We start from the raw sequence: 56383 nt of genomic DNA on the forward strand, positions 1-56383 counted from the left end.
GCGCCATCCGCTCCCACGCCGCGTCGCTCAAAACCAACCGATCCATCACACCCAAGACTGCCTCCCCAAAAGCAGTCTTGAATCTGATTTGCCCCTAAATGGGAATCCTTAGAGTCCACACCACCTAGGGCATGATGGCCAAAAGTGGATGTCGCTCCTGGAAATGAAGCAAGTCCAGGCAAAACCGGGCAGCCGCCGCTTTAGCCGGTTGCGCCGACCGATGCGAAGAAGCGTTCCGGTCCTTCCAGTTCCACCAGCTTCTTCTTTTCGATCAGCCAGAACCGGTTTCCTACCGTTCGCACGAAGTTGCGGTCGTGTGAAACCAGCAGGCAGCTTGCCTGATGCGCCAGCAATTCGTCTTCCAGCGCTTCCTGTCCTTCGATATCCAGGTGATTGGTGGGCTCATCGAGCAGATAGAAGTTTGGCTGGGCGAGCCGCAGCAAGAGCATGCCGAGACGTGCCTTCTGTCCACCCGAGAGCCGGCCGATCGGACGGCTTTGCATCGCAACCGACAGGCCTGCGCCTGCGAGCAAGGCGCGCGCACGCTGATCGCCGACCTCGAAACGGCCGACGATCGTGTGCATAGGCGTGTCGGCATCGGAAAGATCGGCAAGATTCTGTTCACAATAGCCGAGCGCCAGCGACTGCGAGACCTTGATGCCGGCTTGCGTGGCTTCCGGGTTTTCGATCGCCTGACGCAGCATCGCCACGAACCGGGTCTTGCCCGCCCCGTTCGGCCCCAGCAGCACGATCCGGTCTTCCTTGCAGATGAACTGCTTGCCGGTCTTGAACAGCAACCTGCCGTCCGGGGCCGCGACAGCGGCATCGTCCAGCGCAATCAGAACTTTGGCGTGCGTTTCGCGGTTGGCGAGCTTGATCGTCCCTGCGGATCGTTCCAGGTGGGCGGGCTTTGCCGCATCTTCCAGCTTCTCGGCCCGCTGCTTCAGTTGCTTCGTCTTCTGCAACAGCAGATCACTACCGGAATTGACGCCGATATTGTTGAGCTTTGCAGCGTGCTGACGAAGCTGCCCGGCAGCCTTCAGGTCACGCCGGTAGCGCCGCTCATCCGAAGCATCCGCCTCGCTCAACGCGGCGCGCGCCTGCGTATAGGGCAGCGAAAATATCTGCGTCCGCTCGGGCCGCAAGAATACCGTGCGGTTCGTGGTTGCGTCGAGAAAGGCGCGGTCATGGCTCGATATCACGACCGGCATATCCCGTGGCAGCGCGTTCAGCCACGCTTCAAGCTGACAAATCCTGGCGAGGTCCAAATGGTTGGTCGGTTCGTCGAGCAACAACACATCAGCCTCGGCCACCACGATGCGGGCAAGCATGGCAAACCGCTGCCAGCCGCCGCTTAGTTGATTCAGCGGCCTCTCCCGCAGCGCCTCGGGCACACCAAGCGATTCCAGGGCAACGTCGACCCTCCAGCCTTCAATTGCCCGTCGTTCAGCGGGAAGCATGTCGAGCACCGCCGCATGGAACGGCGTATCCGCGAGCGCGGACGGTACATCCTGCTCGACATAGCCGATGGTCAGCCCGCGCGACCGGATGATCTCGCCATCGCTCGGCTCCGCCATGCCTGCAATGCAGCGCAGCAGCGTGGTCTTGCCGCGTCCATTGGCTGCGACGAGCCCGATGCGGTCACCGGGATTGACGGAAAGGTCCAGTCGGGAAAACAGCGGCGCGTTTAACGTCACGCCAAGATTGCGAATATTGATAAGGGTCATGATCGTTCCCGGGTCTTGCCGGCCAAACACGGCGTCCGGGGCATGCAGCCATCGTCGGATGTTCGTGTTGGAGCGCGGCGAGCTACAAAAATGCGGGCGCGAACGATCAGACGTTCGACGCCGCATTGCCACGGGGGCAGACCAGGAAGAGATTTACGGAAAAGCCTCTGGTCAGCCCTGCAAACTCATTTGCAGGGCGTTGACAGGGCCGAGCTGGCGATAGTGCCGCAAAAATATCGTCACCGCGCAGCCCTCCCTATCTCGATCAGGTATCGAGCCAAAATAGCCGGGCCCTCAAGGGAAGGCAAGCCAGGCTCTCGCCGAAATCAAATCGCGAAAAGCCCGAGGTCACGCATGCCGTCGCATCATCTGTGGGCCCTGCACCCTACGCAGCGCGGCTGCGATATCGCGAAATCAGGCGCTGGCGAGCTTGCGTTCGCTTTCGACGCCGTTTGCGGCGCTGCGGCCGACCAGCGCGTCGTAGTGCCCGATCGGCTGGGGCTTGCCGAGGAAATAGCCCTGCACCGCGTCGCAGCCCTCGTCCGCGAGGAAGCTGAGTTGCTCCTGGGTCTCCACGCCTTCGGCAACGATCGACATTTCGAGGCCGTGGCCGAGGTCGATGACGGCGCGGACGATCGCTGCCGACTGCGGGTTGCGGCCGAGATTCATGACAAAGGCGCGGTCGATCTTGATCTTGTCGAACGGGAACGCCTGCAGATAGCTCAGCGAGGAATAGCCGGAGCCGAAATCGTCCATCGAGATGCGCACGCCGAGCGCCTTCAGCCGCCGCAACAGCGCGAGGCCACGATCGAAATCCTCGATCAGCACGCCCTCGGTGATTTCGAGCTCGAGCCGGTCGGGGGCGAGGCCGGTTTCGAGCAGGATCGAATGCACCAGGCTGACCACGTCGCCGTGCATGAACTGCGCCGGCGACAGGTTGACGGCGATCTGCATCGGCACCGGCCAGGAGGCGGCCTCGCGGCAGGCTTCGCGCAGGATCCACACGCCCATTTCGACGATCAGCCCGCTTTCTTCAGCGAGCGGAATGAATTCGCCCGGCGAGACAAAGCCGCGCATCGGATGCATCCAGCGCGCCAACGCCTCGAAGCCGATGACCTTGCTGGCCGCGATCGTTGCGCCCGACGCGGCCTGCGGCTGATAGTGCAACGACAATTCGCCGTTCCTGATCGCCATCGAGAGATCCTGATGCAGCACGCGGCGGTCGCGGATCTGCTGATCCATCTCGGGCGCGAAGATGCTGATCGAGCCGCGCGACTTCTGCTTGGCGCGGAACAGCGCCGCGCCGGAATTGGCGAGCAGCGAAGCCGCCTCCGAGCCGTGATGCGGAAATACCGAGATGCCGGTGGTGACGCCGGTGCGCACCGACTTGCCGTCGATCACGAATTCGTCCGACAGCGTTTGCGCGAGTTTTTCGGCGAGCGCCTTGCCGGCCTCCGGCTGCTTGCCGTCGATGATCAGGCCGAACTCGTCACCGGACAGCCGGGCCACCACGCCGCCACGGGCGCTGGCCTGGATGCGGCCCGCGACCTCGATCAGGAGCTTGTCGCCCATCGCATGGCCGAACACGTCGTTGATTTCCTTCAGCCCGTCGAGGTCCACGCACAGCACGGCAAATTCTTCGTCGGTGCCGGCGCAGGCCTCGATCATCTGCGCCAGCGCCTGCAGGAAGGCGGCGCGGTTCGGCAGATCGGTCAGGCCGTCATGATAGGCCATGTGCGCCATCCGCGATTCGGTCTGGCGGCGGTCGGTGACGTCCTCGTGGGTCTTGATCAGGTATTGCGGCTCGCCGGCCTCGTCGAGAACCGTCATGCGGCGGGTCAGGAACAGCCGCAGCCCGTCCTTGGTGGAGATCGGGTGCTCTTCGGTGAGCAGGCCGCGCTTCTTGATCGCGGCCTCGTCGCGCGCGATGATCAGCTTGGCTTCGCGCGGATTGAAGATGTCGGCGGCGGTCAGGCCGGTGGCATCCTCGCGGCGGCGATTGAGAATGGTCTCGGCGCTGCGGTTGGCGAGCAGATACCGCCCGTCGCTGATGCGCTCCACGATCAGCGACACCGGGATGTTGTCCACCACCAGTTCCAGGAACTTCTTGGTGTTCTCGAGCTCGCGCGACAGCGACCGCCGATCGGTGACGTCGTCGAACAGCGCGATCAGGAATTCCGGCTTGTTGTCCTCGTTGCGCGCAACCACGCGATTGGAGGACAGAACGCGCGTGTCGTCGCCCCGTTCGACGGAATATTCACCGCGGTGATAGCCTTCCGGCGCCGCTATCGCCGCCTGGTCCGCCGTCTCGATGCTCTTCGCGGTTTCGGGCCGGAAGATTTCGTCGGCGCGCTTGCCGATGATGTGATCACGGGAGAAGCGCGAGAATCGTTCGAACGCGCGGTTGGCGAAGATATAGCGGCCGTCGTCGATGTTCTTGGCCGCGACGCAGACCGGAACGTTGTCGAGCACCGATTCCAGAAATTTGGTGGTCGATGCCAGTTTGCGCGACAGCTGGCGCTGCTCCGTGCAATCCTCATGCGTTCCGATCGTCCCGCCATTGGGCAGGTTGAAGATCTTCGAAAGCACCGATCGCCCGCCCGGCAGTTCGGTGACGACGCCTTCCGGGCGGCGGGCAAGCTTGCTGAACTCGTCGACGCCAAGATTGATCAGGCCTCGCGCGAGGCGCAGTTCGGCCAGTTCGCGGCCGGTCATGGATCTCGAAATCTCGGCGCGGCTGAGCCCGTACATTTCGAGAAAGCGGTCGTTGCAGAAGACCACGCGGTTTTGCGCGTTGGTGATCATCACGCCCTGGTTGAGCGTGTTGAGCGCCGAACCGATGAATGCGCTACGCTGCAATTGTGCGCTCTTGGCCCCGCGCAACGCCGCCAGTATCCAGATCCCGATCGCGACCAGGAAGGAAACGACGGCGATCCCCCCGAGCAGGAGTTCCCACACCAGATTGGGATCGAGTTCGCCGATGTAGCTCGCTGGGGCAAAGCCCGCGGAAGGCGCGGCAGCCCACGCAATTCCGCACGGCGCAGCAATGGCGAGCAGACAGACGAGGGCCTGCGCCGGAATCGAATTCTTCCGTTCTGCCTGCCGGTTCCTGTCAGCCATTACCCACCCGAGGTTTCCGGGCGGAGTGTCTGGCTTGACGGGTTTGGATCGGGTAAATGACTACCCGCACAATTCTAAAATGTGACCCAAATTACGGCAATTGGCCTGACATGATTAATGCTTCACTAACAGGACCGCGTTCGCGGCGTATTTCGAACCAAACCAACGGGTTGCTCGGCCGCTCCGGCGGACGAAACGACGATTGCCGAGCGTGGCAGGCGCCGATCTCCACGCCGGATTCTCAGGCCCGAAGCTGACATGGACAAGGTCGATAGCGTCGTCGTCGGAGCGGGGGTGATCGGGCTTGCGATCGCGCGACGGCTGGCCCAGGCGGGCCGCGAAGTGATCGTGCTCGAGGCCGCTGAGGGCATCGGCACCATCACCTCCTCCCGCAACAGCGAGGTGATCCACGCCGGCATCTATTACCGCGCGGGCAGCCTGATGGCGCAGATGTGCGTGAGCGGCAAGCGCGCGCTCTACCAGTATTGCCGCGACCACGGCATTCCCCATCGCAATTGCGGCAAGCTGATCGTTGCGACGACACCAGGCGAAACCGAAAAACTGCAGTCGATCCGCGCACATGCCGAAGCCAATGGCGTCGACGATCTGCAGTTGCTGACGGGCGAGGCGGCGCGCGCGCTGGAGCCCGCGCTCAACTGCGATGCCGCCCTGCTCTCGCCGTCCACCGGCATCATCGACAGCCACGCCTACATGCTGGCGCTGCGGGGCGACGCGGAAGAAGCCGGTGCGGCTTACGCATTCCATACGCCGCTGTTGTGCGCCCGGGCCGGCGCCGGCCGGATCGAAATCGAAGCCGGCGGCGACGCGCCGATGACGCTTGCATGCAACCTGCTCGTGAACGCGGCGGGGCTGGGCGCGCCCGCGTTGGCACGCAGCATCGAAGGCATGCCGATCGGGCTGATCCCCTGCGCTTATCTTGCCAAGGGCAATTATTTCAGCTGCAGCGCGCGGGCTCCGTTTTCACGCCTGATCTATCCGGTGCCGGAGCCCGGCGGGTTGGGCGTGCACCTGACGCTCGACATGGCGGGACAGGCGCGCTTCGGCCCCGACGTGGAATGGATCGAGAGCATCGACTATGCGGTGGATCCTGCCCGTGCCGAGCGATTCTATCCCGCGATCCGGCGCTACTGGCCGACGCTGCCGGACGGCGCGCTGATGCCGAGCTATTCCGGAATCCGGCCGAAGATCGTGTCGCCGGCCGTCGCTACCCAGGATTTTCTGATTCAGGGCCCAGCCGATCACGGCGTCGCCGGACTGATCAATCTGTTCGGTATCGAATCGCCGGGACTGACGTCGTCGCTCGCGATCGCCGATCATGTCGGCGCGCTGGCGGCGATGTAACAGGCCGCGAGCGGACGGATGAGCGCAGCGGCACCCATCCGGTCGCGTGGGAATTTTCGATACTTTGCTGGACTGATTAGTGGATTAGTGGAGAGTTTCGCCGACGGTATGCTTCAACCGCTCGATCTCATCCTTGACCATCAACTTGCGGCGCTTCAACTCGACAATTTGCAGGTCGTCTGTGGAAAGGTGCACGAGCGCTTCGTGCAATTCATTCTCGAGGATCTTGTGTTTACGTTCAAGTTCAACAAGATGCGCCTGTAGTGCCATACGAAATCTCCTCGGTGGGTGAACCTCAGATTCGATCCGGACGAGGGAGTGTACACCAGACCGCGAATCTGTCGATGGTTATCCAGAATCGCGCCCGTCATATTTTCGGATTTATCTGTAACCAAACGTGAGTATGGGAACCCGGTCAGCTTGCGGACCGGCCTCGCAGGGACGATATTCACTGCCAGCCCAGAGCATGATCCGGAAAAGTGGGTACCGGTTTTCCCTCGCGACAAACGCGGAAACGCGTTGGCGCGGAGATCATGCTCAAAATCAAAGAGCTGGAGCGGGATGGCTATTCGAAGAAAAGTCATCGCGCTCTGGGATTAATCCGTTCACAACCTCATCGCGCTTTCAGCTAACGTACACCATGACCGACGATGATGAGCGTGAGCTAGAAAACGAGCTCGCCCGGCTGCAGCAGGAGCATCGCGATCTCGATGCGGCGATCGACGCGCTGCATCAGTCGCCGGCGCCGGACTTGCTGCGGCTGCAGCGGCTGAAAAAACGCAAACTGCAATTGCGTGACCGCATCGCCTTCATCGAAGACCAGATCACGCCCGATATCATCGCCTGATCGTTGCGCTTGCCTGGTTCGGCCAATTCGGTTCGCAAAGATCGTCCGCCTTCCGGCAGATATTTTTCCCCGACATCCACACAACCCGGCGTCGCAAAGAATCTTGCCGGACGGCCAACCGGAAAAAACAGGCTTCCGGTGGGCGGATGCGGCTTGACTTCACGAGAACAAAAAGGGAACATATCGCCCTGCCGCCAGCCTCGGGAGTTCCGCCATGTCCGTCACATCATCCATGTCCGTCACCCCGCCCCTGCCCGACAACAGCCGCTACGAGCAGGCCTGCGACCAGGCCATCGCGATGTGCGACGGCAATCTGCGCTCGACCATCAAGGCGCTGATCATGGCGAACGAGTATCTGGAAACCGAACTGGAGGAATTGCAGGCGGCAATCGCCGCCGGCTGCGTGCCGGCGCGAACCTCCCATGCGGAGAGCGACGCTGCCTGATCCATCAAACCCGGAGCGAACCAATGGCCGATGTCACTTATTACGTCGCAATGCCATTCCTGCAGGACGATAGCGGTTCGCCGATGGCGGGAGCCGCGGAAGAATGCCAGAGCCCGACGACCGCGTTACGGCGCGCCGAGATGATGTCGCGAATGGCCGGCAGCATCGGCGCCGTCGCCTTCAGCCGCAGCGGCGATCCGATGATCGGCGAATTCGGCGACGCGAAATTGCTGCGCAAGTTCGGCGATGTGCCGGATGATCTCAGCGGGCTGTAGGGATCGTCGGGATTCGTAGGTGGGCAAAGCGCAAGCGTGCGCACAATCATGCTCGCCAGATAGATGGTGGGTGCGGCGCAAGCGCACCTTTGCCCACCCGACAGATCTCAAGCTCTTCACGACGCCTCGTGCCGCCGCAGCGCCTTGCGCACATACATGGCGCTGTCGGCCGCTTCCAGCGCGCGGCCGGCTTCGGAGTGGGTATCGAGAACAGCGACGCCCGCGGAGGCGCCCGCGGTAATGGTGCGGCCATCGAACTCGAAGGCGAGGCGATCGATCGCTTCCTCCAGCGCGGCCGCCTTGGCCCTGGCATCGGTCTCGCTGAGATTCCACAACAGCAGCGCGAACTCGTCGCCGCCGAGCCGGCCGACCACGTCGGAAGCGCGCACCTGCGCGAGCAGCGTCGTGACGATGGCCTTGAGCACCTGGTCGCCTGCGGCGTGTCCGAAGGCGTCGTTGATCGGCTTCAAGCGATCGACGTCGAGCACGACCAGGGCACCGCCGGCGCGATAGCGCTTGATGTAGGCAATCGCGCGATTGAGCTCGCGCTCGAAGCCGCGCCGGTTCGGGATGCCCAGCAGGAAGTCGGTATCGGCGGAGGCCTGAAGTTCCTCGATCTGCGCCTGCGTCCGGGCCAGTTCCGCCTTCAGCCGGCGAATCGTCGCCTTGGTGCCGTTAGAAACTGCCGGCGGCCGGGATCCCGGCGCGGATGACCGCCGCGGTGCGGCTTTTTGCCCGGAAGCCGCGCTTTTGGGGCGTTTTCCGGCCCTGGAGGCGGTCGCCCTGGTTTTCTTCTTCATGGCCTTCCCTGTGCAGGCTTGCTTATGAAGGCTTGCCGGGATTCACCAAGACAGGATAGTCCATTCCTGATCCCTTGCCACGCCTTGGATGAGCCCCGGGCCGACCCTATAATCGGCCTATGTTTCTGGATTCCCGAACAGAATTGACGAGATGACCGTACCCATCGCCATCATCATGGGCAGCCAGTCCGACTGGGAAACCATGCGCCACGCCGCTGAGACGCTGACGGCGCTCGGGATCGACTGCGAAAAGCGCATCGTCTCGGCCCACCGGACCCCGGACCGGCTGTTCGCCTTCGCCAAGGGTGCCAAGGCTCAAGGCTTCAAGGTCATCATTGCCGGCGCCGGTGGCGCTGCCCATCTCCCGGGCATGGCGGCGGCGCTGACGGAACTCCCCGTGCTCGGTGTTCCCGTCGAATCCAAGGCGCTGTCGGGGATCGATTCGCTGTACTCGATCGTGCAGATGCCGGCCGGCGTTCCCGTCGGCACGCTGGCGATCGGAAAGGCCGGCGCCATCAACGCCGCGCTCTTGGCAGCAAGCGTGCTCGCCCTGAATGACGCGGCGCTGGCAACGCGATTGGCCGCCTGGCGCAAGCAGCAGACCGACGCCGTCAAGGAGCGTCCGGAGGGATCAGCGTGACGGCTTCAGGCAAGGTGAAGCTGAAGCCGGGCGACACCATCGGAATTCTCGGCGGTGGACAATTGGGCAGGATGCTGGCGATGGCGGCGGCGCGCCTTGGCCTCAGATGCCAGGTGTTTTCGCCGGACCCGGACTCGCCCGCCTTCGACGTGGTGCTGAACGCGACCTGTGCCGAATATGCCGACGTCGAGGCGCTGGAGTTGTTCGCCAACGATGTCGATGTCATCACCTATGAATTCGAGAACGTGCCGGCCGCCACCGCCATGGTGCTCGCCGCGCGGCGTCCGGTATTGCCGGCGCAGAGGATCCTCGAAACCACGCAGGACCGGCTGATCGAAAAAGATTTCGTCAAGCGGCTCGGCATCGACACCGCCGACTATGCCGACGTGTCGTCGGTTGAAACCCTGCAGAGCGCCATTGCGCGCATCGGCCTTCCCGCCGTGATCAAGACCCGCCGCTTCGGCTATGACGGCAAGGGCCAGGCGATCATTCGCGAAGGCGACGACCCCGCTCAAGTCTGGGAAGACCTCGGCACCAAATCCGCGATCCTCGAAGCCTTCGTTCCCTTCGAGCGCGAGATCTCCGTGATCGCCGCGCGCTCAGCCGACGGTCAGGTCGAATGCTACGATGTCACCGAAAACGAGCACCGCGATCACATCCTGAAATTCTCGCGCGTGCCCGCTGCGATCTCGGATGCGCTGACCGCAGACGCGCGTGCGGTCGCCGAGAAGATCGCCAACGCGCTTGACTATGTCGGCGTGCTCGCAGTCGAATTGTTCGTGGTCGCCGGAAACGGCGGACCGCACGTGCTGGTCAACGAGATTGCGCCACGGGTGCATAATTCCGGCCACTGGACGCTGGACGGCGCCTCGATCTCCCAGTTCGAGCAGCACATCAGGGCGATCGCCGGCTGGCCGCTCGGCAAGCCGGTACGTCACGGCCAGGTCACCATGACCAACCTGATCGGCGACGATATCCTCGATTACGAGCAATGGCTGACGGTGCCCGGCGCCACCGTTCATCTCTACGGCAAGGGCGCGCCGCGGCCGGGCCGCAAGATGGGCCATGTCACCGAAGTGGCTCCGGCAAGCAAGAAATAGCGTGCCTGCCCTGCTTCCGCCGGGCGCGCTTAAAAGATCAGGCCGTTTTCAAGCCTTCCACGACACCGGCCGGCTCCTCGCTGAGCCAGCGATAGATCACGCCGCCGAGCGCACCGCCGATCAGCGGCGCAACCCAGAACAGCCAAAGCTGCGCCAGCGCCCAGCCGCCGACGAACAGCGCAGGCCCGGTGCTGCGCGCGGGATTCACCGACGTGTTGGTGACGGGAATGCTGACGAGATGGATCATCACCAGCGCCAGGCCGATAGCGAGCGGCGCAAAGCCCGCAGGCGCCTTGCCATGAGTGGCGCCCATGATGATGAACAGGAACATCATGGTCATCACCACCTCGGTGATGAAGCACACCATCATGTTGTACTGCCCGGGCGAATGCGCGTCATAGCCGTTGGATGCAAAGCCCTTGGCCAGATCGAAGCCGGGCGCGCCGCTTGTGATCACATAGAGCAACGCCGCGGCAGCGACCGCGCCGATCACCTGCGCGATCACGTAAGGAACGATCTGCTGCGCCGGAAACCGTCCGCCGGCCGCAAGGCCGATCGTGACGGCGGGGTTGAGATGGCAGCCGGAAATGTGGCCGATCGCATAGGCCATGGTGACGACGCTCAGGCCGAACGCCAGGGACACGCCGACCAGGCCGATACCGACCTGCGGAAAACCGGCGGCGATGACCGCGCTGCCGCATCCCGCAAAGGTGAGCCAAAACGTGCCGATCGCTTCAGCGGTATATTTTTTGGTGTTCATACTCGCCTCCTGCATGTTTAGGTTGCCGGATGCTAGGGAGCGCCCGTGAAGGGCTCGTTATTTGGAAAAACCGGGGAGCACCGGCCGAATCCCGCTGATATTAGTGGCTTTCCGGGGCCAGAAACCGGCTTCTCAGGTGGACATCAGCGGTTTTGTCTGCTAAATGCCCGCGCTCAGGGTTAAGGGCCAGGCGTTTCGCCGGCCCTTCACTTTACCAGAATTCCTATCCGATCAATTGAAAGAGGATGCCGCGTGCAGGTTCTCGTCCGCGATAACAATGTCGATCAAGCCCTCAAGGCGCTGAAGAAGAAGATGCAGCGCGAGGGTATTTTCCGCGAGATGAAGCTCCGCGGACACTACGAAAAGCCCTCCGAGAAGAAGGCCCGTGAAAAGGCCGAAGCCGTGCGCCGCGCGCGCAAGCTGGCCCGCAAGAAGCTGCAGCGCGAAGGCCTGCTGCCGATGAAGCCCAAGCCGGTGTTCGGCGCTGGTCCCGGTGGCGACCGTGGTGGCGCTGGCGGCCGTGGTGGCCCGGGCGCAGGTCCGCGCGGACCGCGCTGAGCATCTACAGAGTTTGAATTGAAAACGCGGGCCTCGGGGCCCGCGTTTTTGTTTTGGCCGTTTTTGTTTTTCGCCATCGCAGATCCAGCCGTATGGAATAATCGGCTCCGGTATGAGCAGCGCGCTCGATCCACATCTCCTTCGGCCATTGCTATTTTGACCGATGCATTTTGCGACTCATCGGGTTACCTATGCTGCATTGGACAAGCGAGAGTATTCCGCTGCATGGCCGTTACGGATTGCAATGCCTTTCCCTGCGCTTCGCGCTTCTCGCCCTGCGCTTCGCGCTTCACGGCCGTACCCATCGCGCTGCTGGCGATCGTTCTCAGCTTTCCTCTCGGCGGCTGTTCGTTCGACCTGGGATCATGGGGGGCGGACAAGGAGAGGCCACAGGCCGCCGAGCAGAAGCCGACCGGCACGATCAGCGCGCAAGGCGCCGGCGACGCCCAAGGCTACGCCACGCGCGGCCAGACCCTCGCCAAATCCGGCAAGACCGAAGAAGCGCTGGCGGAATTCGACCGCGCGCTGGCACTCGATCCCTACAACGTGCAGGCCCTGTACGGCCGCGGGCTGATCTATCAGACCGACAAGCGGCATGAGCAGGCGATCGCGGATTTCACCGCAGCCAACGGCCTGACGCCGCAGCGGGTCGAGCCGCTGCTGGCGCGTGCAACCAGCTACCTCGCCATCGACAAGGCTAAGGAAGCCGCTTCCGATCTGGACGAGGCGGTGCAGGCCGACCCCAACAGCGCGCAAGCCTGGTCGGCTCGCGGCGTCACCTATGAACGTCTGGGCGACAAGGCCAAGGCGTTCACCTCCTACGGCCGCGCGCTCGCGCTCCGCCCCAGGGACGAAGCCGCGCGAAGCGGCCTCGCGCGCACCGGCGGCTAGAGTATGATCCGGAAAAGTGGCCCCCGGTTTTCCCTCGCGACAAACGCGGAACGCGTTTGCGCGGAGATCATGCTCAAATCAAAGAGATAGAGCGGGATGCCGATTCGAAGAAAAGTCATCCCGCTCTAGAGTCTTTCCGGTTTTGATTGAATCGGAATCTGGCTGCAGCTTTGCTTGCGCCAAGCACAAGCCCCCCGGATCAAATCCGAGGGCATGCCTCGCCCGAAGACGCCAAAGACTTTATTTCGGCAGCACCGCGTGGAAGATCGACTTCGCCGTCGATAGCGCGTCCTCGGCAGCCGCCGTGGCGCGTTCGCGCACGGAAGGTTCGGCCACGTCGGCACGCAGATCGAGCGGGCGCGAGACCGGAATATCGGCGGGCGGGGTTGGGCGGTTCGGGTTGACGGCTTCGGCATAAGGCGGCCGCGCCGGTGACGGAGCTTGACCATAGGGCTCGCCGGCCGGCGAGCCCGAGACCATGATCGGCGGCGGCAGCGGACGAAGCGCGGGCGCATTCGCGGCGGCAGGCGCATTGGCGACCACGGGCGCGTTCGTAACGACAGGCGCATTCGCGACCCCGGGCGCATTCGCGACCCTAGGCGCCTCGGGAGCGCGGGCCGTCTCGGCGGCGCGCGGAGAGGCTTCGCCGTTGGCGCGCAGGCGCTCGATCGCGGCGCGCGCCAGATCGTTGGCATCGCGCCGTTCCTCCGGTGCAGCCGCGGTCTCGACCGGGGCAGCCGGCGCGGCCGCCACAACCGGCGCCGCCGAGGAATTCACGGGAGAGGAATTCTTGGGCTGCACGGGCGACGGCAATATGACTCTGATCTTTTCCTTTTCGCGCGGCGCCGCTGCATGGCGGCTCTGGTCGGCGTCGGCCGAACTTTCGGCCGATTTCGCATCGGGCTTGGTATCGGAGGACTTGGTATCGGAGGACCTAGTGTCGGCGGACTTGGTATCGGCGGATTTGGAGTCGAGCTTGGCGTCTGCCTTTGCTTCGGCTTTGGCTTCAGTCTTTTCCTGGGCCTTTTCAACCACCGCCGGCCGTTCGGCAGCGGTCTTCTCCATGATGGCTTTCTCGGAGATTCCCCTCGCCTTGACGCCGGCGGCCGGGAGGTTGCTGACACTGGCCGTGGTGTCGGCCGACTTGGATTCGGATTTGGCGGATTCGGACTTGGCTTCCGCCTTGCCATCCCCCTTGGGATTGGCAGTCGATGCCGCCGCGGCAGGAGCGTCCGCGCTGGGCTTGGTCACGATGTAGTGGTTGACGATGTAGGCCCCGATGACGGTCGCAGCCACCGAGGGAAAGATGTCTACGGCGAACTTCTTCAGGTAATTCAACATTCAGGCCACTCCCCGCGGTCCCTCAATTGCAGGAACTTTGAGGCACATTGAGGGATCAACTGCGACGGATCGGTGGCAATTCAGCAGTTCCCGTGCAGGCCGGGCAACGCCGGCCTGCACGGGAACTGGAAAATCCAGGTTTCGTTTCAGGGAGGTTAACGGGTTCCCGCCGCCGCCGGCCCCGGGCCACGACTCCACGGCGGTTGGTCAGGGCTTCAGTTCGACCTCCAGAAACACGATCTCGGCTGCCGTCTCGTTGAGCACGTCGTGCTCGACGCCCGCCTTCCGGAAGTAGGATTTGCCGGCCCCGAGCTGCGCCTTGGTGCGTTCGCCGGTTGGCGCGACGATGGTCATTTCGCCGGAGGTCACCGGCACGATCACGTAATCCATCCCGTGGGTGTGATGGCCGGTGGCGCTGCCCGGCGCCAGCCGCCACTCGGTGACGCGGACTTCGGGGGTGTCGACCTGAACGTCGGATTTGGCGGCAAGCATATCGGGTTCACTCCAGGGGAACTACGGCACGAACACCATAAACACGAATACGGCAAACACCACCATATGCACCAGTCCGAACAGGATGTTGGTGCGGCCGGTGCCGAAGGTGAGCATGCTCAGGGCGAACGTGAGCAGCAGCAGTACCGTGCCCTGGCCGTTGAGCCCGAGCACGAGTTCCTTGTCGAGCGCGTAGGTCGCCAGGCCGACCGCGGGAATAGTCAGCCCGATGGTCGCCAGCGACGATCCGAGCGCGAGATTGATACTCTTCTGCAGATCATTGTTGCGCGCGGCTGCAATGGCGGTGACCCCCTCCGGGAGCAGAATGAGGAGCGCGACCAGCACGCCCGCGAACGCCGGTGGGGCGCCGATCATCGCGGTTACGACATCGACTACGAGTGAAAATTTCTTTGCCAGAAGCACCACGGCAAGCAGGGAGACAAGCAGCAGCGCAATGCTGAGCGCCAGCATCCGGTTCGACAGGGATGAGGTTTCGGTGGCAGCACCGGCGCCTCCCTTGATGAAATAATCACTGTGCCGGATCGTCTGGGTATAAAGGAACACGCCGTAGAGCATGAGCGTGACCAGGTCCACAAAGCCAAGCTGCGCCGACGAATAGATCGGCCCCGGCGCCGTCAGCGTATAATTGGGCATGATCAGCGTAATGGTCGCCAGCACGAATAGCACGCTGAGATAAAGGTTGGCGCCGGAAACCTGGAAATCCTGCTCGCGATAGCGCAAGCCGCCAATGAAGATGCAGAGGCCGACGAGGCCATTGCACACGATCATCACCACCGCAAACACGGTGTCGCGCGCCAACGCGGGCTGCGGCTTTTCGCCGAGCATGATGGTGGCGATCAGCGCGACCTCGATGATGGTGACCGCAAGCGTCAACAATAGCGTGCCGTAGGGCTCGCCGATCCGCTCGGCGATCACCTCGGCATGATGCACGGCTGCGAACACCGTACCGAACAGGACCGCCAGCAGCACGGCCGCGAACAACAGCCCGCCGGCCGACGGCGTAAAGCCGAGCCCGAGGCCGGTGGCCACGGCAAACAGCAGCACCGCCAGCGCCGGGAATATCCAGGCCGATTTCGGCATTGGTCCGTGTACGCTCATGCGGCCAACTCCCCGATGGGTCGTGGACGCAAGATATGCGTCCATGACGGGCAGCCATCACCCCTTCGCAAGGTTGATGAAATTTCGCGCGATTTCAATCGCGCCGAAATTATCCAGATCGTTATGACCACCCCGGGCAAGCCGGACAAACCGTTTCGGCTCGTTCGCCAGCGCAAACAGCCGCTCGCCAAAGGCAACGGGTATCGTGGGATCGAGCGCGCCGTGCATGACGAGCAGCGGAACTTTGACGCTTGCGATCTGCGCGTCGGAACGGAACTGATCCCGCATAAATAGACGCACCGGTGCGAACCAGAACGCCGACGCGGCGACATCGGCGATCGACGTATAGGGAGCTTCCAGGATCAGCCTTCCGATGCGCTGCTCCGCTGCAAGCGCCACCGCAACACCGGTGCCGAGCGAAAAGCCCCAGACGACGATGTCGTCGGCGCGATAGCGTGCTGCCGCAAAGGCATAGGCGACAGCTGCGTCCTGCAGCAATCCGTGCTCGCTCGGTTGCCCGGTCGAGCCCGCATAGCCGCGATAGGACAATGCGATGACCCCGGTCCCGTCAGCGATGATGCTGCGAAAGCGGCCGAAGAAGCCGGCGAGATAATCGCCATTGCCATGGAAGTAGAGGACGACCGGGCGGCCCGGCCTGGCCGGAACGTGCCATACGATGACCTTCTCACCATCAGCCGTGGTCAGGATATGTTCTTCGGCTTCCGGAAAGCCCGCCGCTGGCGGCGCCGTGCGCGCACTCGTCGGCACCGGAAACAGAACGGCGCGCTGCGCGAAGAACAGGACGAGCAGACCACAGACGTAACCGACTGAGACGACGATCAGCAGCCATTTCAGTACGGTCATGAATTTCCTGCGCGCGACCTACATCCCCTTCACGATGTTCTCGGTGACCTTCTTGGCGTCGCCGAGCAGCATCATGGTGTTATCGCGGTAAAATAGTGGATTATCGATGCCGGCATAGCCCGAGGCCAGCGAGCGCTTGATGAACATCACGGTGCCGGCCTTCCAGACCTGCAGCACCGGCATGCCGTAGATCGGCGAGGTCTTGTCTTCTTCCGCGGCCGGGTTGGTGACGTCGTTGGCGCCGATCACGAAGGCGATGTCGGCCTGCGCGAATTCGGAGTTGATGTCCTCGAGCTCGAACACCTCGTCATAGGGCACGTTGGCTTCCGCCAGCAGCACGTTCATGTGGCCGGGCATGCGCCCCGCGACCGGGTGGATGGCGTACTTCACCTCGACGCCTTCCTTCTTCAGGAGGTCGCCCATTTCGCGCAGCGCGTGCTGGGCCTGCGCCACCGCCATGCCGTAGCCCGGCACGATGATCACCTTCTGCGCATTCTTCATGATGAAGGCCGCGTCGTCGGCCGAACCGAGCTTGGCGGGCTTCTGCTCACCGCCGCCACCGCCGGCCGCGGCGGTTTCGCCGCCGAAGCCGCCGAGGATGACCGAGATGAAGGAACGGTTCATCGCGTGGCACATGATATAGGACAGGATCGCGCCCGAGGAGCCGACCAGCGCGCCGGTGATGATCAGCGCGGAGTTGCCGAGCGTGAAGCCGATGCCGGCCGCAGCCCAACCGGAATAGGAGTTCAGCATCGAGATCACGACCGGCATGTCGGCGCCGCCGATCGGGATGATCATGAGCACGCCGAGCGCCAGCGCGATGATCGTGATCAGCCAGAAGTCGAGCGCGCTGCCGGACCGGACCAGGCCGAAAATGAAGAACACCAGCGCAAGCGCGAGCGCGATGTTGATGATGTGGCGGCCGGGCAGGATGATCGGCGCGCCGCTCATGCGCGCGGAAAGCTTCAGGAACGCGATCACCGAGCCGGTGAAGGTCAGCGCACCGATGGCGACGCCGAGCGACATTTCGACCAGGCTGGATGCGTGAATGGCGCCGGGCTTGCCGATGTCGAAGGCTTCGGGCGCATAGAAGGCGCCGGCGGCGACCAGCACCGCGGCCATGCCAACCAGCGAGTGGAAGGCGGCGACCAGTTCCGGCATCGAGGTCATCGGCACGCGCCGCGCGATGACAGCGCCGACGCCGCCGCCGATGGCGATGCCGAGGATGACCAGCACCCAGGCGATACCATCCGCCGGCGGATGAATGGCGAGCGTGGTCGCAACCGCGATCGCCATGCCGATCATGCCGAACAGATTGCCCTGGCGGGACGATGCTGGACTGGACAAACCGCGCAGCGACAGGATGAACAATACACCCGCCACGAGATACAGAATTGCAGCCAGATTGGCGTTCATCTCAGGTCCCCTTTGTCTTCGTCACCCCGAGGTGCACGCCGCTCACTTGGCCTTTTTCTTGTACATCGCCAGCATGCGCTGGGTGACAAGGAAGCCGCCGAAGATATTCACACAGGCGAAGATCAGCGCGATGAAGCCGAAGCCGCGCGCCCAGCCGCTGCCGCTTGAGATCATGGGGACGCCGACCGCGAGCAGCGCGCCGACCACGATCACCGAGGAGATCGCGTTGGTCACCGACATCAGCGGCGTGTGCAGCGCGGGCGTCACCGACCAGACTACGAAGTAGCCGACGAAGACGGCGAGGACGAAAATCGACAGCCGGAATACGAAGGGATCGACGACTTGGGCGATGTGCTCCATGGCTTCTCTCCTCAGGCTTTCGGCTGGAAGTTCGGATGGACGACGGCGCCGTCCCTGGTCAACGCGGTGGCTTTCACCAGTTCGTCGTCCCAATTGACCGCGAGCGCCTTGTTCGGCTTGTCGACCATCGTCTCGATGAAGTTGAATAAATTGCGAGCATAAAGGCTGGAGGCCGATTGCGCGACGCGGCCGGCGACGTTGGTGTAGCCGACGATCTTGATGCCATCGACATCGACGACTTCACCCGCCTTGGCGCCCTCGACATTGCCGCCGCGCTCGACGGCAAGGTCGACCAGCACCGAGCCCGGTTTCATCGACTTCACCATGTCGGCGCTGACGAGTTTTGGCGCCGGCCGGCCCGGAATCAGGGCCGTGGTGATGACGATGTCCTGCTTCTTGATGTGTTCGGCGGTGAGCGCGGCCTGCTTGGCCTGGTACTCTTTCGACATTTCCTTGGCGTAGCCGCCGGCGGTCTGCGCGTTCTTGAATTCCTCGTCCTCGACCGCGAGGAACTTTGCGCCGAGCGATTCGACCTGCTCTTTTGTGGCAGGCCGCACGTCGGTGGCCGTGACCACGGCGCCGAGCCGGCGCGCGGTCGCGATCGCCTGCAGGCCGGCCACGCCGACGCCCATCACGAACACTTTCGCCGCCGGAACGGTGCCGGCCGCGGTCATCATCATCGGGAACGCGCGGCCAAAGGATTCGGCCGCCTCGATCACCGCGCGATAGCCGGCGAGGTTCGCCTGCGAGGACAGCACGTCCATCACCTGCGCGCGCGTAATGCGCGGCATCAATTCCATCGCAAACGCCGCGACGCCGGCGTCCGCGATCGTCTTCAGCGCCGCTTCATTGCCGTAAGGGTCCATGATCGCGATGACCAGCGCACCGCGCTTGTACTGCGCAAGCTCGGAAGCTTCAGGCCGTTTCACCTTGATGATGATGTCGGCGTCCTTCAACGCGTCCGCGCTGATGGTGGCGCCGACGGCGGTGAATTCGGAATCCGGCAGGCCCGACTTGATGCCCGCGCCCGGCTCGATCGCGACTTCGGCACCGATTGCCCTATATTTCTTCACGGTATCAGGGGAAGCGGCAACCCGCGGCTCGGACGGATCGATTTCCTTGGCAACGGCAATCTTCATGGGGCCCCCCGGCGCGGCAGGCGCGCGCGCAAGCAAACTAGCGTCTTTTTCGCTTAGTTGGATACCGGTTTCGCAACCGGCATGCGTGCAAATTGTGGCCACCGCCGACGTGAGCGGCGCAGGCAGCGATGCGTCAGGTCAGGAAGTAGCCCATCAGGGCGACAATGATGACGACGGCGATCGTGCCGTATTTGACCAGCATGATGAACCCTTCATAGGTCTGCTCATGGGCCTCATAGTCATTGCCATCAGCGGTCGTGTAGGCCACTTCGTTATGGTCTGCCATCGGTATCCCCAGTCAAAATCCGCGTTTCTCGCGTGCAATTACCGCAAAGCGTTTGGCAGGGCAACGGCCCCCTGCCTATCGGGTCATTCGGAAGGCCAATTATCCCGGATCCAGCGGGTCAGGCTTTCCTCGCTGACCTCGCCTGCGGCGAGGGAGAGGATGATGGCCGTGGCGTGCGCCGGGTGGGGCGCAAATGGTACGTCGTTGACCCGCAAGAAGACCATCATGGCGTGAAACGCGATACGCTTGTTGCCGTCCACGAAGGCATGGTTGCGGGCCAGACCGAACGCATAGGCTGCGGCGAGTGCAGCCATGTCCGTCTGTCCGTAATTCCATTGATTTACCGGCCGCAAAACCGCCGACTCAAGAAGGCCATGATCCCGAATGCCTTCCGGTCCGCCGAATATCGCCAGCTGCTCGGCATGCATGTCGATGACTTCATCAACATCGAGCCAAATTGGCTCACTCATTTTGCAAGCGCGGCAAATGTATCGCGATATTCGTGCATGATCTGGCGCGCGATTTCCATGGTCCGCGCGTGCTTGGGGTTGAACGGCGAGAGCCGCAGGCTGCCATCGGGTTGCTCGACCGGATAGAACTTGTCCCCCTCCTTGAGATTGAGACGCGCAAGAAGCTCTTTCGGCAGGATCACACCAACCGAATTGCCAATCTTCCGAATTTGAAGGGCGGTGTCCTCCAGCTTGTATTCGCGAGAGGCCTCTTCCATGCCGCGAGGGGTTTTGCTCATCGTACAGGCTCCGTTGTACGATATGTATAACACGGTCCAACGGGCCGTTCAACAAATGTATTACATCGTCCGTTGGCTATCGGCCGCGCCAGCCTCGCCCGCCCGGCAAGCTACCCGACCACGAAGTCGAACCGCCCGGCCAGCCATCCCGCGTTCTTGGCCGTGCGTATCTGCAAGTCCTTGCGGAACAGGCCATCGGAGCGGTTTTTTGCCTCGCCGGCGAAATAGAGCTGGGTGGTCAGCACGCTGCCGTCGCGCGGCTGCACCTTCACATGGATATGGCGCGTACGGCCGGGATAAAGGCCGGGCACGATGCTGCGCAATCGATAGCGGCCTTCCGCATCGGAGAACTGATGGCCGCGCAGGCGGAAACCGGAATTGTCGTAGCGGCCTTTGTCGTCGGCCTGCCAGAAATCCAGCAAGGCGCCCGCGAGCGGTTTGCAGGCGCGACTGAGCACGAAGCCAACCAGTTCGATCGGCTGCCCCGCCATGCCCTCTTCGAACAGCTCGGTTCGCTCAGGCGACGACGGCTTGAAGTACGGCCCTTCGGTTTGCGGCAATGTTGCTTCGTCGCCGTCGTGGCATGCGGGCGTCGGGGAAAGCGGGGCCTGTGCCATGCTGCCATCGACCATAAGCAGCGAACCGGCCGCAAAGACTCCCGCTCCAAGTACAACGCGCCGCGTCGGGGTGTCGATCATGGGGCACTCCCCTCCTATCGTCACCGTCATCATGGAGGGCGACGGCGGCTGAAATTGTGTCCGCGCCCATCACAAATCCGTTTCGTGGCCGCGGGCGGCCCCGTCAGCCCATCTCTTCCAGCTCGTCGATCATGCCGGCAATCACCGACAGTCCGCCGTCCCAGAATTTGGGGTCCTTGGCATCGAGCCCGAACGGCTTGAGCAGTTCGGAATAATGCTTGGTGCCGCCGGCCGCGAGCATGGCGAGATAACGCTCGGCAAAACCCTCCGAGGCATTCTCGTAGACCGCATACAGCGAGTTCACCAGGCAATCGCCGAACGCATAGGCGTAGACGTAAAACGGCGAATGGATGAAGTGCGGAATATACATCCAGAAATTCTCGTAGCCGGGACGGATGTCGATGGCCGGCCCGAGGCTTTCACCCTGCACGCTGAGCCAGATCTGGCCGATGCGCTCCGCAGTCAATTCGCCGTTCTTGCGCTCGGTGTGCACGGCGCGCTCGAACGAATAAAACGCGATCTGCCGCACCACGGTGTTGATCATGTCCTCGACCTTGCCGGCGAGCAGCGCCTGGCGCTGCCTGGCGTTTTTGGTCTGCGACAATAGCCGCTTGAAGGTCAGCATTTCACCGAACACGCTGGCCGTCTCGGCGAGCGTCAGCGGCGTCGGCGCCATCAGCGCCCCATTTTTGGCCGCCAGCACCTGATGCACGCCATGGCCGAGCTCATGGGCCAGCGTCATCACGTCGCGCGGCTTGCCCTGATAATTCATCAGCACATAGGGATGCGCCGACGGCGTGGTCGGGTGCGAGAACGCGCCCGGCGCCTTGCCCGGCCGCACCGGCGCATCGATCCAGCGATCGGTGAAGAATCGTTCCGCGATCGCAGCCATCTCGGCGGAGAAACCGCGATACGCCGTCAGCACCATCTTCTGCGCCTCGGGCCAGGCGATGGTGCCGGTAGCCGCAAACGGCAGCGGCGCATTGCGGTCCCAATGCGCGAGCTTCTTCTTTTTGAACCAGCCGGCTTTCAGCTTGTAATAGCGATGCGACAGCCGCGGATAGGCCGCGCGAACCGAACCGACCAGGGCATCGACGACCTCGCGCTCGACGCGGTTGTTCAGGTGGCGCGAATCCGCGACATCCTTGAAGCCGCGCCAGCGATCGGAAATCTCCTTGTCCTTGGCAAGCGTGTTGGTGACGAGCGCAAACGTCCGCTCATTGTCCTTGAAAGTCTTGGCCAGCGCCTGGCCAGCGGCCTTGCGCTTTTCCGGCGCGCGGTCCTGCAGCAGACTGAGCGTCGGCTCGATCGCCAGTTCCTTTCCGCCGACCTTGAAGCGCAGGCCGGAGATGGTTTGGTCGAACAGCCGGTTCCAGGCGGCATAGCCGCTCTGGGATTTTTCGTGAAACAACTGCTCGACGCGATCTTCGAGCTGATACGGCTTGTCCTTGCGCAGATCCTCGATCCACGGCCGGTAATGCCCAAGCTCCGGCGTCTGCATCGCGCGCTCGATCACGGCGTCGTCGATGCGGTTGAGCTCGAGGGCGAAGAACAGCAAATGTACCGAAGCCGCCGTCAGCCGCTCCGAGACGTCGCCATAGAATTTGGAAATCGCCGGATCGACGCTGTCCCCGGCATGAACGAGGCCGGCGTAGGAGCCGAGCCGGCCGGCGAGATCGTCGATCGCCTCGTAGCGCCTGATGGCCTCGGCAAGCCAGCTTCCGCCGTCGTCGCGGCCGACGTTTTCCGCGAGCTTGCCCTTGTAGTCCGTTTCAAACGCGCCGCAGTCGGCATCCATCTTTTGCAGGTCGCGCGCGATTTCGGGCGCGTCGATACCGGAATAGAGATCGGCCAGATTCCATTCCGGCAGCCTGCCGGCTTTCGATTTGGCCGCGGACGCCTTGCCGCTGGTAGCGGGCTTGCGGGACGACTTGCCGGCTCGGGAGGTCGCAGATTTTGCGCTCATGACACTTTCAAAATTGGGAGGTGATCAGGAAATCGGCGGGGAGATCAGGCGAAAGCCGCAAGCTGCGGTACAAACTGGACGAACAGTTCTTCGCCCTCAACGAGCCACGACTCAAGCTCGTCGTCGGTCGCACTGCGAATCGCACACCATAACGTGATCACGCGAACCATGAGCCACGATGTCGATGGGACGGCGGCCTTGGCGTGCAGCGCAACAAGATCGAGGTTTCGATGTTCGAACAGCAGGCGGCCGAATCCGTCTTCCAGGATGTAGCGGCCACCGATTCGGGAAACGCACAATTCGCAAGCCTGATCCGGTAGCGGGCTCAGCAGATAAAATTGGACGTCACCCTTTTCCGTCGTGCCGGTTTCCCATTCGCGTCCGGTCCCCGGCGCAGTCGCCGCGCTCAGCGCCGCCAGGATGGTGCTCAGCTCCCTTTCGCTCCATTCGCCGGTGTTCTGTTTGCGCTCGAACGCCACGACGCTCATTTGCTTTCCGCTCCGAACAGCAGCCGGTGCAATTCCGGCTCGTAGTACATTAACAGATGCTTAGCGAAGGCTGCCGGTTCAATACCCAATTCGTTGGCCCATGCCCCCATGATTTCAGTTGGAACTCGGCTGAAGCCGTTCTCGACCTGTGAGATGAAAGTATAATACTTCAGGCCAAGACGTGCGGCGAGATCCGCCTGCGACAATTCAGCCACCGCCCTCCGCTGCTTGAGCCAATCCCCGGCCAGTTTCCGCAACTGCTTGGCATCCGGCGCCGGCTTGGCCGGCAGCCGTACAGCAGGAACATCTTGATGTTTTCCTCGTTTCATGATTACTAAACTATCCAGATTGAATGCCATGGTGGGTGATGTTCCCTACCACAATCTTAGCTCGCGAATAAGAACCCGATGGCCTTCTTAGATCGCATTCAGATTGTCCGAACGAGCGACCGAGCCCCCTCGGCACGCGGCAAGGAGTTGTTTGCCGGCATCCTGCTCGTGGCGCTGTTGGCGACCGTGGGTATCCGCAACGTGGTGCCGGTGGACGCCCTGGCACCCGCGATCGTCACCCTGCTCTTTGCGGTTGCAGCATTGACGGCCGGCTTCGCGCTGCTCTGCCGGCGCGACCGATACCGCGTCATGTGGTTCGACCTCGCCGGGAGCCTGACGTTCATCGGCGTCGTCCTCTCCGTTCTGATCGAACCGGACCAGATGATCAGGCTCTTCGCCCTCACGGATCACCCTGAGTAACGGGAAAGCATTTTCCGCAGTCTGACTGCGTCTTTTGTCTACGCGCGTCCAAGCCCGGGCCCCTCTGGCAGTTCTAGCAAACTGCGATGTCGGATTGGACCATCAACGGAGTGGCCCGAATGCTGGAACTAATCTCCTCGCAACACCTGACAGCGCTTTTCCAGGTCATCATGATCGACCTGGTGCTCGCCGGCGACAATGCGATCGTCATCGGGCTTGCAGCTGCAGGCCTCCCCGAGGGGCAGCGCAAGAAGGCGATTGTGATCGGCATATTGGCCGCCACGATCCTGCGTATCGGCTTCGCTTCCGTCACGGTTCAATTGTTGCAAATCATTGGACTGCTGCTCGCGGGCGGCGTCCTGCTGCTTTGGGTATGCTGGAAGATGTGGCGCGAGCTGCGTGCGTCGCATCATCACGAACCGAAATTGCAGAGTCTTTCAGCCGCAAGCACGTTCGATGGCGCAGCCCCTGCGGGCCATCAAAAGACGCTTGGCCAGGCCGTCTGGCAGATCACGCTCGCCGACGTGTCGATGTCGCTCGACAACGTGCTCGCGGTCGCAGGCGCCGCGCGCGAGCATCCGATGATCCTGATATTCGGTTTGGCACTTTCCATTGCACTGATGGGGCTCGCCGCCAACTTCATCGCGCGCCTCCTGGAAAAGCAGCGCTGGATCGCCTACGTCGGCCTCGCGATCATCCTCTATGTAGCTCTCGACATGTGCTACCGCGGCGCGCTGGAGGTGTGGCCACACCTCAACGCTTAGTTCCCCGCCCCACGGATGCCATTTCCAACCATTAAGCGTGCGTTAATCGGCATCGGCGAAAGTGCCCCGATTCGATACAATCCAGTAGCGTGCGGGGAAAAACCATGGCTGCCACCATTTTGATTGCCGATGACGACGCTGTGCAGCGCCGTTTGGTTGAAAACATGGTGCAGAAGTGCGGTTATGAGCCCCTCGTCGTCGACAGCGGCGATGCCGCCGTGGCCCTGCTGACCGCCCCTGATGCGCCGGCGATCGATGCGGTGGTGCTCGATCTCGTGATGCCCGGCCTCGACGGCCTCGGCGTCCTTTCAAGAATGCGTGAAGCAGGCCTGAGCATCCCCGTCATCGTGCAGACCGCCCATGGCGGCATCGACAATGTGGTTTCAGCGATGCGCGCCGGCGCGCAGGATTTCGTGGTCAAGCCGGTCGGCTTCGAACGGCTGCAGGTGTCGCTGCGCAACGCACTCAATACTTCCGCGCTCAAGGGCGAACTGCAGCGCATCCGCCACAGCCGCGAAGGCCGGCTGACCTTTGCCGACGTCATCACCCGCAGCGAAACCATGGCAGCCGTGCTGCGCACCGCGCAGAAGGCGGCGAGTTCGAGCATTCCGGTGCTGGTCGAGGGCGAGTCCGGCGTCGGCAAGGAATTGTTCGCCCGTGCCATCCATGGTTCCAGCGAACGCAAGTCGAAACCGTTCGTCGCGGTCAATTGCGGCGCCATCCCCGACAATCTCGTGGAATCGATCCTGTTCGGTCACGAGAAGGGCGCCTTCACCGGCGCCACCGAACGCCATATGGGCAAATTCGTCGAAGCTTCCGGCGGCACGCTGTTTCTCGACGAGGTCGGCGAGTTGCCGCTGGCGGCGCAGGTAAAGCTACTGCGCGCGCTGCAGGAAGGCACCGTCGAGGCAGTCGGCGGCCGCAAGCCGGTGAAGGTCGACGTCCGCATCATTTCCGCGACCAACCGCAAACTGCTCGACCTCGTGAAGAGCGGCGCGTTCCGCGAGGATCTGTTCTACCGGCTGCACGTGCTGCCGCTGACGATCCCACCGCTGCGGCTGCGGCGCGAAGACATCCCGCATCTGCTGCGGCATTTCCTGGCGCGCTTTGCCGCCGAGGAAAACCGCACCATCACCGGTATCAGCGGCGAGGCTGTGGCCCATCTCGCGCAGCTCGATTGGCCCGGCAACATCCGCCAGCTCGAGAACACAGTGTATCGCGCCGTCGTCATGAGCGAGAGCGACCAGCTCGGCCTATCGGATTTCCCGCAAACCGTCGGCCACGCCGCAACCGACGGCCAGCTGGCGCACAGCGAACCGTTGATCGTCGCGCCATCGACGGCGCCCGCCATGGTTTCGGGTAGCGATATACCGATTGCTCCGCTTGCCACTACCGGCAACCTTTCGATGCTGACCGCCACCGGCGAGGTGCGGCCGCTCGAGGACATGGAAAACGAGATCATCCGTTTTGCGATCTCGCATTATCGCGGGCAGATGTCGGAAGTCGCCCGGCGACTCAAGATCGGCCGCTCCACGCTCTACCGCAAGCTCGATGAGGCGGCCGCCAACGACCCGGCCGAAGGCGGCGCGGAGGACGCGAACTGAGACGCGAACTAAGCGGACAGCCGGCGGGCGATTATGGCGCCCGCATGGCAAAGATCGTGGCAAACCAACGACATCCATCGTTCGGAAGCTTTTGAACCGTGGCTTGGCGGTGACAGACAAACGGCGGGGAGCGTGGCAAAACCGCGAGACCCGAATGCAAACGGGTAGTTTGAGGTCAGTTTGTCGTGATTTGTCCCGCATGGCGCTGGCTGCATGAGAGGGGCATATGTATCGTCTGCGTTTGAACCGTGGCGTGCAGGCGTACGACTGAGAAACCGACCGAGCCGGCGCTTCCCGCGCAAGCCGTGACGAACAATACCTAACGACTGTTCCATGCCGGGGCAGTTCGCCCAAGGGGGTGTGACGATGCGTGACTGTTCGACGAATCGTGCAGGATTTGACCGCGTGCTGATGGCCGTCGCGGCAACCTTCCTCACGGTATCCGCGACCTCAGCACTGGCGGCCCAGTCGACCACGCCGCGCGCCAGCGCCGCCGAGCTCGCGATCGACGCAGCAGTCCCCCGCCCCGAACCTGCGAACGTTCCCCCTCCCACCGTCAACGACTTCAAGACGGACACCACCGCCACGGTGCCTGATGCATCCAAGGTAACTGACAAGCCGGCCGAGGCGGCCCCGGCCGCAAAGGCGACCGAGCCCAGGCCGGCCGAAGTCGTCACCACGCCTGCAGCCAACGACGCCGCAACCGCCGCGCCGCCGGCTGCGACAGCCACCGCGCCCGCCGCCGAACCCGCCAAGGAGCCGGTGAAGGTAAGCACCGTCGCACCGGCCGACCAGCCAGTTGCCGACCGGCTGCGCGATATGCTTGGCACCAAGTCGCTGCGCTATTTCGACCGCAAGAACGAGCGCGCTGCCGTCGAGAAGTTCTACTCCGCGCGCGACTACGCGCCGCAATGGACGCAAGCCGGCAAATTGACCGACAGCGGCAAGGGCGTGATCACCCGTTTGAAGGACGCCGCCTCCGAGGGCCTCAATCCGGCCGACTATCCGGTGCCGGATTTTTCGGCCGCCGCTTCGCCGGACCAGCTCGCCGAAGCCGAACTGAAACTGACCGCGAGCATGCTCGACTATGCGCGACAGGCCCAGAGCGGCCGGATGCACTGGTCGCAGGTCGCGGCCGACATCCTCTATCCCGAGCATCCGACCGATCCGGCCGAAGTGCTCGCCAATATCTCGACCGCCAAGGACGCATCCGCGGCGCTCGACGGCTACAACCCGCCGCACAAGCTCTACAGGGAATTGAAGGCCAAGCTCGCCGAGCTGCGCGGTCAGGGCGACGGACCGATGATCCACATCGCCGAGGGGCCGGCGCTGGCTTACAAGGCTGCGACCAAGAAGCTCGGTGAGGTGGCGCCGGAAGATCCGCGTGTGCCGCAACTACGCGCCAAGCTCGGCATCGCCGACCATCCCGACAGCACGCATTACGACGCCAAGGTCGCATCCGCCGTGCGCAAATTCCAGGAGAGCGTCGATCTCAAGCCGACCGGCGTACTCGACGACCGCACGGTGAAGGCGATCAACAGCCCGAAGCGCGACCGGCAGATCGACATCGTCCTCGTCAATCTGGAGCGCCTACGCTGGCTGCCGCGCCAGCTCGGCGCGGCCTCGCTCGGCAACGCCTATGTCATTCTCAACGTTCCCGACTTCACGCTCAAGGTGATGCAGAACGGGGCCCCGGTCTGGACCACGCGGGTCGTGACCGGAAAGCCGGGCAAACATGCGACGCCGATGCTGACGGAGACGATGAAGTTCATCACGGTCAACCCGACCTGGAACGTACCGCCGTCGATCATCTACAACGAATATCTGCCCGCCCTGCAGCAGGATCCGACCGTGCTGGATCGCATGGGCCTGCGACTGGAGCGCAACCGCGACGGCAGCATCCATATTTCGCAGCCGCCGGGCGAAGCCAATGCGCTCGGCCGCATCCGTTTCAACTTCCCGAACAAGTTCCTGGTCTATCAGCACGACACCCCGGACAAGAATCTGTTCGCCAAGGAAGAGCGCGCGTTCAGCCATGGCTGCATGCGGGTGCAGAATCCGGATCAATACGCCTCGACGCTGCTCAACATCGTGATGCCGAACGCGAGCTACACGCCGGAGAAAATCCGCAGCATGTACGGGCGCAGCGAGATCGACCTGAAATTCCCGACGCCGATACCGGTCAACATCACCTACCAGACCGCGTTCGTGGATGACGCCGGCAAGCTGCATATCCGCAAGGACATCTACGGCCGCGATGCCACGATGATCAATTTGCTGAAGAACGGCCGCAACCGGGACCTCGAGACCCTGGTCTCCCACGCGCAGCCGAACTATTCGCGCCCGAAGGATGCGTTGCCGCCCGGCGTCAGCTTCGCCAGCGACAACACCTACTCCTCCGGCCCGTCATTCTTCGAGCGTCTGTTCGGCGGCCCGTCGACCGCGACGCCGCCGGCCCCGATTGGCCGCCGGCCGCAACAGCGGTTCACCCGGTAATCCTTTCCGATCGGATTTCCGAACAAAATCAACGACCTCGCCTCCGGGGCGAGTTCGTTTACGTTAACCCTATCCATCCAGGATTCGGCACCGGGCACTTTTTCGCCACAGTCCACGGGTTAGGTTAAGTCTAACTGGGGGGCGGGACGGTAAACATCGGTTAACCATCCCGCTTTAAGAAAGCGTTCACCCTCTTTTGCCGGGGTCTTGCAAAAGAAACACCGTGAACGCTCGTCGACTGGGTGGGCTCTTACGTGCTGGCTGGTTTCGCGCGCCAATTCAATCCGCTTGTTCTGCCAAAGGCCGGATATCGGATCGGGCTGACTTCGCTGTTGCTGCTCGCCGGCGCCGGCTCGGTGCATGATGCGACGGCGCTGAACGAAACCCGCACCCTCTCCTTCCACCACACCCATTCCGACGAAGACCTCACCGTCACCTTCAAGCGCGACGGTCGCTACGACGAAGAAGCGCTGAAGAAACTCAATCACTTCCTCCGCGACTGGCGCAGCCAGGACTCCACCACGATGGATCGGCACCTGTTCGACATCCTCTGGGAAGTCTACCGCGACGTCGACGGCAAGAAGCCGATCCAGATCATCTCCGCCTACCGCTCCCCCGCTACCAACTCCATGCTCCGCCGCCGCTCCTCGGGCGTGGCACGCTTCAGCCAGCACATGCTCGGCCACGCCATGGACTTCTACATTCCGGACGTGCCGCTTGAGCAGATCCGCGCCGCCGGGCTCCGCCTGCAGCGTGGCGGCGTCGGCTTCTACCCGACCTCGGGATCGCCGTTCGTCCATCTCGACACCGGCAGCGTCCGTCACTGGCCGCGCATGACCCAAGATCAACTTGCCAGGGTGTTCCCGGATGGACGTACCGTCCACCTGCCCTCCAATGGCGGTCCGATGAAGGGCTATGAACTGGCGCGCGCCGACATCGAACGCCGTGGCAACGGCAGTGACGCCGCCACGGTCAAGATGCCGAACCTGTTCGCGGCCCTGTTCAAGAGTGGCAAGTCGACAGAAGAGGATGACGAGGGCGCCAGCGTTTCCGTCAAGAACGAGAAGCCTGCACCGACCAGCGTGACCGCCGCGAAATCCGCCGATCCGGTCCCGACCCCGCGCGCAAAGCCGGTCAGTGCGACCATTCAGCTAGCCTCGGCCGACGCACAGATCGTGTCGGCGCCGAAAGCCAAGCCCGAGTCCAAGCCTGAGGCGAAACAGGCTTCCGCCGACAACGCAGATCCGAAACCGCAGACGCCGGCCGATATCATCAATTCCCGTGGCTTCTGGGACGACGTGCCGAAGTCGGCTAACCAGGCTACCCCTGCCCAGGTCGCAGCGCTGCGCGCGCGCCAGGCGCTCGCTGCCGCCACCGATCCGCAGCCGACCGCCAGCGTCACCGAAGCGTTCAACAAGGCGATGGCCTATGCACCGGCCGCCTCCTCGCCGGTCGATCGCGCCAACGTCGTCGCCGCCTCCGCGCCGGTCCCGCCGCGTCCCACCCGTCTGGCCCGCAATGCCGGCGCCGCAACCGAAATCAATACCGTGGTCGCCAAGGGCGCGCAGGGTCAGGACGCCGTGGTCGCGACCTCGACCCGTCTGGCCGCCGCCCGGGGCAACGATGTCTGGATGCGGGTGGTGATGCTGGCGCCGAGCGCAAGCAGCGCGATGTCGACGACGGTGCTCGGCGACACCGAGATGACCCAGATGCGCAGCTACTTCGTCAAGCCGAAGGCCGCAATCGCCATGGCCTTCTCGGAAGATCCGATGATGGGCATGACCTGCGACCGCTTCACGGGATCGGCGACCGCGCAACTGCCGACGCAGTCATTCGTGCTGCGCACCGCCGCGCTGCGCTAAGGTTCGCTGTCTTCACAAAACTCGACACGGCCGTAGCCCGGATGGAGCCAACGGGTCGCGCGAATGCGCGCCCGATGACAGGCTCCGCGCAATCCGGGTAAGCCTATCCGCTCGTGGCAGTGCCCCGGATTTCGCTGCGCTCCATCCGGGCTACGTGCTGTGCCGACGCCTCACAGCATCCCCAGCGCCTGCATGTAGGTCTCCAGAATGGTTTCCTGCTCGGCACGCTCATTGGCGTCCTGCTTGCGCATGCGCACGATGGTGCGCAGCACCTTGACGTCGAAGCCGTTGCCCTTGGCTTCGGCATAGACGTCACGGATATCGTCGGAGATCGTCTTCTTTTCTTCTTCCAGACGCTCGATGCGCTCGATGATGGCCTTGAGCTGGTCTTTGGCGAATTTTGTCGCGGGCTCGTCCTGGACGGCGGCGGCGGAGGTAGCCATCGGGTACTCCTGAATGGAACTGAAAGTGATGCTGAAAGATCAAGCGCCGCACGCGTTACCGCACGGCGCTTTTTTCAGGATTGACCTGAAAGATCGCCGTGCCTTGCGTCAAGGCAGCATCGCGCTCATCCACAGCGCGCCCACAGGAGATGAGGATACGTAGCCCGGAGGGAGCGCAGCGCAATCCGGGCTACGAAGTAAGGCTCAATGCCCGGGGTGGACCTTTTTCATCGCGGCCAACTGCTCCGGCGTGGCCGTGCCCTGATGTTTCGCCTTCCACTCCTCATAGGGCATGCCGTAGACCGCCTCGCGGCTCTCGTCCTTGCTGACAGCGACGCCCTTGGCGTCGGCCTCTTCCTTCATCCAGTTGGACAGGCAGTTGCGGCAGAAGCCGGCCAGATTCATCAAATCGATGTTCTGGACGTCGGTACGGGCGCGCAGGTGGTTAACCAGGCGTCGGAAAACGGCGGCTTCCAGTTCCGTTCTGGTTTTGTCGTCGATCGTCATGGCCTTGGGTCCTGGGTCCTGCGTGATATGGGGTCGAGCATATTGATATCAGGTGGGAATTGTCACAGATTTTGCCATATCTGCGCGCAAAAGCGGCTATCGCACGTGGGGTCCCGGTTTCCCATAGCGCGGGAAAGGCGTGCCCGGCCGTTGACAGGTCCCGCCGGCTCACGCGAAATCGTCAATGATTTGATATAGCTTCACTGCATGACCGCAAAAGATTCTCGATGCCTGACCTCCCTCTCCGCTCGCATGACCGCCGGCCTGATGCCGATGCTCGCGTTGGCGGCGACGTGCCTGTGGAACAGTCCGGCGGCAGCCGATTTCCGGCTTTGCAACAACACTTCCAGCCGGGTCGGCATTGCGCTGGGCTACAAGGACCCCGAGGGCTGGACCACCGAAGGCTGGTGGAACGTGTCATCGCGCAGTTGCGAGACGCTGCTGCGCGGAACTCTTGTCGCCCGTTACTATTACATTTACGCGCTCGACTATGACCGCGGCGGCGAATGGTCGGGACAGGCCTTCATGTGTTCGCGTGACAAGGAATTCACCATCAAGGGAACCGAGAATTGCCTGGCGCGCGGCTACGACCGCACCGGGTTCTTCGAGGTCGACACAGGCGAACAGCGAGCGTGGACCGTGCAACTGACCGAAGCCAACGAGCAACCCGGGCAGCGCGTGCCGGGAATTCCGGGAACAATGGGACCGGGCGGCCCCGGCGGGGTTCCCGGCCTGTCCAATCCGCCGAGCGGACCGGGTCTGCCGCCAGCCCCGGCGCCCAAGCAATGAGACGGCTCCGTCGTATCAAGATACTCGCAACCCTCGGCCCGGCATCGTCAGACAGCGCGATGATCCGGAAGCTGTTCGAGGCCGGCGCGGACGTATTCCGCATCAATATGAGCCACACGCCGCACGACAAGATGCGCGAGCTGGTCTCGACCATCCGCAATGTCGAGTCGAGCTACGGCCGCCCGATCGGCATCCTGGTCGACCTGCAGGGACCGAAGCTGCGGCTCGGTGCCTTTGCCGAAGGCTCCACCCAGCTCAAGAACGGCCAGAGTTTTGTGCTCGATTCCGACAAGACGCCGGGCGACAACAACCGTGTGCAGTTGCCGCATCCGGAAATCCTTGCAGCCCTTCGGCCGGGCCATGCGCTGCTGCTCGACGACGGCAAGGTGCGGCTGATCGCCGAGGAAACCTCCCCCGAGCGCGCGGTGACGCGGGTGGTGATCGGCGGCAAGATGTCGGACCGCAAGGGCGTCAGCCTGCCCGATACCGACCTGCCGGTCTCGGCGATGACGCCGAAGGACCGCGCCGATCTCGAAGCGGCGCTGGTAACGGGGGTCGACTGGATCGCGCTCTCCTTCGTGCAGCGCGCCGAGGACGTTCACGAAGCCAAGCGGATGATCCGCGGCCGCGCCGCCGTGATGGCCAAGATCGAGAAGCCGCAGGCGATCGACCGGCTCGGCGAAATCATCGACGCCTCCGACGCGCTGATGGTGGCGCGCGGCGATCTCGGCGTCGAACTGCCGCTGGAGCGGGTGCCGAGCCTGCAGAAACAAATGACGCGGATGGCGCGCCGCGCCGGCAAGCCGGTAGTGATTGCGACGCAGATGCTGGAGTCGATGATCCAGGCGCCGGTACCGACGCGCGCCGAAGTCTCCGACGTCGCGACCGCCGTCTATGAAGGCGCCGACGCCATCATGCTGTCGGCTGAATCGGCCGCCGGCAAATTCCCGGTCGAGGCGGTCTCGACCATGAACCGCATCGGCGAGGAAGTGGAGCGCGATCCGACCTATCGCTCGGTGCTGACGGCGCAGCGGTCCAACCCGGAGAATACGGTTGGAGATGCCATCGCGGACGCCGCGCGGCAGATCGCCGAGACGCTGGAATTGTCGGCGATCATCTGCTGGACCTCCTCGGGCTCGACCGCGATCCGCGTGGCGCGCGAGCGGCCGAAGCTGCCGGTGGTGGCGATCACGCCGAACCTTGTCACCGGCCGCAAATTGTCCGTCGTCTGGGGCGTGCATTGCGTGGTGGCCGAAGACGCCCACGACCAGGACGACATGGTCGATCGCGCCGGCTCCATTGCTTTTCGTGACGGTTTTGCCAACGCCGGCCAGCGCGTGATCATCGTCGCCGGCGTGCCGCTCGGCATCGCCGGCACCACCAACATGGTGCGCATCGCCAACGTCGAGCCGGAGGGCGCGGCGAAGAAGTAAGGGATACCGTCATTCCGGGGCGGCGCGAAGCGACGAACCCGGAATCTCGAGATTCTCCGATGTGCAATTGCACATCGTAGTTCGATGCTGCGCATCGCCCCGGAATGACGAAGCAGCAGTACTACTGCAGCGTCGCGTCCAGCGTGATCTTCGTGTTCAGTAATTTCGACACCGGGCAGCCGGCCTTGGCCTTGCCCGCCAGCTCTTCGAACTTCGCCTTGTCCGCGCCCGGGATCTTCGCATTCAACGTCAGATGCACGGACGTGATCGCAAAACCATCGCCCTGCTTTTCCAGCGTGACGTCGGCCTTGGTTTCCATGTGTTCGGCGGTGAGCTTGGCTTCTCCCAAAATCAGCGACAGCGCCATGGTGAAGCAGGCAGCGTGCGCGGCGCCGATCAATTCTTCCGGATTGGAGCCGGGCTTGCCTTCGAAGCGGCTGGCGAAGCCGTAGGGGTAATCGCTGAGCGCGCCGCTCCTGGTCGAGATCGCGCCCTTGCCGTCCTTGATGCCGCCCTGCCATTTGGCGGATCCTGATGTCGTCGTCATCGCATGCTCCTGATCGCGGTTGAACCCGTCGATAAGCCGCAGCGTGGCAAATGGTTGCGACAAAGGCGTGTCGCAAACAGGGGGAAGTTTCTACGCCCCGACCAGCGCTTTCGCCGGCAGTACCGCCTGCACCACGAGGCCGCGGGCGCGGGCATCCATCACGCCGACGGCGCGCAGCGCCAACAACGTGACGGTTTGCACGGCGTCGCGCAGCTTCGCAGAATCATCCAGGTTCTCGGGCGCCAGCGGGCCGACCAGCGATTCATGCAGCGCGCCGAGCAGCGCGGTGGCGGCAAGTGCCGTATCCTGCGCCGGCAGATGGCCGGCGCGCACCGCGGCGTCGATTCTGGCCGCAATCTCGCCGGAGATTTCGCGGCGGCTGGCAAGCCGCGACACCGAGACGTCGACATCGACCGGTTCGGCCAGAATGCCCCAGGCGAGCTTGCGTTGTGACAGCACATGCACGGCCACCGTGGTAACGGCGGCGGCGAGCGCCGAGGACGGCCCGGGAGCGGCATCCGCCGCGCGGCGGATCGCCGCCAACTCGTCGCGCGACACCTCGGCGATCAGTTCGGAAATCAGCTCGGCCTTGGAGGGGAAGTAGCGGTAGACGGTGCCGGCCGCGACATTGGCGCGGACCGCAACCGGGGCGATCTGCACCGCCGCCATGCCGCCTTCGGCCGCAGCGTCCCGCGCCGCCGCCAGGATGGCGCTACGCCGCGCCGCCAGCCGCTTTACGACCTGATGGGTTCGCCGATAGACCATGGCGCGCCTTCCGTCCCCGGCGCGCCCTCGAGCCCCCGTGGAGCCTGCCAGAACGCGCACACCTTCAACATCTTGAGCGATAAACGTACTCATCGCTTTGAAGAAGTGAACAACTATTCATGGCTGATGACAAGACGGTTTTCAGCGTGTTTCGGGAAGGATTTTCCGGCCAAGGCGCTAGCGAATGCAGCGTTGTGGGCGGCGTTCATCAAATAGCCAGCGGTGATATCATGCCTCTGCGCATGGTATCGCCGCCATTGCCTCGCGCCATTCACGCGCCGGCCGCAACCAGTTTTGGCACCGGCTCATGCCGCCACCACGATCCGGCTCGGCGCAGGACCAGCGTGGACACGACCAGCGTGGCGCCAAAGCCGGTCGGAATACCCGTGAACATGTAGCAGCCGATGAGCGCGACGACGGCGCCGAGCGCCGGGAGCTCGTAGGTGCGAAAACCGGTCTTCAGTCCGACGCGGACCATGAAGGCGATCGGGATCGCCAGCACCATCATGTCGTACATGAAGAGATAGGGCGTGGTCAGCAGCGTACCGGCGGCAAGCGCCGCGGCCTTCAGCGTGTAGGGCACGCGGCTTCGCCACATCAGCGCCAGCACCACGGCCACGGAGGCGGTGAGAACCCACTGGAATGCCCAGCCGAGCGGCTCGGTGCCGCCGAAGTAACGCACCATCGAGAAGATGCTTTGCAGCTTCCACCATGGGGCCTTGCCTTCGGTCAGGAAGGCTTGCGAGAATTTCGGCATCCAGTGGAAGAACGCCAGCCAGCTCTCGATGCCGAAGGCGAGCCAGGAAGCGGTGGCCAGCACGACCGCCGTTACGCCGGCGCTGATGAACACGCGCCAATGCCCGGCTGCGATCAGCATGATCGGAAACAGCAGCCCGTATTGCGGCTTGTACGTCAAAAGCCCGAGGCAGATGCCTGCCAGTACCGGCCGTATCGGGATCAGATAGAGCGTGCCGCCGATCAGCGCCGCGGTGAGGAATCCGTTCTGCCCGACCAGCGCATTGATGAACGCCATCGGAATGGCGAGCGCGAGCAAATAGCCGAAGTTGCTGCCGACGATCGCGCGCATCGCGACAACAAAGGGCAGAAAGCTGACCACAACCCAGCCGATAAAGGCGAGCTGATAGGGAAGCTGTGCCAGCAACGAAGCGACGAACAGGAACGGCGGCGGATAGTGCCAGGCAAAATAGCCGACAAAATCCTGGCCGAGTTTTGCGACCTCGACCTGCTTCTGGATGTCCCAGTCATACGCCTGCGCCGGAACGCCATCGAGCACCAGCCGCCCTGCTGCCCAGACGTTGATGAAGTCGGTCGGGATGCCGAGGCCGTTCGGATCGTAAACCCACCAGTGCGAGGAATACGCCGCCAGGCAAAGGGTCACGTTCGCAACTGCCAGCACAAGGCAGACCCTGACGAGCCACGCGGGAATTGCGGTTTGCTCCGGTGCGGGCCTGAAGGTGGAGTGAAAGGCGGCCATGCGAGATCCTTGCTCGAGCGCACCCTGTCCGAAAGCGCACACGCCCTAAAGCAATAGGCCGGACTGAATTGAGGAAATCTTAAGTTTTAACGCAGCAACGGCGGTTTTGTTGTCGTCCCTGCGAACGCAGGGACCCATACCGCGTGATGCCTCAATGTGACGACCGGTTAGACGTCCTTTGCAAACAATCAGCATCGGTGGTTATGGGTCCCTGCGTTCGCAGGGACGACGGTCTGCGGTGCAAGCCGCCCCCTACTCCCAGCTCAGCGCCCCACCGTTCTGATATTCGATCACCCGCGTCTCGAAGAAGTTCTTCTCCTTCTTCAGGTCCATCGCCTCCGACATCCATGGAAACGGATTTTCGGTTTCGTCGAACACCCGCTGTAGCCCAAGCTGCGCACAGCGGCGGTTGGCAATGAAGTGCATGTAGCTCTCGCACAACGCCGCATTCAGGCCGAGGAAGCCGCGCGGCATGGTGTCCCGCCCGTAGGCCGCTTCCAGTTCGGCTGCCTCGCGTACCATGCCACGGACCTCGTCCTGAAAGGCTTTGGTCCACAGATGCGGATTCTCGATCTTGATCTGGTTGATGACATCGATACCGAAGTTCAGGTGAATGGATTCATCGCGCAGGATGTACTGATACTGTTCGGCGATCCCGACCATCTTGTTGCGGCGGCCGAGCGAGAGGATCTGCGCAAATCCCGTATAGAACCACATGCCTTCGAAGATCACATAGAACGCGACGAGATCGCGCAGGAACGCCTGGTCGGCTTCAGGTGTCCCGGTCCTGAAATCGGGATCGTCGAGGTGCTGGGTGTGCTTCAGCGCCCACGCCGCCTTGTCGGTGATCGAGGGCACCTCGCGGTACATGTTGAACAGCTCGCCCTCGTCGAGGCCGAGGCTTTCGACGATGTACTGGAAGGTGTGGGTGTGAACGGCCTCCTCGAAGGACTGCCGCAACAGATATTGGCGGCACTCCGGATTGGTCAGATGGCGGTAGATCGCCAGCACGATGTTGTTGGCGACGAGGCTTTCGGAGGCCGCGAAGAAGCCGAGGTTTCGCTTGATGGCGCGGCGCTCATCCTCGGTCAGGCCGTCGCGCGACTTCCACAACGCGATGTCGGCCTGCATCGAGACTTCGGTCGGCATCCAGTGATTGTTGCAGCCGGCGAGGTACTTTTCCCATGCCCATTTGTATTTCAGCGGCAGCAATTGATTGACGTCGGCGCGGCAGTTGATCATCCGCTTGTCGTCCACGGACACCCTGCCGCCGCTGCGGTCGATCGTGCCGAGGCCAGTTTGATCGGCCGCAGCAGTGGTTTGTGCCACCAAGGAGGGCGGCGGCATCCGGCGCAGGGGCGCAGCGGGTTCTGACCAGTCGAGCATTGTCGTTTCCTTCTCTTCTTGTCTGCTTACTGGCAGGCTTCGCATTCGGGATTGTCGATGGAACACGCTACCGCGCCGGACAGGTCAGGCGCCGTGAATACAGACGGGACGATGATCGGTGCGGCGGCCGACATCGCAGGTGCAGCCGCAACGGCGTTGAGCTTGCCGTCGGTGCCCCGGAGCGTGGATTTTTCGACATGCGTCGCGCTGCGCGAGCGCAAGTAGTAGGTCGTCTTCAGACCGCGCACCCAGGCCAGCCGATAGAGCGCATCGAGCTTCTTGCCGCTGGGGTTGGCGATATAGAGGTTGAGCGACTGCGACTGGTCGATCCATTTCTGCCGCCGCGAGGCCGCCTCGATCAGCCAGGCGCTGTCGATCTCGAAGGCGGTGGCATAGAGCGCCTTGAGGTCGCCGGGAATGCGGTCGATGGCGCCAACGCTGCCGTCGAAATATTTGAGGTCGTTGACCATCACCTCGTCCCACAGCCCGCGCGCCTTGAGATCGCGGACCAGAAACTCGTTCACGACGGTGAAATCGCCGGACATGTTGGATTTGACATAGAGGTTCTGGTAGGCGGGTTCGATCGACTGCGCGACACCGCAGATGTTCGAGATCGTCGCCGTCGGCGCGATCGCCATCACGTTCGAATTGCGCATGCCGGTCGATTTGACGCGCTCGCGTAAGGTGCCCCAGTCGAGCGTCACGCCGCGGTCCATCGCGAGGCCGCCGCGGGCTTCCGCCAGCAGCTCGATCGAATCGATCGGCAAAATGCCCCGGCTCCACAGCGAGCCGTCGAACGACGGATAGCGCCCGCGCTCGGCCGCCAGATCGACCGAGGCCGAGATGGCATAATAGGAAATGGTCTCCATGCTGGTATCGGCGAAGGCAACAGCCGCATCGGAAGCCATCGCGATCCGCAACGCCTGCAGCGCATCCTGGAAGCCCATCAGCCCGAGACCGACCGGGCGGTGCCGCAGGTTCGAGCGGCGCGCTTCCGGGATGGTGTAGAAATTGATGTCGATGACGTTGTCGAGCATCCGCATCGCAATGGTCACGCTGCGCTGCAGCCGCGGTTCATCCAGCCGCCCTTCCCGCACATGGTTGAGCAGATTGATCGAGCCGAGGTTGCAGACGGCGGTTTCGTCGTCGGAGGTATTGAGCGTGATCTCCGTGCAGAGATTCGAGGAATGAATCACGCCGGCATGGCGCTGCGGCGAGCGCAGATTGCAGGGATCCTTGAACGTGATCCAGGGATGCCCGGTCTCGAACAGCATGGTCAGCATCCTGCGCCAAAGATCCGTGGCGCGAACGTGCTTGAACACGCGAATTTCGCCGCGCGCCGCCTTGGCTTCATAGAACGCGTATCGCTCGGCGAAGGGCTGGCCATAGAGGTCGTGCAGGTCGGGCGTCTCGTCCGGCGAGAACAAGGTCCATTCGCCGTCGGCCTCGACACGCTGCATGAACAGGTCGGGCACCCAGTTCGCGGTGTTCATGTCATGGGTGCGGCGACGGTCGTCGCCGGTGTTCTTGCGCAGGTCCAGAAATTCCTCGATGTCGATGTGCCAGGTTTCGAGATAGGCGCAGACCGCCCCCTTGCGCTTGCCACCCTGGTTGACCGCGATCGCGGTGTCGTTCGCCACCTTGAGGAACGGCACCACGCCCTGGCTCTCGCCGTTGGTGCCCTTGATGTGGGCGCCTAGCCCGCGCACGCGGGTCCAGTCGTTGCCGAGCCCGCCGGAATATTTCGCCAAGAGCGCGTTGTCCTTGACCGACTTGAAGATGCCGTCGAGATCGTCGGCAACGGTGGTGAGGAAGCACGAGGATAATTGCGGCCGCAGCGTTCCCGAATTGAACAGCGTCGGCGTCGAAGCCATGAAGTCGAACGACGACAGCAGGTCGTAGAACTCGATGGCGCGTGCCTCGCGGTCGATCTCGCGCAGCGCAAGGCCCATCGCGACGCGCATGAAGAACGCCTGCGGCAGTTCGATGCGGTTGCCGCGCTCATGCAGGAAATAGCGGTCGTACAGCGTTTGCAGCCCCAGAAACTGGAACGCCAAATCGCGCTCCGGCTTCAGCGCCGCAGCGAGCTTCTTCAGGTCGAAGCGCGCCAGATCGGGATCGAGCAGCTCGGCCTTGATGCCGGTCTTGATGTAGGCGGGGAAGTATTCGCCGTAGCGTACCGCCATATCGGCCTGCGAGGCGCTGGTCGGCGTAGCAAGCACGAACGACAGCACTTCGGTGCGCAGCTTGTCGAGCAATAGCCGCGCGCTGACATAGGCGTAGTTCGGCTCCTGCTCCACCAACGTGCGCGCAGCCATGACGGACGCCAGCGCCAGTTCATCCTGGCTGATGCCGTCATAGAGATTGCGATGGGTCTCAGTGAGCACTGGGGCCGCCTCGACGCCATCGAGGCCAGCGCAAGCCTCGTTGACGATCAACACCAGCCGTGCGGTGTCGAGCGGAACTTTCGTCCCGTTCGCCAGCGTCACATGCAACAAAGGTCCGGTTGACGGCTTGGCCGATTTGGCCGCTTCCTGCCCGGCGCGCTGCCGCGTTCGCTCCTCGCGATACAGCACATAGGCGCGCGCGACCTTGTGGTGCTCGCTGCGCATCAAGGCCAGCTCGACCTGGTCCTGCACGTCCTCGATATGAAAGGTGCGGCCCTCGCTCATCCGGCGCGACAGCGCGCCGACGACTTCGTCGGTCAGTTGCTCGACGATTTCATGCACGCGACGGGAAGCGGCCGCGCCATGCCCCTCGACCGCGAGGAACGCCTTGGTCATCGCGACCGAAATCTTGCTGGCGTCGAATTTCGAAACCGTGCCGTTGCGGCGGATCACCTGCATCGGAGGTGCGGCTTCCGGCGCGGCTGACGATTCGGAGCGCAACGCGAGAAAGGGAGCAGCTTTGGCTTCGGGAGAAATGAGTTGAGAAGATTGCGACATCGGCAGACCCCGTAGTGTTGTTGGGGCTGGATGTCTTGGGGCGACGCTGCATTGAATGCCCGGCGCAAAGCACCGGCATGATTCTGCGAGCGGCCGCCGGACACCCCGCCCGTGGACGTTTTTGGTGTCGCGGCAGGTCTCCTGGCTCGCAGGTCGGCGTCGTACCCGGTCTTCCCAATGCGTGGCCGCATCAGTGACGTAAAATCGGGAACAACTCACTGCTTACAGTTGCGGGGGCAGCGTCGGATTCTCGCAAAACACGCGATACACCGACTTCCCTCTTAGCCACCAAATCTTGCGATAGGGCGGGCCGTGACGGCTATATCTGGTATCATTCGGGCCAAAGTGTCAACGGGGCGCTGGAGATCGACGGTCAAAAAATTTCCGCAGGGGGATGAAAAGCACGGGAAGCTGATTCTTTCTCCGCTTGAAAAACGTTTTCCCCGCTATTCCAGCCGCGTTCAGCTCATGACGTCGCATAGGGCGCGAAACGAGACCGCGTCTCGTCGATTCGCAAGGCCCGGCCGACCGGCGGAAATGCGCGTTGCGGACAATCCGGCCGTTCGCACACCTTGCAGCCCATGCCGATCGGCGTCGCCAGTGACGGATCGATCTTGAGACCTTGCGAATAGACGATTCGCTCCGCATGGCGAACATCGCATCCCAAGGCGACCGCAAACGTCTTGGCGGGCGCGCCGTAGCCCCCGCTGCCGTGCGATACTGTGCGGGCAACCCAGAGATAGGTTCGTTCATCGGGCATCCGCGCCAACTGCGTCAGGATACGCCCCGGGTTGGCGAAGGCCTCATACACGTTCCACAGCGGACAGGTCCCACCGACCCGCGAGAAATGGAAATCGGTCGCCGATTGGCGCTTCGATATGTTTCCGGCGCGATCGACGCGAATGAAGAAGAACGGCACGCCCCGCGCATTGTGGCGCTGCAAGGTGCTCAGCCGGTGACAGATCGTTTCAAAGCCCACGCCGAAACGGTGACTGAGCAACTCGATGTCGTAACGACACCGCTCCGCCTCGTTGAGGAAAACGGAGTAAGGCAGGATCAGCGCACCGGCGAAATAGTTTGCGAGCCCGATGCGGGCGAGGCCGCGCGATTCGTCGCTGGTGAACTTGGCGTTGTCGACGATCGAACGTATCGCCTCGTCCAGTTCCAGAATGGCGATCTGCGTCGCGAGCTGAAACGCCTGCTGACCCGGATCAAGGCTCGGCGACAGCCGCAGCGTTCGTGTGCGGCCATCGAACAGGCGCTGCGTTCCCGATCCCAGCTCGTCGATCGCATCGATCAGGACAGTCACGCCATGCCGGCTTTCGAGATACGACACCAGGCCCGGCGTCATCCGCCCGACAGGCAATTCCAACCGGCCGGCGATCGCTTCCGCCGCATCGTCGAGCTCGGCAATGTGGTTGTGCTGCAGATAGAAGAAGTCGCGGACTTCCTCGAACGGCGTGGACGGCAGTACCGCCGCAGCGGCCTGACGGTCGTCGCCGAGCCGCGCGGAAAGCGCCGCATATTGCTCGGCGGCATGGCGGTATTTGCGGTTGAGGTTGATCAGCACGCGCCCGACCGCGGGCATGTTCTGCGCGAGTTCGCGAAGTTCAGCGATAGCGATCGACTCTCCAAGCGAAGGATCCGCCAGCGCTTCGCGCAAGTCCGAGATCAGGCGCGCCTCGTCGCCTTCGGCGAACGACTGCACGTCGAGGCCGAACACCGAATTGAGCGCCAGCAGCACCGGCACGGTGAGCGGACGCTGATTGTTTTCCAGTTGGTTGAGGTAGCTGAGCGAGATCCCGAGTTTGCCGGCAAGCGCCGCCTGCGTCAGGCGCTGCTCCTCACGCAGTCTTTTCAACCGCACGCCCATGAAGGTCTTTTTCATCGCATCACCTTCGCAAACTTTGCAAATCGACCGACTTTTCTTCGCAAGACCACGCTTTTTCAGCCATTTCGACGGCGTACATTTGTAGATATTGCGAAGTCGGTACGGAAAGACAAGTCGTCCGGAGCAGGAAAATGCATTCAACGGCGTCGCCAAACCTCCATCCGGACGAGACCCGGTTCGTGGAGATGGTGTTTCCGGAGCAAGCCAATCATTACGGCACGCTGTTCGGCGGCCATGCGCTGAGCCTGATGGGCAAGGCGGCATTCGTCACGGCGACGCGGCACGCGCGGCAGAGCGTCGTCATGGCGGCCTCGGACAGAATCGAATTTCACGAGCCCGTCCATGTCGGCGAGCTCGTCGAGCTTGTTGCCCAGGTCGTACGCGTCGGGCGCAGTTCCATGACGGTCGCCGTCGACATGATCCGCGAAGATTTGAGCAGCGGCCGGCGGAAATCCGCGGTGCGCGGAACGTTCGAAATGGTCGCGGTGAACGAATTCGGCCGGCCGGTCCCGATCGCGCAACCAACCATGACCGATCCAATCGAGAGGGAAGCTACGTCTTGAAACAGCATAGCGTTCGCACGTTCAAATCGGCCGATCATCTGCCGCGCGCGGGGCAATTGGCCTGGAAGATCGCCGAGGTCGCCGCCGACGCGGTCGCGGTCGAGAGCGATGTTGTGGAGATGCTGGGCAACCGCATCATCGACAACGCCGCCGTTGCCGCAGCTTCGGTGGCGCGGCGTCCCGTTGTCAACGCGCGAGCGCAAGCCGAAGCGCATCCGTTCCAGCCGGGAGCCACCGTGTTCGGATTGGCTCAGTCGCAGCGGATTTCGCCGGAATGGGCCGCCTGGGCCAACGGCGTCGCCGTCCGCGAACTCGATTTCCACGACACGTTCCTGGCGGCAGACTATTCGCACCCCGGCGACAACATTCCGCCGGTGCTGGCCGTCGCCCAGCACTGCGGGCTGACGGGCGCGGACCTCGTGCGCGGGCTGGCTGCGGCCTACGAAATTCAGGTCGATCTCGTGAAGGGCATCTGCCTGCACGAGCACAAGATCGATCACATCGCCCATCTCGGCCCGTCCGCCGCCGCCGGGATCGGCGCGCTGCTCAGCTTGCCTGCCGAGACGATCTATCAGGCCGTTCAGCAGGCACTCCACGTCACCACGACGACGCGGCAATCGCGCAAGGGCGAGATCTCGAGCTGGAAGGCCTATGCGCCGGCCTTCGCCGGCAAGATGGCGATCGAATCCGTGGATCGCGTGATGCGCGGCGAAGGCGCGCCGTCACCCGCCTATGAGGGCGAGGACGGCTTCATCGCCTGGCTGCTTGGCGGCCCCAGCGCGGAATACACCGTGCCACTGCCTGGGAAGGGCGAACCCAAGCGCGCCATTCTCGACACCTACACCAAGGAGCATTCGGCCGAATATCAGAGCCAGGCCCTGATCGACCTCGCACGCCGTCTGGGACCGAAGATCGGCGATCTCTCGAAGATCGAAAGCATCGTCATCCACACCAGCCACCACACTCACTACGTCATCGGCACCGGCGCCAACGATCCGCAGAAGATGGACCCGAAAGCGAGCCGCGAAACGCTCGACCATTCGATCATGTATATTTTCGCCGTCGCGCTCGAAGACGGCGGCTGGCATCACGAGCGATCCTATGCGCCCGAGCGCGCGGGCCGCGAAACGACGGTCGCGCTGTGGCGTAAGATCTCGACGGTCGAAGACCCCGTATGGACCCGCCGCTACCACAGCCACGATCCGAAGGAAAAGGCGTTCGGCGGCCGCGTCGTCGTGAAGCTGAAGGGCGGCTCCGTCATCAGTGACGAAATTGCGCTGGCTGACGCGCATCCGCTGGGCGCCCGCCCGTTCAGGCGGCCGGACTACATCCGGAAATTCCGCAACCTGGCGGAAGGCGTGATGGCCACGACCGAGCAGGATCGCTTCATCGCAACGGTGGAGAGACTGGCGTCGTTGAAGGCGGGCGAGCTGACCGACCTCACGTTTACGGTCGATCCAAAATTCCTCGGCGCGACATCGACGCACGGCATTTTCGACTGGCGCGACGCCGCTCCGGTCACAGTCCAACGCGCTGCCGGCAATCGATAAGGGAGATTGAGATGACGGACATCAAGCCTTCGCCCAAGAAATCGGTCGCGCTATCAGGCGTGATCGCCGGCGACACCGCGCTGTGCACGGTCGGCCGCACCGGAAACGACCTGCATTATCGCGGCTACGATATTCTCGATGTCGCCGAAAGCTGCGAATTCGAGGAGATCGCATATCTTCTCGTTCACGGCAGCCTGCCTACGCTGTCGGAGCTTCGAAACTACAAGGCCAAACTGAAGGCGTTGCGCGGGTTACCTTCAGCGGTGTTGCAGACGCTGGAGTTGCTGCCCGCCGCGGCACATCCGATGGACGTCCTGAGAAGCGGCGTCTCCGCGCTCGGCTGTATCCTGCCGGAAGCCCATGATCACAACCAGCCCGGCGCGCGCGACATCGCCGACCGCCTGATGGCCTCGCTTGGATCGATGCTGCTCTACTGGCACCACTACGCCCACCACGGCCGCCGGATTGACGTCGAAACCGACGACGATTCGATCGGCTCGCACTTCCTGCATCTGCTCCACGGCAGGAAGCCGCCGCCATCGCACGAGCGCGCGATGCATACCTCGCTGATCCTCTACGCAGAGCACGAGTACAACGCCTCGACGTTCACCGCGCGCTCGATCGCAGGCACCGGCTCGGACCTCTATTCCGCGATCACAGGCGCGATCGGCGCACTGCGCGGGCCGAAGCATGGCGGCGCCAACGAGATCGCGTTCGAAGTGCAGAAGCGCTACGGCGATACGGACGAAGCGGAGGCCGATATCCGCCGGCGCGTCGCGGCCAAGGAGGTCGTGATCGGCTTCGGTCACCCGGTCTACACCATCGCCGATCCACGCAACAAGGTGATCAAGGAGGTTGCGCGCCGCCTGAGCATCGAGGGCGAAAGCACCCGCATGTTCGAAATCGCCGACCGGATCGAGGCCGTCATGGCCGATGCCAAGAAGATGTTCGCCAATCTCGACTGGTTCAGCGCGGTCTCCTACCACGCGATGGGCGTGCCGACCGCGATGTTCACGCCGCTGTTCGTGATTTCGCGAACATCGGGGTGGGCGGCGCATGTGATGGAACAGCGCATCAACAACAAGATCATCCGGCCGGCCGCCAACTATATCGGCCCGGAGAATCTGAAATTCGTGCCGCTGCATGAGCGTGGCAAGGCCGCGATCACCCCGCGCGCCGCGTAAGGAGGCAAGCATGGTATATCTCCTGGGTGCTGATCTGGCCGACAAGCCGGCCGGGGCTCGCTTCCGCGAGCTCCTGGACAAACCGGGCATTCTCCAGATGCCGGGCACGCATAACGGAATGGCCGCGCTGCAGGCCCGCGACGCCGGCTTTTCCGCGCTCTATCTGTCGGGTGCGGCGATGACGGCTTCGATGGGCCTGCCGGATCTCGGCATCATCACGATCGAGGAAGTCGCCTTCTTCATCCGCCAGGTGGCGCGCGCCAGCGGCCTGCCGGTGCTGGTCGATGGCGACACCGGCTATGGCGAAGCGCTCAACGTCATGAACATGGTGCGCACCTTCGAGGATGCAGGTGCTGCGGCCGTCCACATCGAGGACCAGTTGCTGCCGAAAAAATGCGGCCATCTCAACGACAAGAAGCTGGCGGATGCGCGCGACATGGCCGCCAAGGTCGCTGCCGCCGCCAAGGCGCGGCGTCATCTCTATCTGATCGCGAGAACGGATGCGGCGGCGAGCGAAGGCATGGACGGCGCGGTGGCGCGCGCCAAACTCTATCTGGAAGCGGGCGCGGACGCGATCTTCCCGGAAGCGATGATCTCGCGTGAGATGTTCGAGGAGTTCGCCAGGCGCGTTCCCGGCGTTCCACTGCTGGCGAACATGACCGAGTTCGGCAAGACGCCGTTCTTCACCGCATCCGAATTCGAGGCGATGGGTTATCGCATGGTGATCTGGCCGGTGTCGTCGCTCCGCGTCGCCAACAAGGCCCAGCAGAATCTGTTCGCCGCCCTCAAACGCGACGGCAGCACCCGTGAGATGCTCGACCAGATGCAGACGCGCACTGAGCTTTACGCAACGATCGGGCTGCACGATTACGAGGCGCTCGACGCCTCCATCGTCAAAACCATCGTCCCCGCAGGCATGCCGCAGAAGTGAACTGTTCCGCTATCCTGCCGGTCGAAATGGAATTCGTTGAAAAGGCGATACGGAGGGCACCACCCGATCTCGTATTGACTGAGATCGCCGTTGACCTTAACTGAACCCGTCGTGGTTCTTCGGGCTGGTTCGGCCCGAAGCTAAGAGGGAAGCCGGTGCGGCTGAAAAGCCAAAGCCGGAGCTGCCCCCGCAACTGTAAGCGGCGAGCCGCTGTCCAACAAAGCCACTGAGACCCCAATTGGTTTCGGGAAGGCCGGACAGCAGCACTGACCCGCGAGCCAGGAGACCTGCCTCGACAACATACACGTCCTCGGGCGGGGTGTCCCGGTGGTGCGGTTGCGATTCCGCGCGCGCTGCCGTACGCGGAATCCAGACGTGTCACTTCGGCCTTTGCCCCCAACTTTTGGGGTTAAGCCAATGTCTTCTGCATCGTCATCTTCTACATCGTCTACTTCCACAGTCTCCACTTCCTCGCTTCCCGTTGCCTCCCTCGGCACGCCACGCATCGGCCCGCGCCGCGAGCTCAAATTCGCGCTGGAACGTTTCTGGTCCGGCGCCTCGGACGAAAAAGCCCTGATCGAAGCCGGCGCCGGGCTTCGCGCCGCTAACTGGGCGCGACAGAAAAAGCTCGGCGTCAGCGTGATCCCGTCGAACGATTTTTCGTTCTACGACCAGATGCTCGACACGTCAGTGATGGTCGGCGCGATCCCTGAAATCTATCGCTGGAACGGCGGCCCGGTCCCGCTCGCGACCTATTTTGCGATGGCTCGCGGCGCGCAAGGCAAAGCGAACGAGGCGAGCTGCGGCCATACGCATCACGGGCACGATGCAGCCCACGGCATGCCCGCTCAGGAAATGACAAAATGGTTCGATACCAACTACCACTACATGGTGCCTGAACTAGCGAAGGATCAGCAATTCACCCTCGCCTCGCGCAAGCCGATCGAGGAATACGAGGAAGCCAAGGCGCTGGGCTATCAGACCCGCCCCGTGCTGGTCGGGCCGGTTACGTTTCTCAAGCTGGCGAAAAGCAAGGATGCCGGTTTCAATCCGCTGTCGCTGCTCGACCGGTTGCTGCCGGTTTACATCGACGTGTTGCGCGAACTGGCCTGCCGGGGCGCCGAATGGGTGCAGATCGACGAGCCATGTCTGGTACTCGACCTCGACATCATCGCGCAGCAGGCGCTGCATTACGCCTATAGTGAGATCGCCAACGCGGTGCCGCAACTCAAGATCATGCTGGCGACCTATTTCGGCGGGCTGGGCGGCAACCGCGATACCGCGCTGGCGTTGCCCGTCGCCGGCCTGCATCTCGATCTCGTGCGCGCGCCGGATCAAATCGACGGCCTCGCCGATTTTCCGGATAACCGCGTGCTGTCGCTCGGCATCATCGACGGCCGCAACATCTGGCGCGCAGACTTGAGCCGGATCCTCGATCGGCTCGAACCCGTGATCGCGAAACTCGGCAAGGACCGTGTGCAGATCGCCCCCTCCTGCTCGCTGCTGCATGTCCCGATCGATCTGGCGCTGGAAACGGGGCTCGATTCTGAAATCAAGAGCTGGCTGGCGTTCTCGGTGCAGAAGCTCGAGGAACTGACCACGCTCGGGACGGCACTCGCCGGTGGCCGCAGAGCGGTCGAAGCCAGCCTGAAAGCTTCGGACCAGGCCGCCGCCGCGCGCAAGGCCTCGCCGCGAATTCACGACGCGAAGGTCGCTGCGCGCATCGCGGGGATCGACGCCGCGATGCGTCGCCGCGCCAGCGTATTCACTGATCGGGTCGGCGTTCAACACGAGCGCTTCAACCTGCCGGCGTTCCCGACCACGACCATCGGCTCGTTCCCTCAGACGGCCGAAGTCAGGAAAGCCCGCGCCGCGCACGCCAGCGGTGCCCTGACGGATGAAGTCTACAAGGTCTATTTGCAGGACCAGACGGCCCGCGCGGTGCAGTGGCAGGAAACCATCGGCCTCGACGTGCTCGTGCATGGCGAGTTCGAGCGCAACGACATGGTGCAGTACTTTGGCGAGCAGCTCGCGGGCTTCGCCTTCACCACCCACGGCTGGGTGCAGTCCTACGGATCGCGCTACGTCCGTCCGCCGGTGCTGTTCGGCGACGTCTCGCGCCCGAAGCCGATGACAGTCGAGTGGTGGCAGTACGCCCAGTCGCTGACGAAAAAACCGATGAAGGCGATGCTGACCGGTCCTGTCACCATCCTGAACTGGTCCTTCGTTCGCGACGATATGGCGCGCAGCGAGGCCTGCCGCCAGATCGCGCTCGCGATCCGCGACGAGGTGGCCGATCTCGAAGCTGCTGGCGCCGGCATGATCCAGATCGACGAGGCGGCGTTGCGCGAAGGCTTGCCGCTGCGCAAATCCGAATGGAAGGCCTATCTCGATTGGGCCGTCGACGCCTTCCGCCTCTGTTCCTCCGGCGTGCGCGACGAGACGCAGATCCACACCCATATGTGCTACTCGGAGTTCAACGACATCATCAACGCGATCGGCGCGATGGACGCCGACGTGATCTCGATCGAGACCTCGCGCTCGAAGATGGAATTGCTCGACGCGTTCAGGGACTACCGTTATCCGAACGAAATCGGCCCCGGCGTCTACGACATCCATTCGCCGCGCGTACCCGATGTCGGCGAGATGACCGCCCTGCTCAGGCTGGCGCGCAAGCGGCTCTCCGACGACCAGATCTGGATCAATCCCGACTGCGGATTGAAGACCCGCAAATGGGAAGAGGTGCGGCCCGCGCTCGTCAACATGGTGGCGGCGGCTCGCGAATTGCGGGCGTCCGCCTAGCGCAAGACGGACCCCTTCTCTAGTCTTGCCGCAGATGATCGAAGGAGACCGCCATGCGCTTCTGGATTGAATGCACGAGGTTCGAGACGGGGCAACCCATCCACATCAATATCGCGCTCGTCGGCAGCATGTCACGCGACGGCGAGCGCACTGTTCTTGCCTTTGTCGGCGGCGACGGGGAGACGATCGAAGTGGTAGAGACGCCGGAGCATATCCTGGCCGTGCATCTCGGCGCCCCCGCGAAGGCATAACTCACCTGGTGGCGGCAACCACGCCATTGCGAGCCACCGGGGCTCGCAATGACGACGGCGCAGACAAAAAAACGCGGCGTCACCGCCGCGTTTTCTATTCAGGTGCAATCCGCTCTTACGCCTGCGGCTGCGGCTCCAGACCCGGGTCCGGATCGGGACGCGGGCGCGGCTTGCCGGCGGGGGGCACGGCAGATGCCCGCGGCGTGCTCGGCTCCAGCACCGACTCGCGGTTCGGCTTCTTGCCGTTGAGCAGGTCGATGATCTCGTCGCCGGAAAGCGTCTCGAACTCGAGCAGGCCCTTTGCCAGGGTTTCGAGGTCTTGGCGCTTCTCGGTGAGGATACGCGTGGCTTCGTTGTAGCCCTCTTCGACAAAACGCCGGATCTCGGTGTCAATCTTCTGAACCGTGGCTTCCGATGCATTCTGGGTGCGGGATACCGACATGCCGAGGAACACCTCGTCCTGGTTTTCGCCGTAGGACACGGTGCCAAGGGCTTCGGACAGACCCCAGCGCGTTACCATCATGCGCGCCAGTCGCGTTGCCTGCTCGATATCTGAAGAGGCGCCGGACGTAACCTTCTCCTTGCCGAAGACCAATTCTTCCGCGACACGGCCGCCCATCATGATCGCCAGCCGTGACGTCATCTGCTCGAGCGACATCGACAGCTTGTCGCGCTCGGGCAGCTGCATCACCATGCCGAGTGCACGGCCGCGCGGAATGATGGTCGCCTTGTGGATCGGGTCGGTTGCGACGACGTTGAGGCCGACGATGGCGTGGCCGCCCTCGTGATAGGCCGTCAGCAGTTTCTCTTCCTCGGTCATGACGAGCGATTTGCGCTCGGCGCCCATCATCACCTTGTCCTTGGCTTCCTCGAACTCGGCCTGCGTCACCATCCGCTTGTTGCGGCGGGCGGCGGTCAGCGCCGCCTCGTTGACGAGGTTCATCAGGTCGGCGCCGGAGAAGCCCGGGGTGCCGCGCGCGATGGTCTTGAGGTTGATATCCGGCGCCAGCGGCACCTTGCGAACGTGAACCTTGAGGATCTGCTCGCGGCCGACGACATCCGGGTTCGGCACCACGACCTGACGGTCGAAGCGGCCGGGACGCAGCAGCGCGGGATCCAACACGTCGGGCCGGTTGGTGGCCGCGATCAGGATCACGCCTTCATTGGCCTCGAAGCCGTCCATCTCGACCAGCAACTGATTCAGCGTCTGCTCGCGCTCGTCATTGCCGCCGCCCAGACCTGCGCCGCGATGACGGCCGACCGCATCGATTTCGTCGATGAAGATGATGCAGGGCGCGTTCTTCTTGGCCTGCTCGAACATGTCACGGACACGGGAAGCGCCGACGCCGACAAACATTTCGACGAAGTCCGAACCCGATATCGTGAAGAACGGCACGTTGGCTTCGCCCGCGACCGCGCGCGCAATCAGCGTCTTGCCGGTGCCGGGAGGGCCGACCAAGAGCACGCCGCGCGGAATACGTCCGCCGAGGCGCTGGAATTTTCCGGGATCGCGCAGGAATTCGACGATCTCCTGCAGGTCCTGCTTGGCTTCGTCGACGCCAGCGACGTCCTCGAAGGTGACGCGGCCATGGGCCTCTGTCAGCATCTTGGCGCGCGACTTGCCAAAACCCATCGCCTTGCCGGCGCCGCCCTGCATCTGCCGCGACAGGAAGATCCACACGCCGATCAGCGCGATGAAGGGCAGCCAGGAGACGAGCAGCGACACGAACCACGGCACGTTGTCGCCGGGAGGCTTCGCAGTGATCGAGACCTTGCCGTCATACAGGCGCTTGACCAGCGTCGGATCGCTCGGCGCATAGGTCTGGAACGAGGAGCCGTTGGTAAAGGTGCCGTGGATTTCCGGCCCCTGGATCACGACGTCGCGAACGCGGTTCTGGTCGACCTCGCTCAACAGCTGCGAAAACGAGATGTCCTGCGAGGATGTACGCTGACCCGGATTCTGGAAAAGCGTGAACAATGCCAACAGCAGCAAAACAATGATGACCCAGAGGGCGAAGTTGCGCAGATTGGCGTTCATTGATCTTCCTTCGTGGTCGCGCGGATCGCGGCCCAATGTCCTTGGCAGTAACCCTAGAGTATTCCTTGGGTAGTGAGGCGAGAATCCCCGGTCCACTACACCAATCTAGGTGGCGCCCGGGTCAATGCCAAGGGAACCATACGGGACTATTTAACGCATCTTAACGCGATACCCGGTCAAAAAATGACGCAAAATCCGAGGTTTTTACGGGGTGGTTAAGGCTCTTCGTCCCGATATCACAGATATCTGGATATGGGGATGTTTCTTACGCGCGGCTACCCCTCCGCAGCGGCGCTGGATCGACATGAATTCGCCCCTTCGTCAGGCTGATCGCCGCCCCGGCCAGCGTCTGTTTCAGCCTTGTCTGCCTCGCGCCATTCGCAATGGCCCGATCCAGCACCGCCAGCAGCGCTTCCACCTTGCCGAGTTCCGCAGGCCCTTCGTGGCCGGCCCGGTCAATCGCGCGCTTGAGCAGCCGAAGCCGGATTTCCTCGGGCAGGCCGGCAAACGCCCCGGCATCGAATCCGAAGCGCGAGGCATCATCGCGATCTCTCAAGGCGAGATAGCGCTCAGCGCCGTCGGCCAGCACCTCGATCGCGGCATTCGCCCGCGCCAGCCTTGTTGCCAGCCGCGCCAAATTTCGGCTGTCGCCGCCCTCCTCGATCAAGGCCGGCATCAACGCGCGCAGCCGCGGCCGCGTGAAGCTCATGTCGCGATTGGTGGGATCGTCGGCAAAGGCGATCTTCGCCTTGCCCAGCGTCGCGACGAGTTGGGATTTCGGAACGTCCAGCAACGGCCGCGCCAGCCATAAGCCCTCGCGCTCGGTCTCGCGCGCCATTGCGGCGAGACCGGCGATGCCGCTGCCGCGCAACATCCGCATCAACAGCGTCTCGGCCTGGTCGTCGCGGGTATGCGCGGTCAGGATGTGCGTGGCGCCGCTCGCCCGCGCGGCTTTCGCCAGCAGGCGATAGCGCGCGGCGCGGGCCGCGGCCGGCAAGCCGGTCTTAGGTTTGGCCCCGGTCCAGCGCAGCGTGCGATGGGGCACATCGAGGGTATGTGCGAGACGCTTGACCTCGCGCGCCTCGCGCGCAGCTTCAGCCCGCAAGCCATGGTCGACGGTAACCGCGATCAGTCGCGGCCCGCGCGAAAGCGCACGGCGCCAGCGGGCGGCAAGCCACATCAGGGCAAGCGAATCAGGACCGCCGGATACCGCCAGCACGAGTGCCGGCGCGGCCTTCCAGTGTGCGAACAGATCTTTCGCTTGCTGTACCGAGATCGGCGCGTGGTCGTCGTCAGGCATGGCATCGCCAGTCTATTCGAGGCCGATGGCGGCCTCGACCGGCTTCCGCTTTAGCACTTAACCCGCTTCTGCTCACGGTCCACGGCGGCCTTCACGCCAGCAGATGCGCGCGGATATTTCCGCGTCACCTCGCCGAGCGCGGCGCAGGCGGCTTCCTTTTCCTTCAGCGCCGCCAGCGACTGACCGAGCCGCAGCAGGGCGTCGGGCGCCTTGCCCGACTTGTCGAACTTGGTGGTCACGCCGAGGAACGCTTCGGCGGCGTCGCGATATTGCTGGCGCTGGAAGTAGCTTTCGCCGAGCCAGTATTGCGAATCCGCGATCAGCGGATCGCTTGGATATTTCTGCGCAAAGTTCTTCATCGTCGCTTCGGCCAGCGCATAGTCCTTGCGCTGCATGTAACCGATGCCGAGATCGAATTCGTCCTTTGACGTGGCCGAGGGCGGCAGCGTGGTCAGCGCGGCGCTGGCGCCCGGCCCGGGGCCGCGCGGCGGCGGCGCGGCTGCAGCCGGCGGCGGCAAGGCGCCACCGGGATCACGCGGACCGCCGAGATTGAGCGGCTCGCCGGGCCCGCGTCCGCCGGGGACGCCGACCGCCGCTTCGCTCGACATTGGCATCTGGCCACCGCCGAGCGCGCGCGGCGCGCCGGGGGCGTTGGGATTCTGGCTGGGGTCGAAAGCATCGCCGCGACGGCGGCCACCGACCTGCGGAGCTGCCGGGTCCTGTGCGATCGGCGCGGGAGAGGCGACCTGCGGCTGCTGGTCGTAGCCGGGTTGGGTCTGCGGATAGCCCTGCTGCTGGCGAGCCCCCTGCTGCGGATAGCCTTGTTGCGGATAGCCCTGCTGCCCCTGCGGCGGACCGAGCTGAACCGGAGACGGCGCCGCGGCCACGTTGGGCTGCGCACCCGGGGGCTGGCCGCCTGGCGCCGGCGGCGCGGCGCCGAGCTGGCGCAGCCGATCCTCAAGCTGCCGGTTGCGGTATTGCAACTCCTCATTCTGGCCGGTCAGTTGCCGGAGCTGATTTTCCAGCCGCTGGATCCGCATTTCCAGGTCGGCGTCGTCAGACTGCGCCTGGACCTGCGGGGAGCCTTGCGGAGAGCGCTCCCACGGGAACGTGATCTGTGCGGACGCGGTCTGCACAGACAAAGCCAGCATCGCGGCAATCGCCGCGGCACCGGCAGCATTGAGGAATCTGGATGACATTTTGCCCTGACGACGAAATCGCGTGTCAAACGAAAGCAGAACACTATTGAGATAGGGAGTGCGCCAGAATTGTGACTGGCGTTTCCGATTCGGTTCGCGGAACTCCGGTATGGTTTAGTCTCCGCTTCAAGACAAGCCGCCCGGTCCGGCGGAGCGTTCACAAATCGATGGAGATCCGCTCATGCACGGCGGCCCCGGCTCCGACCATTCTATCTACCGGCCGGCCTATTCCGCCTTGGCCGACATTGCCCAGATCGTCTATCTCGACGCGCGATCCCGGACATGGCGTGCCGCGCCGTCAACCGGCCGGAGGTGTTGCAATGGTTTACCAGGCCCGGCGGCGAGAGCCACAGCTTCAACTTCTTCGCCGACCTGGATCGCATCCAATGTCCGACGCTGGTGCTCGGCGGCGAAGATGACCCCATTCACCCGATCGAGAGCCAGGCCGACATCGCAGCCGCGCTGCCGCCGCATCTGGTGCGGTTCGAACGGTTTGTCGACTGCCGGCACGCCTGCATACAAGACGCGCCCGAGCCCACACTGGCCGCGATCCGCCGCTTCATCATGAGCCCAAAATAAAACCGGCGCCCGAAGGCGCCGGCTGTTGAACTCTGCCAGGCTAACCTCAGGCGCCGGCGTTCAGTACCGTGACAGCGCGGCGGTTCTGCGACCAGCAGGAGATGTCGTTACAGACCGCCACCGGACGCTCCTTGCCGTAGGAGATGGTGCGCATGCGGTTCGGATCGATGCCGCGCGAGGAAAGATAGCTGCGCACCGACTGGGCGCGGCGTGCACCGAGCGCGATGTTGTATTCGCGGGTGCCGCGCTCGTCCGCATGGCCTTCGATGGTGAAGGAATAGCGGTTGTAGGTCTGCAGCCACTGCGCCTGCTTCTCCAGCGTGGCGATCGCCTGCGGGCTCAGTTCGGTCTGGTCGCTCTCGAAGAACACGCGGTCGCCAACATTGACCACGAAATCCTGCTGGCTCCCCGGGGTTGCCGCGCTCGCCATCGCGCCATCGGCGCCGACGTTGTTCTTGGCGCAGGCGCCCATCGACAGCGCCACCGCGACCACAGCCGCCAGCTTCCATCCCTGGAGGATGCGCATCTGATATTTCATTCCGGAGCCTCCACGCTCACGTTTTTCGACTGTTATCCGGTCTACAGGTCGATGGTTAAGCGAACGTTCCGTCAACCTTGATGGAACCTTGCCAGACCCGATCAAATGCCGACAAACCGTGAAAAGCGACCGCGATAGTTAATGGTTTGTAAATGTGGCGTGACGGTGAAGGCAAGTGCGCACCGGGCCGAAATCACTAGATTTAGGCGCTTTGTCATGAACATCGGGGCGAAATGCGCCGGCCCCGTTGGTGAGGAGCCTTGATGACGAGCCTTGATGACGAGCGGGTCCAGATGACGAGCGGGCCCGGGCGGCTGATTCTACCCGCCT

The 56383-nt window shown here is 63.3% G+C and carries 54 protein-coding genes and 2 riboswitches; of the genes, 23 read left to right on the forward strand and 31 right to left on the reverse strand.

Going from position 1 to position 56383, the window contains the following annotated elements; translation table 11 throughout:
- Positions 1–200 precede the first annotated feature (200 nt).
- Together C7G61_RS10930 and C7G61_RS10935 are read right to left on the reverse strand one after the other, a co-directional pair.
- Positions 201–1727 (reverse strand): ABC-F family ATP-binding cassette domain-containing protein, encoded by a 1527-nt coding sequence (locus C7G61_RS10930; RefSeq protein ID WP_108514118.1) that lies wholly within the window; start codon positions 1725–1727, stop codon positions 201–203.
- A gap of 414 nt (positions 1728–2141) precedes the next feature.
- Complete coding sequence (locus tag C7G61_RS10935) at positions 2142–4847, reverse strand: sensor domain-containing protein (RefSeq protein WP_108514119.1); 2706 nt, start codon at positions 4845–4847, stop codon at positions 2142–2144.
- A 258-nt stretch (positions 4848–5105) separates the two neighbouring features.
- Here C7G61_RS10935 and C7G61_RS10940 point away from each other — a divergent pair, with 258 nt between their 5' ends.
- The gene (locus C7G61_RS10940) at positions 5106–6209 is read left to right on the forward strand and encodes an NAD(P)/FAD-dependent oxidoreductase (RefSeq protein ID WP_108514120.1); all 1104 of its coding nucleotides are present in this window, start codon (positions 5106–5108) and stop codon (positions 6207–6209) included.
- Positions 6210–6293: 84 nt separating this feature from the next.
- On the opposite strand, the gene C7G61_RS10945 is transcribed toward C7G61_RS10940, so the two are convergent.
- Positions 6294–6479, reverse strand: a complete 186-nt coding sequence (locus C7G61_RS10945) for a YdcH family protein (RefSeq protein WP_108514121.1) — start codon at positions 6477–6479, stop codon at positions 6294–6296.
- A gap of 370 nt (positions 6480–6849) precedes the next feature.
- On the opposite strand from C7G61_RS10945, the gene C7G61_RS10950 reads away from it, so the two are divergent.
- The 3 genes from C7G61_RS10950 (at position 6850) to C7G61_RS10960 (ending at position 7776) form a co-directional block, all read left to right on the forward strand.
- Entirely contained in the window at positions 6850–7056 is a 207-nt protein-coding gene (locus tag C7G61_RS10950) for a YdcH family protein (RefSeq protein ID WP_057851906.1), read from the forward strand.
- A gap of 232 nt (positions 7057–7288) precedes the next feature.
- Positions 7289–7501: a hypothetical protein gene (locus C7G61_RS10955; RefSeq protein ID WP_108514462.1), complete on the forward strand. Its 213-nt coding sequence runs from the start codon at positions 7289–7291 to the stop codon at positions 7499–7501.
- 23 nt (positions 7502–7524) lie between these two features.
- A complete protein-coding gene (locus C7G61_RS10960) occupies positions 7525–7776 on the forward strand; it encodes a hypothetical protein (protein ID WP_108514122.1) in 252 nt (83 codons plus the stop codon).
- Between the two features lie 116 nt (positions 7777–7892).
- Here C7G61_RS10960 and C7G61_RS10965 read toward each other — a convergent pair whose 3' ends face one another.
- Complete coding sequence (locus C7G61_RS10965; RefSeq protein ID WP_108514123.1) at positions 7893–8576, reverse strand: GGDEF domain-containing protein; 684 nt, start codon at positions 8574–8576, stop codon at positions 7893–7895.
- A 151-nt stretch (positions 8577–8727) separates the two neighbouring features.
- Here C7G61_RS10965 and purE point away from each other — a divergent pair, with 151 nt between their 5' ends.
- Both purE and C7G61_RS10975 read left to right on the forward strand, forming a co-directional pair.
- Positions 8728–9216 carry a 5-(carboxyamino)imidazole ribonucleotide mutase gene (gene purE / locus C7G61_RS10970; RefSeq protein WP_108514124.1) on the forward strand — a complete coding sequence of 163 codons (489 nt, stop codon included), beginning with the start codon at positions 8728–8730 and terminating at the stop codon, positions 9214–9216.
- Positions 9213–10316: a 5-(carboxyamino)imidazole ribonucleotide synthase gene (locus C7G61_RS10975; protein WP_108514125.1), complete on the forward strand. Its 1104-nt coding sequence runs from the start codon at positions 9213–9215 to the stop codon at positions 10314–10316. The genes purE and C7G61_RS10975 overlap by 4 nt, the downstream gene beginning before the upstream one ends.
- A 37-nt stretch (positions 10317–10353) precedes the next feature.
- On the opposite strand, the gene aqpZ is transcribed toward C7G61_RS10975, so the two are convergent.
- Positions 10354–11076 carry an aquaporin Z gene (gene aqpZ, locus C7G61_RS10980; RefSeq protein ID WP_108514126.1) on the reverse strand — a complete coding sequence of 241 codons (723 nt, stop codon included), beginning with the start codon at positions 11074–11076 and terminating at the stop codon, positions 10354–10356.
- Positions 11077–11328: 252 nt separating this feature from the next.
- Here aqpZ and rpsU point away from each other — a divergent pair, with 252 nt between their 5' ends.
- Positions 11329–11634 carry a 30S ribosomal protein S21 gene (gene rpsU / locus C7G61_RS10985; protein ID WP_057838472.1) on the forward strand — a complete coding sequence of 102 codons (306 nt, stop codon included), beginning with the start codon at positions 11329–11331 and terminating at the stop codon, positions 11632–11634.
- A 225-nt stretch (positions 11635–11859) separates the two neighbouring features.
- Positions 11860–12525 carry a tetratricopeptide repeat protein gene (locus C7G61_RS10990; protein ID WP_108514127.1) on the forward strand — a complete coding sequence of 222 codons (666 nt, stop codon included), beginning with the start codon at positions 11860–11862 and terminating at the stop codon, positions 12523–12525.
- Positions 12526–12765: 240 nt separating this feature from the next.
- Here C7G61_RS10990 and C7G61_RS10995 read toward each other — a convergent pair whose 3' ends face one another.
- From C7G61_RS10995 to C7G61_RS11060, 14 genes are all read right to left on the reverse strand, one after another.
- Entirely contained in the window at positions 12766–13866 is a 1101-nt protein-coding gene (locus tag C7G61_RS10995) for a hypothetical protein (RefSeq protein ID WP_108514128.1), read from the reverse strand.
- Positions 13867–14073: 207 nt separating this feature from the next.
- A complete protein-coding gene (locus tag C7G61_RS11000; protein WP_108514129.1) occupies positions 14074–14358 on the reverse strand; it encodes a cupin domain-containing protein in 285 nt (94 codons plus the stop codon).
- A gap of 21 nt (positions 14359–14379) precedes the next feature.
- Entirely contained in the window at positions 14380–15477 is a 1098-nt protein-coding gene (locus tag C7G61_RS11005; RefSeq protein ID WP_108514130.1) for a calcium:cation antiporter, read from the reverse strand.
- 57 nt (positions 15478–15534) lie between these two features.
- Positions 15535–16341, reverse strand: a complete 807-nt coding sequence (locus C7G61_RS11010) for an alpha/beta hydrolase (RefSeq protein ID WP_108514131.1) — start codon at positions 16339–16341, stop codon at positions 15535–15537.
- Between the two features lie 18 nt (positions 16342–16359).
- Entirely contained in the window at positions 16360–17757 is a 1398-nt protein-coding gene (locus C7G61_RS11015) for an NAD(P)(+) transhydrogenase (Re/Si-specific) subunit beta (RefSeq protein WP_108514132.1), read from the reverse strand.
- A gap of 42 nt (positions 17758–17799) precedes the next feature.
- The gene (locus tag C7G61_RS11020) at positions 17800–18117 is read right to left on the reverse strand and encodes a proton-translocating transhydrogenase family protein (RefSeq protein WP_108514133.1); all 318 of its coding nucleotides are present in this window, start codon (positions 18115–18117) and stop codon (positions 17800–17802) included.
- 11 nt (positions 18118–18128) lie between these two features.
- Entirely contained in the window at positions 18129–19256 is a 1128-nt protein-coding gene (locus C7G61_RS11025) for a Re/Si-specific NAD(P)(+) transhydrogenase subunit alpha (RefSeq protein WP_108514463.1), read from the reverse strand.
- A gap of 133 nt (positions 19257–19389) precedes the next feature.
- Positions 19390–19542 carry an aa3-type cytochrome c oxidase subunit IV gene (locus C7G61_RS11030; protein WP_108514134.1) on the reverse strand — a complete coding sequence of 51 codons (153 nt, stop codon included), beginning with the start codon at positions 19540–19542 and terminating at the stop codon, positions 19390–19392.
- Positions 19543–19625: 83 nt separating this feature from the next.
- Positions 19626–20012: a type II toxin-antitoxin system death-on-curing family toxin gene (locus tag C7G61_RS11035; protein WP_108514135.1), complete on the reverse strand. Its 387-nt coding sequence runs from the start codon at positions 20010–20012 to the stop codon at positions 19626–19628.
- Positions 20009–20269, reverse strand: coding sequence for an AbrB/MazE/SpoVT family DNA-binding domain-containing protein (locus C7G61_RS11040; RefSeq protein WP_108514136.1), 261 nt, complete (start codon positions 20267–20269; stop codon positions 20009–20011). Before C7G61_RS11040 ends, C7G61_RS11035 begins: the two co-directional genes overlap by 4 nt.
- A 131-nt stretch (positions 20270–20400) precedes the next feature.
- Positions 20401–20988 (reverse strand): dioxygenase family protein, encoded by a 588-nt coding sequence (locus C7G61_RS11045; protein ID WP_202975770.1) that lies wholly within the window; start codon positions 20986–20988, stop codon positions 20401–20403.
- 103 nt (positions 20989–21091) lie between these two features.
- Positions 21092–22954, reverse strand: coding sequence for a M3 family oligoendopeptidase (locus C7G61_RS11050; protein ID WP_108514138.1), 1863 nt, complete (start codon positions 22952–22954; stop codon positions 21092–21094).
- A 44-nt stretch (positions 22955–22998) separates the two neighbouring features.
- Positions 22999–23442 (reverse strand): hypothetical protein, encoded by a 444-nt coding sequence (locus tag C7G61_RS11055; protein ID WP_108514139.1) that lies wholly within the window; start codon positions 23440–23442, stop codon positions 22999–23001.
- Positions 23439–23801 carry a helix-turn-helix domain-containing protein gene (locus tag C7G61_RS11060; RefSeq protein ID WP_202975771.1) on the reverse strand — a complete coding sequence of 121 codons (363 nt, stop codon included), beginning with the start codon at positions 23799–23801 and terminating at the stop codon, positions 23439–23441. Before C7G61_RS11060 ends, C7G61_RS11055 begins: the two co-directional genes overlap by 4 nt.
- Positions 23802–23849: 48 nt before the next feature.
- Here C7G61_RS11060 and C7G61_RS11065 point away from each other — a divergent pair, with 48 nt between their 5' ends.
- The 5 genes from C7G61_RS11065 to C7G61_RS11085 all read left to right on the forward strand — a co-directional run bounded on the left by C7G61_RS11065 (position 23850) and on the right by C7G61_RS11085 (position 30917).
- Positions 23850–24191, forward strand: a complete 342-nt coding sequence (locus C7G61_RS11065) for a hypothetical protein (protein WP_108514140.1) — start codon at positions 23850–23852, stop codon at positions 24189–24191.
- Between the two features lie 119 nt (positions 24192–24310).
- On the forward strand, positions 24311–24955 hold the full coding sequence (locus C7G61_RS11070) for a TerC family protein (protein ID WP_108514141.1): 645 nt from the start codon (positions 24311–24313) through the stop codon (positions 24953–24955).
- A gap of 104 nt (positions 24956–25059) precedes the next feature.
- Positions 25060–26559, forward strand: a complete 1500-nt coding sequence (locus C7G61_RS11075) for a sigma-54-dependent transcriptional regulator (RefSeq protein ID WP_108514142.1) — start codon at positions 25060–25062, stop codon at positions 26557–26559.
- Positions 26560–26925: 366 nt separating this feature from the next.
- Positions 26926–29055, forward strand: coding sequence for a L,D-transpeptidase family protein (locus tag C7G61_RS11080; protein ID WP_108514143.1), 2130 nt, complete (start codon positions 26926–26928; stop codon positions 29053–29055).
- A gap of 254 nt (positions 29056–29309) precedes the next feature.
- Positions 29310–30917: a peptidoglycan L,D-endopeptidase MepK gene (locus C7G61_RS11085; protein ID WP_420836752.1), complete on the forward strand. Its 1608-nt coding sequence runs from the start codon at positions 29310–29312 to the stop codon at positions 30915–30917.
- Between the two features lie 170 nt (positions 30918–31087).
- Here the strand turns inward: C7G61_RS11085 and C7G61_RS11090 are convergent, their stop codons facing one another.
- On the reverse strand, positions 31088–31360 hold the full coding sequence (locus tag C7G61_RS11090; protein ID WP_108514145.1) for a DUF2312 domain-containing protein: 273 nt from the start codon (positions 31358–31360) through the stop codon (positions 31088–31090).
- Between the two features lie 13 nt (positions 31361–31373).
- Between C7G61_RS11090 and C7G61_RS44570 the strand changes: the two genes are divergently transcribed.
- On the forward strand, positions 31374–31523 hold the full coding sequence (locus C7G61_RS44570; RefSeq protein ID WP_190241771.1) for a hypothetical protein: 150 nt from the start codon (positions 31374–31376) through the stop codon (positions 31521–31523).
- A gap of 41 nt (positions 31524–31564) precedes the next feature.
- Here C7G61_RS44570 and C7G61_RS11095 read toward each other — a convergent pair whose 3' ends face one another.
- Positions 31565–31867 (reverse strand): DUF1244 domain-containing protein, encoded by a 303-nt coding sequence (locus tag C7G61_RS11095; RefSeq protein WP_108514146.1) that lies wholly within the window; start codon positions 31865–31867, stop codon positions 31565–31567.
- A 207-nt stretch (positions 31868–32074) separates the two neighbouring features.
- Here C7G61_RS11095 and C7G61_RS11100 point away from each other — a divergent pair, with 207 nt between their 5' ends.
- Both C7G61_RS11100 and pyk read left to right on the forward strand, forming a co-directional pair.
- Complete coding sequence (locus C7G61_RS11100; RefSeq protein WP_108514147.1) at positions 32075–32656, forward strand: DUF1036 domain-containing protein; 582 nt, start codon at positions 32075–32077, stop codon at positions 32654–32656.
- Entirely contained in the window at positions 32653–34089 is a 1437-nt protein-coding gene (gene pyk / locus C7G61_RS11105) for a pyruvate kinase (protein WP_108514148.1), read from the forward strand. Before C7G61_RS11100 ends, pyk begins: the two co-directional genes overlap by 4 nt.
- Positions 34090–34210: 121 nt before the next feature.
- On the opposite strand, the gene C7G61_RS11110 is transcribed toward pyk, so the two are convergent.
- From C7G61_RS11110 to C7G61_RS11135, 6 genes are all read right to left on the reverse strand, one after another.
- Complete coding sequence (locus tag C7G61_RS11110; protein WP_108514465.1) at positions 34211–34636, reverse strand: OsmC family protein; 426 nt, start codon at positions 34634–34636, stop codon at positions 34211–34213.
- 90 nt (positions 34637–34726) lie between these two features.
- Positions 34727–35401 carry a TetR/AcrR family transcriptional regulator gene (locus C7G61_RS11115; RefSeq protein ID WP_108514149.1) on the reverse strand — a complete coding sequence of 225 codons (675 nt, stop codon included), beginning with the start codon at positions 35399–35401 and terminating at the stop codon, positions 34727–34729.
- Between the two features lie 271 nt (positions 35402–35672).
- Positions 35673–36896: a glycosyltransferase family 87 protein gene (locus tag C7G61_RS11120; protein WP_108514150.1), complete on the reverse strand. Its 1224-nt coding sequence runs from the start codon at positions 36894–36896 to the stop codon at positions 35673–35675.
- A gap of 252 nt (positions 36897–37148) precedes the next feature.
- A complete protein-coding gene (locus tag C7G61_RS11125; protein WP_108514151.1) occupies positions 37149–38282 on the reverse strand; it encodes a ribonucleotide-diphosphate reductase subunit beta in 1134 nt (377 codons plus the stop codon).
- 26 nt (positions 38283–38308) lie between these two features.
- Positions 38309–41227 carry a ribonucleoside-diphosphate reductase subunit alpha gene (locus C7G61_RS11130; protein ID WP_108514152.1) on the reverse strand — a complete coding sequence of 973 codons (2919 nt, stop codon included), beginning with the start codon at positions 41225–41227 and terminating at the stop codon, positions 38309–38311.
- Between the two features lie 114 nt (positions 41228–41341).
- A riboswitch (cobalamin riboswitch) is annotated at positions 41342–41557 on the reverse strand.
- A 136-nt stretch (positions 41558–41693) separates the two neighbouring features.
- Positions 41694–43115: a short-chain fatty acyl-CoA regulator family protein gene (locus C7G61_RS11135; protein ID WP_108514153.1), complete on the reverse strand. Its 1422-nt coding sequence runs from the start codon at positions 43113–43115 to the stop codon at positions 41694–41696.
- Positions 43116–43249: 134 nt separating this feature from the next.
- On the opposite strand from C7G61_RS11135, the gene C7G61_RS11140 reads away from it, so the two are divergent.
- From C7G61_RS11140 to C7G61_RS11165, 6 genes are all read left to right on the forward strand, one after another.
- On the forward strand, positions 43250–43681 hold the full coding sequence (locus C7G61_RS11140) for an acyl-CoA thioesterase (protein ID WP_108514154.1): 432 nt from the start codon (positions 43250–43252) through the stop codon (positions 43679–43681).
- Positions 43678–45231 carry an MmgE/PrpD family protein gene (locus tag C7G61_RS11145; RefSeq protein ID WP_108514155.1) on the forward strand — a complete coding sequence of 518 codons (1554 nt, stop codon included), beginning with the start codon at positions 43678–43680 and terminating at the stop codon, positions 45229–45231. The genes C7G61_RS11140 and C7G61_RS11145 overlap by 4 nt, the downstream gene beginning before the upstream one ends.
- 11 nt (positions 45232–45242) lie before the next feature.
- Positions 45243–46415 (forward strand): bifunctional 2-methylcitrate synthase/citrate synthase, encoded by a 1173-nt coding sequence (prpC, locus tag C7G61_RS11150; protein WP_108514156.1) that lies wholly within the window; start codon positions 45243–45245, stop codon positions 46413–46415.
- Between the two features lie 10 nt (positions 46416–46425).
- Positions 46426–47346, forward strand: coding sequence for a methylisocitrate lyase (prpB, locus tag C7G61_RS11155; RefSeq protein ID WP_108514157.1), 921 nt, complete (start codon positions 46426–46428; stop codon positions 47344–47346).
- Between the two features lie 95 nt (positions 47347–47441).
- Positions 47442–47655: riboswitch (cobalamin riboswitch) on the forward strand.
- A 108-nt stretch (positions 47656–47763) separates the two neighbouring features.
- Positions 47764–50148 carry a 5-methyltetrahydropteroyltriglutamate--homocysteine S-methyltransferase gene (gene metE, locus C7G61_RS11160; RefSeq protein WP_108514158.1) on the forward strand — a complete coding sequence of 795 codons (2385 nt, stop codon included), beginning with the start codon at positions 47764–47766 and terminating at the stop codon, positions 50146–50148.
- A 53-nt stretch (positions 50149–50201) separates the two neighbouring features.
- The gene (locus C7G61_RS11165) at positions 50202–50399 is read left to right on the forward strand and encodes a hypothetical protein (RefSeq protein WP_108514159.1); all 198 of its coding nucleotides are present in this window, start codon (positions 50202–50204) and stop codon (positions 50397–50399) included.
- A gap of 115 nt (positions 50400–50514) precedes the next feature.
- Here C7G61_RS11165 and ftsH read toward each other — a convergent pair whose 3' ends face one another.
- The 3 genes from ftsH to ybgF form a co-directional block, all read right to left on the reverse strand.
- On the reverse strand, positions 50515–52437 hold the full coding sequence (gene ftsH / locus C7G61_RS11170; RefSeq protein ID WP_108514160.1) for an ATP-dependent zinc metalloprotease FtsH: 1923 nt from the start codon (positions 52435–52437) through the stop codon (positions 50515–50517).
- Between the two features lie 265 nt (positions 52438–52702).
- The gene (gene tilS / locus C7G61_RS11175; RefSeq protein ID WP_108514161.1) at positions 52703–53737 is read right to left on the reverse strand and encodes a tRNA lysidine(34) synthetase TilS; all 1035 of its coding nucleotides are present in this window, start codon (positions 53735–53737) and stop codon (positions 52703–52705) included.
- Between the two features lie 50 nt (positions 53738–53787).
- A complete protein-coding gene (ybgF, locus tag C7G61_RS11180; RefSeq protein ID WP_108514162.1) occupies positions 53788–54936 on the reverse strand; it encodes a tol-pal system protein YbgF in 1149 nt (382 codons plus the stop codon).
- Positions 54937–55218: 282 nt separating this feature from the next.
- Between ybgF and C7G61_RS11185 the strand changes: the two genes are divergently transcribed.
- The gene (locus C7G61_RS11185) at positions 55219–55515 is read left to right on the forward strand and encodes an alpha/beta fold hydrolase (RefSeq protein WP_108514163.1); all 297 of its coding nucleotides are present in this window, start codon (positions 55219–55221) and stop codon (positions 55513–55515) included.
- A gap of 46 nt (positions 55516–55561) precedes the next feature.
- Here C7G61_RS11185 and pal read toward each other — a convergent pair whose 3' ends face one another.
- Positions 55562–56053 (reverse strand): peptidoglycan-associated lipoprotein Pal, encoded by a 492-nt coding sequence (gene pal, locus C7G61_RS11190; protein WP_108514164.1) that lies wholly within the window; start codon positions 56051–56053, stop codon positions 55562–55564.
- Positions 56054–56383: the final 330 nt, after the last annotated feature.

This window comes from Bradyrhizobium algeriense (assembly GCF_003062295.1).
In the GTDB taxonomy this organism is placed as follows: domain Bacteria; phylum Pseudomonadota; class Alphaproteobacteria; order Rhizobiales; family Xanthobacteraceae; genus Bradyrhizobium; species Bradyrhizobium algeriense.

Coding starts and splice junctions, on each gene's coding strand:
- C7G61_RS10930 (WP_108514118.1), bottom strand. CDS start 1,727: ATGACCCTTATCAATATTCGCAATCTTGGCGTGACGTTAAACGCGCCG.
- C7G61_RS10935 (WP_108514119.1), bottom strand. CDS start 4,847: ATGGCTGACAGGAACCGGCAGGCAGAACGGAAGAATTCGATTCCGGCG.
- C7G61_RS10940 (WP_108514120.1), top strand. CDS start 5,106: ATGGACAAGGTCGATAGCGTCGTCGTCGGAGCGGGGGTGATCGGGCTT.
- C7G61_RS10945 (WP_108514121.1), bottom strand. CDS start 6,479: ATGGCACTACAGGCGCATCTTGTTGAACTTGAACGTAAACACAAGATC.
- C7G61_RS10950 (WP_057851906.1), top strand. CDS start 6,850: ATGACCGACGATGATGAGCGTGAGCTAGAAAACGAGCTCGCCCGGCTG.
- C7G61_RS10955 (WP_108514462.1), top strand. CDS start 7,289: ATGTCCGTCACCCCGCCCCTGCCCGACAACAGCCGCTACGAGCAGGCC.
- C7G61_RS10960 (WP_108514122.1), top strand. CDS start 7,525: ATGGCCGATGTCACTTATTACGTCGCAATGCCATTCCTGCAGGACGAT.
- C7G61_RS10965 (WP_108514123.1), bottom strand. CDS start 8,576: ATGAAGAAGAAAACCAGGGCGACCGCCTCCAGGGCCGGAAAACGCCCC.
- purE (WP_108514124.1), top strand. CDS start 8,728: ATGACCGTACCCATCGCCATCATCATGGGCAGCCAGTCCGACTGGGAA.
- aqpZ (WP_108514126.1), bottom strand. CDS start 11,076: ATGAACACCAAAAAATATACCGCTGAAGCGATCGGCACGTTTTGGCTC.
- C7G61_RS10990 (WP_108514127.1), top strand. CDS start 11,860: ATGGCCGTTACGGATTGCAATGCCTTTCCCTGCGCTTCGCGCTTCTCG.
- C7G61_RS10995 (WP_108514128.1), bottom strand. CDS start 13,866: ATGTTGAATTACCTGAAGAAGTTCGCCGTAGACATCTTTCCCTCGGTG.
- C7G61_RS11000 (WP_108514129.1), bottom strand. CDS start 14,358: ATGCTTGCCGCCAAATCCGACGTTCAGGTCGACACCCCCGAAGTCCGC.
- C7G61_RS11005 (WP_108514130.1), bottom strand. CDS start 15,477: ATGAGCGTACACGGACCAATGCCGAAATCGGCCTGGATATTCCCGGCG.
- C7G61_RS11010 (WP_108514131.1), bottom strand. CDS start 16,341: ATGACCGTACTGAAATGGCTGCTGATCGTCGTCTCAGTCGGTTACGTC.
- C7G61_RS11015 (WP_108514132.1), bottom strand. CDS start 17,757: ATGAACGCCAATCTGGCTGCAATTCTGTATCTCGTGGCGGGTGTATTG.
- C7G61_RS11020 (WP_108514133.1), bottom strand. CDS start 18,117: ATGGAGCACATCGCCCAAGTCGTCGATCCCTTCGTATTCCGGCTGTCG.
- C7G61_RS11025 (WP_108514463.1), bottom strand. CDS start 19,256: ATGAAGATTGCCGTTGCCAAGGAAATCGATCCGTCCGAGCCGCGGGTT.
- C7G61_RS11030 (WP_108514134.1), bottom strand. CDS start 19,542: ATGGCAGACCATAACGAAGTGGCCTACACGACCGCTGATGGCAATGAC.
- C7G61_RS11035 (WP_108514135.1), bottom strand. CDS start 20,012: ATGAGTGAGCCAATTTGGCTCGATGTTGATGAAGTCATCGACATGCAT.
- C7G61_RS11040 (WP_108514136.1), bottom strand. CDS start 20,269: ATGGAAGAGGCCTCTCGCGAATACAAGCTGGAGGACACCGCCCTTCAA.
- C7G61_RS11045 (WP_202975770.1), bottom strand. CDS start 20,988: ATGATCGACACCCCGACGCGGCGCGTTGTACTTGGAGCGGGAGTCTTT.
- C7G61_RS11050 (WP_108514138.1), bottom strand. CDS start 22,954: ATGAGCGCAAAATCTGCGACCTCCCGAGCCGGCAAGTCGTCCCGCAAG.
- C7G61_RS11055 (WP_108514139.1), bottom strand. CDS start 23,442: ATGAGCGTCGTGGCGTTCGAGCGCAAACAGAACACCGGCGAATGGAGC.
- C7G61_RS11060 (WP_202975771.1), bottom strand. CDS start 23,801: ATGGCATTCAATCTGGATAGTTTAGTAATCATGAAACGAGGAAAACAT.
- C7G61_RS11065 (WP_108514140.1), top strand. CDS start 23,850: ATGGCCTTCTTAGATCGCATTCAGATTGTCCGAACGAGCGACCGAGCC.
- C7G61_RS11070 (WP_108514141.1), top strand. CDS start 24,311: ATGCTGGAACTAATCTCCTCGCAACACCTGACAGCGCTTTTCCAGGTC.
- C7G61_RS11075 (WP_108514142.1), top strand. CDS start 25,060: ATGGCTGCCACCATTTTGATTGCCGATGACGACGCTGTGCAGCGCCGT.
- C7G61_RS11080 (WP_108514143.1), top strand. CDS start 26,926: ATGCGTGACTGTTCGACGAATCGTGCAGGATTTGACCGCGTGCTGATG.
- C7G61_RS11090 (WP_108514145.1), bottom strand. CDS start 31,360: ATGGCTACCTCCGCCGCCGCCGTCCAGGACGAGCCCGCGACAAAATTC.
- C7G61_RS44570 (WP_190241771.1), top strand. CDS start 31,374: ATGGAACTGAAAGTGATGCTGAAAGATCAAGCGCCGCACGCGTTACCG.
- C7G61_RS11095 (WP_108514146.1), bottom strand. CDS start 31,867: ATGACGATCGACGACAAAACCAGAACGGAACTGGAAGCCGCCGTTTTC.
- C7G61_RS11100 (WP_108514147.1), top strand. CDS start 32,075: ATGACCGCAAAAGATTCTCGATGCCTGACCTCCCTCTCCGCTCGCATG.
- pyk (WP_108514148.1), top strand. CDS start 32,653: ATGAGACGGCTCCGTCGTATCAAGATACTCGCAACCCTCGGCCCGGCA.
- C7G61_RS11110 (WP_108514465.1), bottom strand. CDS start 34,636: ATGACGACGACATCAGGATCCGCCAAATGGCAGGGCGGCATCAAGGAC.
- C7G61_RS11115 (WP_108514149.1), bottom strand. CDS start 35,401: ATGGTCTATCGGCGAACCCATCAGGTCGTAAAGCGGCTGGCGGCGCGG.
- C7G61_RS11120 (WP_108514150.1), bottom strand. CDS start 36,896: ATGGCCGCCTTTCACTCCACCTTCAGGCCCGCACCGGAGCAAACCGCA.
- C7G61_RS11125 (WP_108514151.1), bottom strand. CDS start 38,282: ATGCTCGACTGGTCAGAACCCGCTGCGCCCCTGCGCCGGATGCCGCCG.
- C7G61_RS11130 (WP_108514152.1), bottom strand. CDS start 41,227: ATGTCGCAATCTTCTCAACTCATTTCTCCCGAAGCCAAAGCTGCTCCC.
- C7G61_RS11135 (WP_108514153.1), bottom strand. CDS start 43,115: ATGAAAAAGACCTTCATGGGCGTGCGGTTGAAAAGACTGCGTGAGGAG.
- C7G61_RS11140 (WP_108514154.1), top strand. CDS start 43,250: ATGCATTCAACGGCGTCGCCAAACCTCCATCCGGACGAGACCCGGTTC.
- prpC (WP_108514156.1), top strand. CDS start 45,243: ATGACGGACATCAAGCCTTCGCCCAAGAAATCGGTCGCGCTATCAGGC.
- prpB (WP_108514157.1), top strand. CDS start 46,426: ATGGTATATCTCCTGGGTGCTGATCTGGCCGACAAGCCGGCCGGGGCT.
- metE (WP_108514158.1), top strand. CDS start 47,764: ATGTCTTCTGCATCGTCATCTTCTACATCGTCTACTTCCACAGTCTCC.
- C7G61_RS11165 (WP_108514159.1), top strand. CDS start 50,202: ATGCGCTTCTGGATTGAATGCACGAGGTTCGAGACGGGGCAACCCATC.
- ftsH (WP_108514160.1), bottom strand. CDS start 52,437: ATGAACGCCAATCTGCGCAACTTCGCCCTCTGGGTCATCATTGTTTTG.
- tilS (WP_108514161.1), bottom strand. CDS start 53,737: ATGCCTGACGACGACCACGCGCCGATCTCGGTACAGCAAGCGAAAGAT.
- ybgF (WP_108514162.1), bottom strand. CDS start 54,936: ATGTCATCCAGATTCCTCAATGCTGCCGGTGCCGCGGCGATTGCCGCG.
- C7G61_RS11185 (WP_108514163.1), top strand. CDS start 55,219: ATGGCGTGCCGCGCCGTCAACCGGCCGGAGGTGTTGCAATGGTTTACC.
- pal (WP_108514164.1), bottom strand. CDS start 56,053: ATGAAATATCAGATGCGCATCCTCCAGGGATGGAAGCTGGCGGCTGTG.